Source organism: Bartonella sp. CM86QHHN, assembly GCF_042194695.1.
Lineage (GTDB): Bacteria > Pseudomonadota > Alphaproteobacteria > Rhizobiales > Rhizobiaceae > Bartonella.
In genome coordinates, this window is sequence record NZ_JBHIND010000035.1 from 1 (window position 1) to 57,671 (window position 57,671).

Here is a 57,671-nt window from a genome sequence, read left to right on the forward strand (position 1 = left end):
ACTCTCCAAAGAAAGCTTTGGCGATACATTTAGAGACGCTTGTAATGCGGCTGGAATTAAAAAATCGGCGCATGGATTAAGAAAATTAGCCGCAACACGCGCAGCTAATTCTGGTGCAACAGTATCACAACTCAAAGCAATTTTTGGCTGGACAAATGATGCTATGGCATCTCTTTACACAAAGAGCGCAGACCGTAAAAAACTCTCTCTTGAAGCCATAAAAAAGCTTCAAAAAGATGAGGGATAGAGGCAAAAAAACTCAATAGAATCAAGATTCACCTATTCCCTTATATTAGACATAACTATTTTATTTTACTTGCTTTTTATTTGCCTGTCACGCCCACCATTCAACTTTATAGTATAAATAAATTATCGAATTATCGTATTCTTCCAAGGTACGGGATGCGTAAATAAAGATTCGGAAATAAGATTTTGCAATATGCCTCTACAAAGGGCATACTTTACGGAGTGTTTCTAATATTTTTTACGTTCTGATAGCGCCTCTTAGGGGAAGCCATCTAAAAGTATCACAAACGTAATAACAGCCTCATTTTGCAACAGATTAGAAGTTTGATTTTAAAATTCTTTCCACAAGCATAGGCTTCCGTTCTAAAAAATATTGTTTGTTTCCTGATCTATCCCCTGTTTTTCTTAATTCTTTCATGTCTATTGGTATACAACTTGTTGTCCAAACAGTTAGATATAACCACAGTCACTTCGATAGATATAAAACACTTAACCTTAGAGCTGTATTTTGAGTTTACCAATTACAGATTATAATAAAATATTAAAAAGAGTAAAAAACACGATAAAAGCAATTTTTTTCATTCTAAAAATACATTTGATTTATAATCATGTTTTATTGTTTGCCATGTTGAATGAGAAATCCGAATATCGTAATGTTTTCTCATTTCAAACCTATTTATATTGAATTAAACAAAACCGTCTCTCTTACACGTCATAAGAGGAATTAATATTAAGTAAAAATTGTATAAAAAAGCACAAAAATGCCGATAAATGCCTCAAGTGCTGAGATCTATTGCAACATCGGAGGCTGACAAATAGGCAAAGTGTATGATAATGTCAGCTTATTTCTTCATAAGTGTAAAGATGATGGAGCTCAATGGATTTATCATTGTACCATTCACGAGCGCCAGCGTGAAGTGAGCTCTAAGAGATATCTCTTAAAACAAAGCCTGTAAAATGGCATTCTCCTCACACTGTATTCCTATTGAAATAATGATCACCTTGAACCGTGTGAGTTTAGATCTTCAAAGCTCATCTGCATAACATTTTAATGTGATTGTTATCCAATATTAAAATACTTCTAACATGATGTACAAACTATAAAGAAATAAGAAAAAACATTTGAAAATGTAAATATGAAATCTAAAAATTTAACTCTAAGATACAATCTATCTTCATTCATATAAATACACAGTATACATTCTTAAACCTATAAGACTAAGAAAACCTAAACATTGATGAAACCTATAACCCTACCTGAGAAACAGTGACAATCATGTTAAATCAAATTGTCCGCAAGTGTCTCTCATTGAAAAAAACAATATCTTATCTGGACGGCACATATAACATCTTTTTATACGAAAAAACTATAAAGAAGTAATTCGTTATGAATCACAGCTTCCAAGACAAGAAGATATTTTCCACCTCTTGTGCCATCTGTAAATTCTCATCATAAACAGATATCGTTTTTATTCTTCAATGTTTCATAAACTGTTCTAAATCGAATCCATCATGCCTTGTATCTAATCAAAATCGATCTTACCAAAGATCATGCTAAAAAACGTAATAATATTATTCATAAAAAATAAAAAAATCACAATAGATGTTTTTTGGCAATTTCACCAGCACTAGCAGCAATGCTTAAATCTAATCTAAGAAATAAAATATTCATTTTCAGAAAGATGAAAAGAAGCTCATAAAAAAGAGTTTTTGTAATCTGTTTCCTAAAGCATGTGATATAGTAGCAACACGCGGCAAGAATATGCAATGCTAAAGTTTCAGCAATCAAAAGCAATTTTTACTGAAAAAAGAGAAAACAGCATCATTTTATACTAAAACAGTCAACAGAAAACGTGTAGCAGCAAAATAAACCAAAAAACATCAAAAAGGTTCGGGATTATACAGAAAAATAAGCTAATAGAATAAAAGGAAAACTCTCTAACTTTTTATAGCCTATAAATATCATTTAAACATGGTGATCCCGACAGGATTCGAACCTGTGACCCACGGCTTAGAAGGCCGTTGCTCTATCCAGCTGAGCTACGGGACCCAACTGATTATTTTCTCAATTCAAAATAGCATCTTCAATTCAATGTGTCCAAGAATGCTGCCGATCACTGCGAAAATTATCAGAATAAGAAATAGCACGTCGAATCGATGTATGTTTCTTTTCTACACGGTAAGAGATAGCATTCTTACGTGCAAAAGCAATCGCTTCTTCCTTCCTATTAAATCGAATCTTTACCTGATTATTCATATCAGACGTTGCCGTATAGCCCATAAGAGGTTCAAGCATTTTTGCTTTCATTGGCTCATACTCTAGAATCCAAAAACCTGTATTCCCCTTACCTGACTGCATAGCTGTCTTAGCAGGACTATAAATACGTGCGATCATGCCTTTTTCCTTCAGATTACACAACGCTTGGATGATAGTTTCTCACCACACGTACCCAATTGGGTCATTCTCACACACTCAATCAAATATGGTCGGAGCGATAGGATTCGAACCTACGACCCCCTGATCCCAAATCAGGTGCGCTACCAGGCTGCGCTACGCTCCGCCATTTACATTTACTTGATGCACATTTCCTAAAATTTTCACAACAGAAGTGCAAGAGAAAAACACACTTTTTTTTAATTTTGTTGCATTTCTTTACAAAAAAGCACATTTTTTAATTTTTCCCCCTACTCAATAACAAATTTATAGACAAATAGGAGAAAATAACTTCCGTAAGAAAATCCAATCTATATTAAAAAATAACGAATTTCTTTATAAGGATTTCATAATTTTTATCCTGTTTTAAGCAAGCTCTCATTGTATCAAAACACATTCCACAGATACAATTTTAGAAAAAAATGACTTAAATATCATAGAAAAACTTTCCCAAAGAAAACATAAGCCAAAAAACTCAGCTGTATTAAGCTTTTTTCCCCTCTTTTTCTATCTTCCCAAGGATTCTTTTATTAAAAATTCTAGAATCTTCTACAATCCAAACCCATAAACAACAAACATTTTTTCAAAGCACAAAGGTTTTATTATAAATAAAATAAAGCGCTCTTTTTAGAAAAATTTTCAAATGCGAAGATGGTAAGAATTCAACATCATACAATAAAATCTCAAAGCTATTTAAAATAAAAACACGATAAGAGTAAAAAACACTATTTTTTACTCTTATATAGATATCCAAAAAGAAGAAAATTTAAATGACTTGTCTTCCACATATTGAAACGATAATAGAAGGACAGAATAATTAAGCCATGATAAGGAGTATTTACGGATTTCTTCTATTTAAAACTTCAGCAATAACAGCACGTGTTATTTTTCTTTTTCTTTGTAATGCCAACTGATCAACAGAATCAACAACACGCTTCAATGAAAATAAAGAACGTTCACAACGGCTTACAAGATAATAAACCGTATCTGGATGTACAATAAGTTGCCTATCGGAAAAAAGCTTAAATGCAACAGCTGTTAACAATGCATCATCAGGCTGATTAATTTCAACGAACATCACCGAATTAAGACGACTTTTTAGATCATTTAACATTAAATTCCAAGCGGAAGGAAGTGTTTGTGCCGTCATCAATAAAGTAGCCTGTCGTGCATCAAGATTTGCTTGCTTAATACTGTTAATTAAATGAAAAAGTTCTGTCTCATTGATTTCACCTGTATCAATATCCTCTATTAAAAATGATCTGCCTAAAGAAGCCATAGTAACAGCCTGATCAAGTTCATTGTACTGAATCCTGAAAGCATCTGCTTTTTGGAGCCATATATTAGAAAAATGCGTTTTTCCAGATCCTTCTTTACCAACCAAAACTGCAATAGGTAAGCTCCAATTGGGCCAGTGATCAATAAGCTGAAAAGCCATACGATTGCTTTCCGTTACCACTAAATCCTCAAATTGAAAAATCGGATCATAAGGAAAATTTAAAGATAATTGCGTTTCACGCCCATTCATTTTAGCGGCTCCGAATTTCCGCTTCGCGAATACATCTGAGAACTCAGATAAGTATGAAGAGCAAAACGAACTAAAACGCCAACAGCCGCTGCCGCAGGAACAGCAACAAGCATACCAGTAAAACCAAAGAGTGAAGAAAAAGCAAAAAGTGAAAACATCAACCATACGGGATGTAATCCCACTGATGAACCTACAAGCTTGGGTTGAAGAATATAACCTTCAATAAATTGACCAATTAAAAAAAGTGCCATCACAACAATGATTCCCCCCCAATTATTGGGATAAAACTGGACCCATGCAATACCAACAGAAAGGACCAAACCACTCATTGTGCCGATATAAGGAACAAAGCTAATAAGACCAATAAACATACCAATCAAAAGACTAAAATTGAGTCCTGCAATCGTTAAACCAATAGCATAATAGCCTCCCAATATGAGACAAACTGTTCCTTGTCCACGAACAAAGCCTGCAATAGCTCTATCCATTTCATGAAAAATACTACGAACGGTTTCCAGATGATCCCGCGGTATTAACGAATCGATTGCTGTTACCATACGTGGCCAATCTAATAACATATAAAATGCCACCACAGGTGCCACAACAAATAGGCTAACGATATTAACGATTGATTTTCCTGACTTTAAAAGTGAATTCAAAAGAGACGTGATAAAATCCGAACCTTCTCCCAAAAATCCTTTAATATTATTCCGTAATTCATTTGGATCACTTCCAAAATAGCGCCTTAACCAATCAAAATCATGCTCAACAAAAAAGGTTTGAATACGATTAATATAAACAGGTAAACCATCACTCATAAATTGCTGTATTTGCCAACTAATAACAGGAATCAAAATAACTAAAGCAGCAATAAAGGTAATAACAATAAATAAGGTAATAAGGACAGTCCCAAACACACGACGAATACCAAATTTTTCAAGTAATTGAACAATAGGATTGAGAAAATAAGCCAACACAATCCCTGCCACAAAAGGAAGCAAAATCGATCCAAAAATAAACATAAAAAGAATGAAAAAAATCAGCGTACCAAGCCAAAAAAAGATTTGTCTTTTCATATTATTCGGCAACGGTAATTGAGTATACGCTGGCACATAAGTCTTATAACGATCACGAGATGTATTCTCACTCACTTTCTTTCTCATAAGTTGCCAAGAAGACTGTCCGTGATTATCTGATATCTTGCTCATAAAATATCCTAAAAAATTCTTCACAAAAAATTATAAACAACTTCAAAATAAGGTACAAGAAAAGTTGCTTATTTTCTTATCAATATCTCTTGCAGAGAGAACTCTATCATGGCATTGCATAATATCAAAACCTGATTTTCCATTAAAGGAAGGCTCCAATGAGCAATCAAGATCTTACAAATAATAAATCCAAGGCTGGGGATAAATCCAAAGCTGGTCTTACCTACGCAAAAGCCGGTGTAAACATCGATATGGGTAATGCCATGGTAGAAAAAATTAAACCCTTTATACGCGCAACAAAACGAGCCGGAACAGATGCAGAAATTGGCGGTTTTGGTGGACTTTTTGATTTAAAAGCAGCAGGCTTTACGGATCCTATCCTAGTAGCAGCCAATGATGGAGTGGGAACAAAATTAAAAATTGCCATTGAAGTAGGTCACCATAACACTGTAGGTATTGATCTTGTAGCTATGTGTGTCAATGATTTACTCGTACAAGGGGCTGAACCTCTCTTTTTTCTGGATTATTTTGCAACTGGAAAGCTTGACCCTGAACAAGGAGCTGCGATTGTTTCCGGTATTGCAGAAGGATGTAAACAAGCCGGTGCTGCCCTTATTGGAGGAGAAACTGCAGAAATGCCAGGAATGTATGCAGAGGGAGATTATGATCTAGCTGGTTTTGCTGTTGGAGCATGCGAACGTAGCAAGCTACTCCCTTCAAAAGATTTGACAGAAGGTGATATTATATTAGGTCTAAGCGCCTCTGGAATTCATTCCAATGGCTTTTCGCTTGTTCGACGAATCATCCAGCAAAATTATCTCAAATGGAATGACCCTGCCCCTTTTTCCCCCGAAAGCAGCCTTGGTATAGCACTTCTTACACCAACACGCATTTATGTAAAATCGCTTCTTCCCATCATGCGAAAATATGAAGGGATTAAAGCTCTTGCTCATATTACGGGTGGAGGTTTTCCTGAAAATATTCCACGTGTCCTTCCATCCTCTCTCTGCGCTGAAATTAATCTTTCTAGCATCAATGTTCCAGCAGTATTTTCATGGATTGCCAAACAAGGTAAAATAGAAGAAACAGAAATGTTAAGAACATTTAATTGTGGTATTGGCATGATCATTATCGTAGCACAGCATGCAGCTGAAACAATTACACAAGCTCTTGAAAGAAAAGGAGAGACTGTAACTCCCCTTGGCATTTTAACAAAATGCCAAGATCAAAATAAAGGAATACTTTATAAAGGGGTACTGCATTTATGAAAAAACAAATCGTCGTTTTCATTTCTGGTAATGGATCCAATATGGTCGCCCTTGCTCAAGCTAGCCAACAAACGGCATATCCTGCTGAAATCGTCGCGGTTATTTGCGATAATCCGCGTGCCAACGGTATTGAAAAAGCGCAAAACCATAACTTACCTATTCATATTGTTGATCGTAAAATTTACAAAACAAAAGAAGAGCATGAAGAAAATATTTTTACAATTTTAAATCAATATAAACCGGATTTTCTCTGCTTTGCAGGGTATATGCGCCTTATCTCACCACGTTTTGTAAAACTTTATGAAGGACGAATTCTAAATATTCATCCTTCTCTTTTGCCTTCATTTAAAGGCTTAAACACACATGAAAAAGCTTTACAAGCAGGTGTAAAAATCACGGGTTGCACTGTTCACCTTGTTACAGAAGACATGGATGCAGGAAAAATCCTTGCCCAAGCAGCCGTTCCAGTCTATCCCCATGATACTGCTGAGTGCTTAGCACAAAGAGTTCTTAAAGCAGAGCATAAACTCTATCCCGAAGCCTTAAAAGCATTTATTGAAGGGAAGAGCAAAATGGTCGATACGCAACAACAGCTTTTATCTTTTTGAGTGTATCAACAATCTATTAATCAGCATATTTCAATGCTTTACACATAGTTTTTGCTCAGTATCTACAATTGAAAATCTCTATGAAATGTTGACATAATAGAGTCCATCTCTTCATAAATTTTTGCACAAAACATATGATTTTTTTGAATTTTAGTTCATTTTCAAAATTCTTCTTTATTCAGTTCTATGACATTATCATAAACACTATTTATCAAAATGCTCTGGTATTTAGCCTAAAAAATCTTAAAATACGCAATTTTTCTACTGCATAAATTTTTACTCATGATGAAAGTGTTTCTTTAACTGTTACAGCTAACTGTTTGAGTGTAAAAGGTTTAGATAAAAAACCAAAAACAGCATCTTGTGGAAGATTTTTAGCAAAAGCATCTTTTGCATATCCAGAAACGAAAAGAAATTTGATACCAGGATAGTTTTTACAGACTTCCTTCAATAAAGTGGGCCCATCCATTTCTGGCATCACCACATCGGAAACAATAATATCAACATCTCCTTTTTGTTCCTCAAGAATAGAGAGTGCTTCCACCCCACTTGCTGCCTCTAAAACCGTATATCCTCTCATTTGAAGAGCTCTTACCCCCCCCATTCTGACCGCATCTTCATCTTCAACCAATAAAACAGTTGCAGATCCTGTTAAGTCTATATTTTTATCTTTCTCTTCATCTTTTTCAATCTTTTGAGAAATTTCTCCTTTTATATTGGGGATATAACGGGGAAGAAAAATATGAAATGTTGCTCCTTCACCTTCTTTACTTTCACAATAAATATACCCACCGCTCTGCTTGATAATTCCATAAACCATTGATAAACCAAGTCCTGTTCCTTTTCCAACTTCTTTTGTTGTAAAAAATGGCTCAAACATTTTTTCTTGTATAGCAGCAGATATACCAGCCCCTGTATCTGAGATAGTCAATTGCACATACTCGCCAATTGCTAATCCAAGATGATTAAATTCAGCACTTTGTTGCTTTGTAATATTATTTGTTGCAATCGTAACAATACCTCCATCTAACATGGCATCACGCGCATTAATAACCAAATTCATAATAACACGCTGAAAAGATGCTTGATCAACTTCAACGCTCCACAAATCTCTTCCATGGATAATTTTTAACTGAATATTATTCCCCAAAAGTGGTAAAATAAGATTGCGGATATCTGATAAAAATTCAGTAAAATCGACTTCTTCAGGTCGAAGTGTTTGCTTTCTAGAAAAAGCTAATAATTGTTGGACAAGAGCAGCTGCACGATTAGCATTGTTTTTAATATTGATCAGATCAGCATGAGCAGGATCAGAACTACGATGCGTATTTAAAAGAAGATCACACGACATTAAAATTGCTGTTAAAACATTATTAAAATCATGAGCAATGCCGCCAGCCAATTGTCCTACAGCTTGCATCTTCTGACTTTGCATCATTTTATCTTCAAGTGTTTTTTGTTCGGTTGTTTCAATGACAGAGATAATAAGCAAATCTTGCAATGCATCACCATGATAGGGCGGTACAGACATAATATGGAGCCGTAAATGGCATTCTTCATTTTTTTCTAAAACAGTTTCTAGAGAAACAAAATAATTTTTATTTGTCGCAATTCTCTGAAAAGAACGCTCTAACTGCACACAATCACGACGAGAAATAACATCATAAAAATTGACAGCTTTGTCCATACATCCCGTGAGTGATGAAAAAGCTTTATTCATATGAACCAATTGCCCTGCATGATCCACCACGGCTATTGCAAAAGGACTCGCATCAAAATATTCTTCTAATATACTGGGTAATTTTAATTGATCATCCTCTTCTTTTTGTATTTGTTGTGGAATGATCACAACACGATAAATGGCTTCCTCTTCTAAGAGAGAAGAAACAGATATAAGACAATGGAATATTTTCTCACAAGTCGTGTGTGAATTTAAACATAACGAAAACCTATAGGGTAAAGAGTAACCTGAACTTTGATATCTGTTGGTTTGTAAACAGATATCACTCCATGAGCTCTTAGCGCCAACGCTATCAAATAACGAATCAAAATTATATTGACCAATTGAGAAATTCGCTAAATCAATTGAAAACCATTCTGCAAAAGTCGCATTGGCATAAAGAATAGTTCCTTGTCTATTAACGGATACAAAACCAATAGAAGCTTGATCCAAGTGATTGATAGCCTCTTGAAGGTTCGAGAAAAAAACTTCTCGCGTTTGTTGTAAGTGCGAAATATCAGCAATACGCCAAAATAAAAGCTTTTTTTTCTGTTTTTTGATAGGTTGAATGGAAATATTATACCAAACAGATTTTTTTGGTGTAGAATCAGTAAAAATTGGCTGTTCTACTCTTAATTCCTCTTGCGCTGCAAGATTATTACAGGCTGCAACCTTTAAGCGGTACGAGAGTGCACCAGCTCCTGGAAGATCCGCAATAACCCTATAACAAGACACTTCAGGCTTATAGGTCAGAATTTTTCGATAGTTTTGATTAGAATAATAAACAAAACCAGAAAGATCAGAGATTACAATTGCATCATCGCTCCTATTAAAGATGCTAAAATCAAAATCTTCATGCGACCACACATGATATCTTAAAATTCCCATTCCACACAAAATGAGTGTTGCAACACCGATCATTGCTAGAATCAAAAAAGATATTGATATCGCCTGTTGCAAATAGTTTTGTGGATAAAAAAAACCTAAAATACCCACAATGAAAAGAAAACCTAATACAAAAACAACACCAAAAATCACAACTCTCCGGTGAAACGAAGACGCTGATCTTTCATTATTCTCAAAATCTTTATCCATCTCTCTTTGCCTTAGCTTATAGCTATTTCTTATGTCACAAACTTCCTTTATATTCGTTGTTATGTTGTTATAAAGTATATACTATGATATTATCTAAGATAAGCTCGCTTAATATTCAAAAGTTTATTTCTTACATTATAAGTGAATCTTTTGAGGGTATGTTTATAAATTTATCTCAATAAAAAATAATATTTCCATCCAAAATGGGAGAAAATCTATGTATATCTGGTTATCAGAGCAGATAGGTGTATCTGCTGCAAACATAACGATAAGCTTTTTGCTTTTTATAATAACAATCGCAGCTATTACCGTAATTATCGTGTTTTTACGTCGCTTAAGTACAGGAAGATACAGCATTAATAGAAAAAAAAGTCTATCACGATTAGCATTATGTGAAGTAATTTCTATAGATCGAGCACGCCGCCTTGTTTTAGTCCGTTGCGATAATAAAGAACATTTGCTCCTTATTGGCGGATTAACAGATGTGGTTGTAGAATCCGATATTACTGGTACATCAAAAATACAAAAAAGAGAAACAGACACACATCTAAATTCCGCCCCTCCAGAAAGAAACGATGTATCGGATAAAAGTCCCTCTCCTTTTACGAATCAAGCGGTAAAAGATTCAGCCATCACCGCCCAAATTGAGGGGCGGCAAGAACCATCTTTATTCATTCCTACCCCTCAAAAATAAAAATATACAATTTTATCACCACGAATTTCGTTTGTTTATCATCTCAATAACCTTAATCATCGCGATAAACTCTTTCACGTCGTTCGTGACGTTCTTGCGCTTCCAATGACAAAACGGCTATCGGCCGAGCCTCAAGACGCTTGATACTAATGGGTTCGCCGGTTTCTTCACAAAAACCGTATGTCCCATTATCAATGCGCTCTAAAGCAGCATCTATTTTTGAAATAAGTTTCCTCTGACGATCACGAGCACGTAATTCGATTGTACGATCAGTTTCACAAGAAGCCCGATCAGTCAAATCGGGCTGACCAACATTCTCTTCCTGCAAATTTTCCAAAGTCTCACGAGCTTCTTTTAATATATCATTCTTCCAAGAAACCAATTTAGCACGAAAATACGCCTTTTGCCGCTCATTCATAAAAGGCTCATCTTCACTAGGGCGATATTGACCATCAATCTCTTCGCTCATGCAATAAAAAACCTCCACATATGCTATGTGCGGTCTATATATTGTGCAATACCCATCAACACAAGAGTAAAATGTTTTTTCATAACAATCGACGAATATATCTAAATGCACTGTTTAGGTTTGATCGCTTTTTTATGTAGATTGAATTCTTGATCAAATCTCATCCAGAATCATTTTTTTCGCTTATTGAAAAACTTTAAAAAGAAGGAAATCTAATATCAGATATCAGAGCCATCCCTCCCCTACTCTCTACATTGTTTAAAATCTAAATGAAGCAACAATAAATCATTTCATCAATGCAAAAAAATAAAATCTTTATAAAGGCAAAGTGTGATATTCACGTTTCAAATACATCAAAGCATCTTTTTCTTTATTACAGTTGATTGCAACAACCTCACCAATCAAAACACAATGGGTTGCGTGTTCGTGCCAACAAATCAAACGACAATCAAACGACGCTAGAGCGTCTGAAAGACTAGGCGCCCCCGTTTGCAAAGCTCCCCATTGAGCAACATCAAAACGCTCATTTTGTGTAGAATTGCAACGCCTCGAAAAAACATCCGCTAATGAGCGATGTTTTCCTGCCAAGCTATTAACACAAAAATTTCCATTCTCCATAAACACCTGATTCTTTAAATTATGGCGCATGAGACAAACAAGAAGGGTTGGAGGATCATCAGATAAAGAACAACACGCCGAAACAGTCACCCCACGTCTTCCCTTAATACCATTTGTTGTCACAATATGCACAGCTCCTGCAAAAAGACTCATGGCATCTCGATATTCTTGAGAAGAAACCGCAATAGTATGTTTATGTTGAAGTTCAGGCATCAAATATGTTTTATGATTCGACATATCTTTCACTTATAAAGCTTTAAAATTTCAAGCAATCTTTCCATAAAAAGACCTATAATACATATTTTTTCTTTTCCGTCATAACACAAAAAATATTTGTGTATACACAGCGATATGATAAAAACTGCCAATCTAAGGAGATTTTAATGCCTCATTTTCATCTCATTTCGCCTTCTCTCTTGGCTTCTGATTTTTCTAAACTTGGACAAGAAATGTTAGATGTTGTTGATGCTGGTGCAGATTGGCTTCATCTTGATATTATGGATGGGCACTTTGTTCCTAACATCACCTTTGGTCCTGAAATCGTCAAAGCTCTGCGCCCATTAACAAAAGCAATATTTGATGTCCACCTGATGATCGCACCAGTAGACCCTTATTTAGAAGCTTTTGCAAAAGCAGGTTCAGATATTATAACTATTCATGCTGAAGCAGGTCCACATCTTCATCGTTCATTACAAACAATCAAAAAAATGGGGAAAAAAGCAGGAATCGCACTCAATCCAAGCACCCCTGAACATGTACTTGAATATTTGCTTGATCAATTAGATCTCATTCTCATCATGACGGTCAATCCCGGTTTTGGTGGACAAAGTTTTATTCCAGAAATAAAAAATAAAATTAAGCGCGTTAAAAGCATGATTGCAAACCGCCCTATTGATCTTGAAGTTGATGGTGGTATCACCGTTGATACAATTGGGATAGCTGCAAAAGCTGGTGCAAATGTATTTGTCGCAGGCTCTGCAATTTATAAAGATGGAAATAAAGAGCTTTACAAAACACGTATTAGTGCATTGCGCCAAGCCGCAATCCTCTCACAACAAGGAAAAAAATGATGATCGCACGTTATTCCCGCCCTGCAATGGTAACAATTTGGTCTCCCGAAACAAAATATCGTATTTGGTTTGAAATTGAAGCCCATGCCTGTGATGCCCTTGCTCACTTAGGGATTATTCCGAAAGAAGCCGCCAAAGTCATTTGGGAAAAAGGGGCAGCAGCTAAATTTGATGTCAATCGCATTGATGAAATTGAAGCAATTACCAAACATGATGTTATCGCATTTCTAACCCACCTAGCTGAATTCATTGGACCAGAGGCACGTTTTATCCACCAAGGCATGACATCATCTGATGTTCTCGATACAACGCTGAACATTCAATTGATGCGTGCGAGTGATATTTTGCTAGAGGATATAGATCAACTTCTTGAAGCATTAAAAAGACGTGCTTTTGAGCATAAAGAGACAATCACCATTGGGCGGAGTCATGGCATTCATGCTGAACCGACAACATTTGGAATCAAGTTTGCTCTTGCATACGCTGAATTTTCCCGTTGTCGCAAACGTCTTCTTGCTGCACAAGAAGAAATTTCTACTTGCGCGATTTCAGGAGCTGTAGGAACTTTTGCTAATATCGATCCACGCGTTGAAGAACATGTAGCAAAAGCCTTGAAGATGCGTACTGAACCGGTTTCCACCCAAGTAATACCAAGAGATCGTCATGCTATGTTTTTTGCAACACTTGGTGTTATTGCTTCCTCTATTGAAAGGCTAGCAATAGAAATACGCCACTTACAACGAACAGAAGTTCTTGAAGCAGAGGAACATTTCTCACCTGGGCAAAAAGGTTCATCGGCAATGCCTCATAAACGTAATCCAGTTTTAACAGAAAATTTAACTGGATTAGCCCGTATGGTACGTGCATTTGCACTCCCAGCCATGGAAAATGTAGCTCTTTGGCATGAACGTGATATTTCCCATTCATCTGTTGAGCGTTATATTGCTCCAGATGCGACGATTACACTTGATTTTGCTCTTTCTCGCCTCACATCTGTCATTGAAAATCTCATTGTCTATCCAGAAAATATGCAAAAAAATCTCAATAAATTCCGCGGTCTTGTTCACTCACAACGGGTTCTTTTAGCACTCACACAAGCAGGGATTAGTCGTGAAGATTCTTATCGGATTGTACAACGAAATGCGATGAAAGTTTGGGAACAAGGAAAAGATTTTTTAGAAGAACTCCTCAACGACAAAGATGTTACCAAAGCTTTAAGTGAAGAAGAACTTCGCGAAAAATTTGATCTTTCTTACCACACCAAACATATCAATACGATTTTTAAACGTGTTTTTGAAGAACAATAAAGCGACATAGAAAACCAAAATCCATTCAACCTATGATCAAAAATCTGTTGTAACAAAGAAAACAATTCATGAAAGCAAATCAACTCGATATTCTTATTGTTCCTGGCTACAAAGGATCTGGTCCAGATCATTGGCAAACACGCTGGGAAAAAAAATTGTCAACAGCCAGCCGCATTGAACAACTCCATTGGTCAAAGCCTGTTTGTGAAGAGTGGGTTAACAAAGTTAAAACCGCCATCGCAAAAGCTCAAAGGCCTGTTATGCTTATTGCTCATTCATTAGGAGTTCCCAGTGTTATTCATGCAACTGTACAAAATACAGAAAAAATTTGTGGCGCTTTCTTTGTTGCACCTCCAGATGTCGCCAATGAAAAAATACGTCCCAAACATTTAATGACATTTGGCCCCTATCATCGCCAAAAGCTTCCTTTTCCTTCTATTGTCATAGCCAGTCGCAACGATGAGTTTTGTCAATTTTCAGTAGCAGAAAAAATTGCCAATGATTGGGGATCACTCTTTGTTGATGCTGGGTATTCTGGCCATATTAACGCAGAATCCGGACACGGACCTTGGCCTGAAGGGCTTATGGTCCTCTCTCACTTTCTTGCAAAAATTTGATCCAAAAGAGGTGATCTTCTTTCTCATCGCTTATGTATCTTCACCTTTGGGTAAACGTGTAATGATAAAAATTATAAAAGTATCATAGCAATATCATTGAGAAATTCTATCAATTAGGATAGTATCATTTATCAATGTTATTAAAAACCTCTCAAGATAAATAGAGAATCATGATGAATCGTCGCCACCGTATTTATGAAGGCAAGGCTAAAATTTTATATGAAGGACCTGAACCAGGGACTTACATTCAATTTTTTAAAGATGATGCAACTGCCTTTAATGCAAAAAAACATGAAATTATCGACGGAAAGGGGGTTTTAAACAACCGAATTTCGGAACATATTTTTAGCCATCTTGGACGTTTGGGCATCCCAACACATTTTATCAAACGTATAAACATGCGCGAACAGCTTATTAAAGCGGTGGAAATCATTCCGTTGGAAGTTGTTGTTCGCAATGTTGCTGCCGGCTCTCTTGCTAAACGTTTAGGACTGGAAGAAGGAACCCCGCTTCCGCAATCCATCATTGAATTCTACTATAAAAATGATTCTCTCGATGATCCTATGGTAACGGAAGAACATATCACAGCTTTTGGGTGGGCTGTCCCACAAGAGATAGAAGATATCATGCAACTTTCAATTCGTATTAATGATTTTCTTTCTGGGCTTTTTGCCGGTGTTAACATCCAATTAATTGATTTTAAAATGGAATTTGGTCGCCTGTGGGAAGATGAAACAATGCGCATTGTTCTTGCTGATGAAATCTCTCCTGATTCTGCACGACTATGGGATATGCACACACAAGAAAAAATGGATAAAGACCGTTTTCGTCGTGATATGGGAGGGCTTATTAATGCCTATCAAGAAGTTGCCAAACGTCTTGGTATTATGAATGAAAACGAACCAACACGACCAAGTGGTCCCGTTCTCGTAAAGTAAAAACAAGGTAAAAAACATCACCTTATACAAACACCCCTCTTCAAAGGAGAGGTTCTTTTAAAAAGCAGGAAGCAAAAAATGAAAGCACGCATTACGGTTACTTTAAGAGAAAGCGTTCTTGATCCACAAGGAGAAGCAATTGTCGGTGCTTTAAAAAGTTTAGCTTTCGAAGGCATTCAATCCATTCGTCAAGGAAAGGTTTTTGATATTGTTCTTGATGAACTACCTTCTGAAACCGCAAAGAAAAAACTTGAACAAATGTGTGAAGAGTTACTCGCAAATACTGTCATTGAAAATTATACAATCGAACTTTTTTAAGTGAAATGCTCATGAAAACTGCCATCATTCAACTTCCTGGATTAAATCGTGATCGAGATATGGTTGCAGCATTACATCATATAACGGGAGTTGAGCCACTAAAAATTTGGCAAACAGAAACAACAATTCCAGATGTAGATGTTATTATTATTCCTGGTGGTTTTTCCTATGGCGACTACTTAAGATGTGGTGCGATTGGAGCGCGAACTCCCGTCTTAAAAGCCATTCGTGAAAAAGCACAAGAAGGTACGACAATTATAGGTATCTGTAATGGATTTCAAATTTTGTTGGAAGCAGGATTATTACCCGGTACTTTAATGCGTAACGCTTCTTTAAAATTTGTTTGTCGTGAAATCAAGCTTGAAGTCGTCAACGCCAAGACAAAATTTTCTCGATATTATTCTAAAGGACAAATTATTCGTTGTCCTGTTGCCCATCATGACGGAAATTATTTTGTTGATAGTGAAACATTGAAACAAATGGAAGACAATGAACAAATTGTTTTTCGCTATGCAGAAAATACAAACCCGAACGGCTCAATGAAAGATATTGCTGGTATTGTTAATAAAGCTGGTAATATTCTTGGTATGATGCCCCATCCTGAAAACTTTATTGAACCCGCCCACGGAGGTACTGACGGTCGTTTACTTTTTCAAAGTGCTTTAGAGTTAGTAAATGGATAATGCTGCAAAAATACTCGCGCTCCATAATTTAAAAAAACAAGGATTTATACCATTTCTCGCATCGTAAATCTATAAACAAAGCTCTTCACAAACAACAATGGATATTATTTTCTAAACACATAATTATTTAAGACCATTTTTAGTCTTAAATCCCACCAAACAAACGGACAAAATCTTCAGCTTACTGTCTATAAATATTTTTATTATTAAACAACATTATTGTTTATAATATAAGCTGCTAGATTAAAAAATAAAAATACTAAATTTCGATTAATTTGACGGATAAATACTCATGAAGCCTTGCAATAACATCACTATTACACCAGAACTCATTGCACAACACGGGCTAAAAGAAGATGAATATCAACGTATCCTAACGTTAATTGGTAGAGAACCAACATTTACTGAACTAGGAATTTTTTCTGCAATGTGGAACGAACATTGTTCCTATAAATCATCTAAAAAATGGCTAAAAACTCTTCCGACAGAAGGAAAATGTGTCATCCAAGGACCTGGTGAAAATGCTGGTGTTGTCGATATTGGCGAAGGACAATGTGTTGTTTTCAAAATGGAAAGCCATAACCACCCTTCTTATATTGAACCTTATCAAGGTGCAGCGACAGGTGTTGGTGGTATTTTACGTGATGTCTTTACAATGGGAGCCCGTCCTGTTGCTGCTATGAATGCATTGCGATTTGGTGCTCCTGATCACCCACGAACACGCCATCTTGTTTCTGGTGTTGTTTCTGGAATAGGTGGTTACAGCAATTCTTTTGGTGTTCCAACGGTTGGTGGAGAAGTAAATTTTGATGAGCGTTATAATGGCAATATCCTTGTTAACGCTTTTGTCGCCGGTATTGCAAAGACAAACGCCCTTTTTTATTCTAAAGCGCAAGGTATTGGACTCCCTGTTGTTTATCTTGGTGCAAAAACAGGACGTGATGGTGTCGGTGGAGCAACAATGGCTTCTGCTGAATTTGATTCTTCAATCAGTGAAAAACGCCCAACTGTTCAAGTCGGTGATCCTTTTACAGAAAAATGTCTCCTTGAAGCATGTTTAGAGCTCATGGAACTTGGAGCCGTGGTTGCTATTCAAGATATGGGGGCAGCAGGACTCACCTCTTCTGCCGTTGAAATGGGAGCAAAAGGAAATCTGGGGATACAGCTTAATCTTGATACAGTTCCTGTTCGAGAAGAAAACATGACAGCCTATGAAATGATGCTTTCTGAAAGTCAAGAGCGTATGCTCATGGTCCTTAAACCAGAACTAGAAAAGCAAGCAGAAGCAATTTTTCATAAGTGGGGACTACATTTTTCTATCATTGGAAAAACAACCGATGATTTACGTTTTCGTGTATTTCATCAAGGGGAAGAAGTTGTCAATCTTCCCATCAAAGAGCTTGGTGATGAAGCGCCTGTTTATGATCGTCCTTGGAGTGAGCCGGCAAAAAAAACACCCTTGAAAGCAGAAGACGTCAAAAAAGTTGAAAATCTTGGTGATGCGCTTCTGAGCTTATTGAATTCTGCTGATCAAAGTTCTCGGCGATGGGTTTATGAACAATATGATACCCTTATCCAAGGAAATAGCCTTGTTTGTCCAGGAGGTGATGCAGGCGTTATCCGTGTAGGAAACAACAGCAAACGTGCTCTTGCTTTTTCTTCTGATGTAACACCTCGCTATTGTGAAGCAGACCCTTATGAAGGGGGGAAACAAGCTGTCGCAGAATGCTGGCGAAACATTAGTACGACAGGTGCAACACCACTGGCTGCTACAGATAATCTCAATTTTGGTAACCCTGAAAAACCTGAAATTATGGGACAGCTGATTTTTGCTATTAAAGGTATAGGAGAAGCTTGTAGAATCCTTGATTTTCCTATCGTTTCAGGCAATGTTTCTCTTTACAACGAAACAAATGGGGCAGCCATTCTTCCAACCCCCACAATTGCTGGGGTAGGCCTTCTTAATGATTGGTCTAAAATGGTAACAATAAGTGGTATGCAAAATGGAGATATTCTTGTTTTAGTAGGAAATTGCGGCTCCCATTTAGGACAATCAATCTATGCACGTAACATTTTAAATATTGATGCAGCCCCCCCCCCCCTGTAGATTTACAACTTGAAAAAAAGCATGGTCAATTTGTTCGAGATGTCATACATCGTGGTTTTATTCACGCCGCCCATGACCTTTCTGACGGAGGATTAGCGATAGCACTTGCTGAAATGGTCATTAAAGCAGGTAAAGGAATCAAAGTAAAATTAAGCAATAAATCACCCCATCATGCAGAACTTTTTGGAGAAGACCAAGGACGTTATCTTTTAGCCGTCAAACCTCACTCTCTTAATAGTCTTAAAGAGCTCGCACAAATAAGTGCAGTTTCTTTAACAGAGCTAGGTCAAGTTGCAGGTGATGCACTTGATATAGATGGAATACTAAAACTTTCTATAGACAAACTCACAAAAGCCTATGAAAACTGGTTTCCACAATTTATGGGTGAAGAATAAAAATTGTTTTTTCTCTTAAACAGCCTTTATAAAAAAATGAACAACATAGGAGAATAATGATGGCAATGAGTGCTCATGCAATTGAAACGCTTATTCGTGAAGGCATTCCTGATGCTACTGTAACAATTCGTGATCTTGCTGGAGATGGGGAACATTATGCTGCAGAAGTTATTTCTGAAAGTTTTCGTGGTAAAACCCGTGTTCAACAACATAAAATGGTCTATGATGCCCTTAAAGGCAATATGGGAAATGACCTTCACGCCTTAATGTTGCAAACAAATGTCCCAAAATAATCTAAAATTTCTTCTTGCATTCACACATTTAATACGATTAAAAGCAGTATGAATATAAATTACACACTGATAAAAATCTGAAATATCGAGGGATAAAAATGACCACTGTTCATGATTTTATTGACAACGAAATTAAAACAAACGACGTCATTTTATTCATGAAAGGAACACCTGACGCTCCGCAATGCGGGTTTTCAGGACAAGTTGTTCAAATTCTTGATTATTTAGGATTGAATTATAAAGGGATTAATATCTTAACTTCTAACGAATTGCGTCAAGGGATTAAAGATTACTCAAATTGGCCAACAATTCCACAGCTTTATATCAAAGGTGAATTTATCGGAGGCTGTGATATTGTTAAAGAGATGTTTCAAAACAATGAGTTACAGGAACTTTTGAAAGAAAAAAATATTCCATGTAATCAATCATAGGTATCTTTCATTTTATTCAGACTCTTAAAAAGAGCTGTTTTCAGACGAAATTTTTATTTCAAGGATGCCATATGTCATATTCAGTCGATGAACAAACGCATAGAGATGCGATTAGAAACAAAATTGGCTATAAAGAATTTGTTATTCTTATTGCTTCGCTCATGGCTATTAACGCTATAGCTGTTGATATTATGCTGCCAGCTATGCCCGATATTTTAGACGGCTTAAATGTTCTCAATGAAAATGATCAACATTATATCATTTCGAGTTATCTTATTAGCTATGGTATTGCTCAAATATTTTTCGGTCCAATAAGCGATAGGTATGGACGACGTAAACTTATTCTTCTCGGGCTTGCTTTTTATTCATTTACGGCGATTGGCTGTGCCTTTGTAACTGATTTTTCTCTCTTACTTATTTTACGTATCTTGCAAGGAATTGGAGGGGCTGCTATGCGAGTTCTTACAGTTTCCGTCGTACGTGATCTTTACAGTGGTCGAAAAATGGCAGAAGTTATGTCTATTGTTATGATGGTTTTTCTTGTTGCACCAATGATTGGTCCCGCAACAGGACAGATCATTTTACTGCTTGGACATTGGCAATATATTTTTATTTTCATGGCAATGATTGGTTTAGGACTGATGATTTGGATTCAACTGCGCTTGCCTGAAACTCTTTATGCGCAACGCTCTCTTTCCTTTTCTTCAGTTAAACACAACTTATGGATTGTAATAACCAATCGTACAACACTTTGCTATACACTTGCAACTTCCATTATTTTAGGCTGTATCTTTACCGCCGTTAATACATCACAACAAACATATGAAGGGATCTATAATCTAGGACTTTGGTTCCCTATTGCTTTTGCAGTTGGTGCTGCATTTCAAGCTCTATCATCATTCTTTAACTCTCAACTCGTTGGACGCCTTGGAATGCGGCGTATTGCTCATACTATGCTTTTGCTCTTTTGTGCCACTTCATGCATTTGGTTTATTGGGTCCATCTTAGCAGGTGGTGTTATCCCTTTTCCTTTTTATATGACGTTATATTGTATATTAATGTTTACCTGCGGTGGTATTATGGCCAATTTCAATACACTCGCTCTTGAACCTGTAGGAGAAATAGCTGGAACAGCTTCTTCTGTATCCGGCTTTCTTCAAACATCTATCGGTGCAGGACTTAGCTTTTTTATTGCCCAACAATTTGATGAAACAACCATCCCAAACTCAGCAGGATTTTTCTTTCTGAGTCTCACTGCCATACTTCTCGTCTTATGGGCTGAACGTGGTCATCTTTTTAGGCAATATCATAGTAATCCTAACGAATAAATATTACTACGAAAGATTAATAACATCTCTCTTGAACAATAAGAAGATAAACCTATCAGACAAAATAAAACATCTTCAAATAGAACACTCTTGTGTTAAACATTCACATTGTTTGTTTAAAGATACAGCTCTCGAAATATCAAATCATTTCACGACAGCACCCATAAATGGTATAATGTAAAAAAACAAACATACCTATTGTTGCAACAACTCTTGTCTGTGAAACGGTTTATTAAAAAATATTTTTATTCTTTTCTTCAATAGTTTTTATGAAGACGGGCTGGTCTCTCATCTCATGATAGGCAAACAAACAGTTTTGATTGATTTAACCTGAACAAGATCGAAATAAGAGAAAAACTTACGCTTTAGGTCTTTCGTTCAATATAAAAAATAATAAATTATCTTTATAAATTAATATCTTACATAATCATAAAACCATAGGGAATTTTCCCATTTATAAAATACATTTAATTGATAAATTTTCCTGATTTTGGAAATCCTCTTGGAACCAAACGCCCGACGCCCGCACGCATTCCCATCCATTCAATGAGATCATCAGCTTGACGGTTAAAGATTCGTTCAGCTGTATCTTGCCAACTTAAGCCTTCTGATAAATTAAAAGTCTTGGCATCAACAACACCACCTTCTTTATAACGCTGTAAACGAACACCCTTACCGCGATTCATTTCTGGTATTTGTTCAATAGAAAAAATAAGCATTTTACGGTTTTCACCGACTACAGCAACATGATCACCATTTACCGGAACACAAAGCTTTACCTTATCAGGAGCTTTCACATTCATCACTTGCTTTCCTTTTCGTGTATTGGCGATCACTTCTGCAGAAGAAACAATAAAACCATTACCGTGAGATGAAACCAAGAGAAATTTTTCCTCGGCGTGATGCACAAAAGCTGTGAGAACATCGTGCTCATCATCCATATCAACTAAGAGACGAATAGGTTCACCATGTCCCCGCCCTCCAGGTAAATTATTTGCACCAATAGCAAAAAACTTCCCCCCCGTACTGATCAGCACAATCTTGTCGGTCGTAAATGCTGGAAAGGCTAACTTTAAACTGTCTCCTTCTTTAAAAGAAAGTGCTTTATAATCGTTCAAGTGTCCCTTCAAAGCACGCATCCACCCCTTTTCAGAAATAACAATAGTAATCGGTTCTTTTTCGATCATTGCTTGTTGAATATCATCAAGATCATGTCTTGGTGCCTCTTCAAACGTCGTACGTCTTTTCCCCAAGAGTGTTTCAGGTCCAAAAGTGTTTCGAACTTTTTTGATTTCTTCTGAAATTATTTTCCACTGTTTTATAGGAGAAGCTAACAAATTCTGTAGCTTTTCTTTTTCAGCTTTCAAACTTTCAAATTCTTTACGAATTTCAAATTCCTCAAGCTTACGCAAAGAACGCAAGCGCATATTAAGAATAGCTTCAGCTTGATTTTCTGTTAATTCAAACCGATTAATCAGCTTCTTTTTCGGTTCATCCTCTTCACGAATAATCTGAATGACCTCATCGAGATTTAAATAGGCAATAAGATATCCATGAAGAATTTCCAATCGGCTATCAATTTGATCAAGCCGATAATGAGAGCGACGAATAAGCACTTCTTGACGATGTTCAAGCCATTGCTGCAAACTTTCTCGCAAAGAAAGGACATTGGGTATTTTTCCCAAAGACAAAACATTCAGATTAAGAGGAAATCTTACTTCAAAGTCAGTCAATTTAAAAAGAGACTCCATAAGGAGCTCCGGATCAACCGACCGATTTTTAGGAACCAGCACGATTCTGATATCTTCTGCTGATTCATCTTGGATATCCTCAAGCATTGGCAATCGGCGTGCAAGCAATAACTCTGCTGTTTTTTCAATAAGACGTGACTTTTGAATCTGATAGGGAATTTCAGTTACAACAATCACATAAGAACCACGGCTACCAGATTCCTGATGCCAACGTGAACGCAAGCGAAAGAATCCACGCCCAACACGATAGGATTCCTCAATACTTTTTTTAGGTTCAACTAAAATTCCCCCCGTCGGAAAATCAGGACCAAGAACAAATTGATTTAATTCCTCATCATTTACATCGGGATGCGCAATCAAATGGAGTGCTGCATCACAAAGCTCAGCAACATTATGGGGGGGAATAGATGTTGCCATACCAACAGCAATACCAGAAGAACCATTTGCTAAAAGATTAGGGAAAGCTCCTGGTAAAACAACAGGCTCTTCATCTTCCTCATTATAGGTTAAACGAAAATCAATAGCATTCTCATTAATTCCTTCAAGTAACAATGCAGCCACTTCAGTCATACGTGCTTCCGTATAACGCATGGCAGCAGCATTATCACCATCAATATTACCAAAATTGCCTTGCCCATCAACCAACGGATAACGAACAGCAAAACTTTGAGCCAAGCGCACCAAGGCATCATAAATAGACGCATCCCCATGAGGATGAAATTTTCCCATGACATCACCAACAATCCGCGCACATTTCGCATAAGACTGTCCAGGATTTAGTTTGAGAAGACGCATCGCATGAACAATCCGCCGGTGGACCGGCTTCAATCCATCACGTACATCAGGCAATGCACGGTGTGTAATCGTAGAAAGTGCATAAGCCAAATAACGTTCCTGTAAAGCAGAACGTAATTCTATTGGTTCAATATGTTCTTTATCAAAAGGTAAATTCATTTTATCAGACATAGTATTAAAACAACAATTCCCACAATAATAAGAAATTATTTTATAGGATTTATTTAATGAAATCTTCTATGAGTCGACTTTTTTATTAAAAGTCAATTACATAAAAACAAACGCTGCAATTAGAACATGAACAGAAAATTATATCAATTTGAAAAATTTATACATGTCCTTCCCCCCTTGTCCTAAGTAATTTATTGAAAGCTTTGTCAAATTCGACGATAATTTAACTGCCCACAAAGAGTTATTTCATCTTTTCTGAAATGACAAAAGCACCTTTCAAACATCATCTTTTATTATAAAGATAAATTATATAACAACCCCATTCAGTTTTTCTACGAAAAACCAAAAAAATGTTCAAAGCTTATGAAATTTAAACTTTTCAGAGTAAGTCCATAGAATGGAAAACCACATTATTCTCATAAAAACGAAGAGACACAATTCTCTGCTACAACGTTGTAAAAACTTCAATAAAAAATAAATAATATATTGACATATAAAGATAATTAATTTTTTTCAACTAAAATGAGGCTCCCGAATATTATAGAATTCTTTTATTTCTAATTTATTCATGATCAAGCAATTATAATTATTTCCTCACCTATCACAAGGGGAAAAGCCACTATAGAAACAAGGAATAAAAATGCCTCGTAAAGAATCAACACAATAGCGTTTTGCCTATCTAAATTTCACAAACAGTACACGCACACACCGTTGACTCTTGAAAGGCATCAAAACTTCACTCTACGTAGAAAAGATGAAACCAATCCATTATCAACTTTATGAGCTATTTTTGTGAGTAGGAGCCATGCGGATTCCTAAATCACGTAATTGTGTAGGAGAAACATCAGACGGAGCGCTCATTAAAAGATCAAGCGCCTGTTGGTTCATAGGGAATAAAGCAACTTCACGCAAATTTTTAACACCTTGTAACAGCATAATAATGCGGTCAATTCCCGCAGCCATGCCACCATGTGGCGGAGCCCCATAATGGAATGCACGATAAAGACCACCGAAACGATCTTTCACAACTTCCTTAGAAAGTCCTACAAGTTCAAAAACTTTAAGCATCATTTCTGGTAAGTGATTACGAATTCCACCTGATGCAATTTCATAACCATTGCAAACAAGATCATATTGAAAAGCTTTAATAGTAAGAGGATCTTGGCAGGCAAGGGCATTTTCTCCCCCTTGAGGCATGGAAAAAGGATTATGTCCAAAATCAATCTTTTTTTCATCTTCATTCCATTCAAAAAATGGAAAATCAACAATCCACGCCATAGAGAAACTATCTCTATCAAGAAGATCTAATTCTTCCCCTACCCTTGTGCGTGCTGCTCCGGCAAAAGATGAAAACTTTTTTGGATCGCCAGCTACAAAAAAACAGGCATCCCCACTTTCAAGACCAAGCTGTATACGGATTGCTTCAGTCCTCTGTTCACCAATATTTTTGGCGATAGGCCCTGCTCCTTCAAATTTTCCTTCTTCTTCACGCCAGAAAATATAGCCGAGCCCTGGTTGCCCCTCGCCTTGTGCCCATACATTCATACGATCACAAAAAGCACGACTTCCACCCGTTTTAGCTGGAATAGCCCACACTTGTGCATTCTCATCATTCGCTAAAATTTGAGCAAAGACTTTGAAACCAGAATTATAAAAATGCTGAGAAACATCTTCCATAATGATCGGATTACGCAGATCAGGCTTATCAGAACCATATTTTCGCATTGCTTCATCATAGGAAATGCGAGGAAAGCTTTGTGTCACAGTCTTTCCATCTGCAAATTCTTCAAAAATAGAACGCATAATAGGTTCCATAGTTGCTAAAACATCTTCTTGCTCAACAAAACTCATTTCAACATCTAATTGATAAAATTCACCAGGAAGACGGTCGGCCCTTGGATCTTCATCTCTAAAACATGGAGCAATCTGAAAATAACGATCAAAACCTGACATCATCAACAACTGTTTATATTGCTGTGGCGCTTGCGGTAACGCATAAAATTTTCCCTGATGAACACGACTTGGAACCAAAAAATCACGTGCGCCTTCCGGCGATGAAGCTGTCAAAAGTGGCGTCGTAAATTCCGTAAAACCATTATTTTGCATAGCTCGTCTCATAGCCGCAATAATTTCAGTCCGACGCATGATATTTTTGTGCATAGTCTCCCGACGCAAATCAAGAAAACGATATTTTAATCGAATATCTTCTGGATAATCAGGCTCACCAAAAACCGGTAAAGGAAGCTCATCAGATTTTGAAAGAATTTCTACCTCTTGTGCAAAAATTTCAATCTCACCTGTTGGAAGCGTTGCATTAATAACCTCATCAGAACGAGCACATACCTCCCCATCCACACGAATAACCCATTCAGAACGCACTTTTTCAATAACTTTAAAAGCTGGTGAAGCAGGGTCAGCAACAATTTGTGTGATTCCAAAATGATCACGTAAATCCACAAAAAGAATCCCTCCATGATCACGAACACGATGAACCCACCCCGAAAGACGAACTTGTGTTCCTACATCACATCTACGAAGAGCCGCACAATGATGACTGCGATAACGGTGCATGTTTTTTGCCTTTGATTATAATATTCACATGCGCTACAAACGCTTTTTAATAACCATTTGTCAAGATATGAGAATAAAAACTCAAAAATAAAGTCAACAAAGGACAAATTTAATTTATCGAATTATAATAAAATGATGAATCTTATTACACAAACAACAGATCTTGAAATTGCACTTAACGCTCTACGTACCTCTGATTTTGTAACAGTCGATACTGAGTTTATCCGCGAAACAACTTTTTGGCCTCAACTGTGTTTAATACAGCTCGCCTCACCAGATGTTACAGTTTTGATTGATCCCATAGCACCAGATATTGATTTACAACCATTTTTTGACCTTATGGTCGATAAAAAAGTTGTAAAAGTTTTTCATGCTGCGCGCCAAGATATTGAAACAATTTATCACCTTGGAGGTGTTATTCCTTCCCCTCTCTTTGATACGCAAATAGCAGGATCCATTTGTGGATTTGGTGATTCTATCTCCTATGATCAAATTGTACAACGCTGTACAGGGCATCATCTTGATAAATCCTCCCGCTTTACAGACTGGAGTTACCGCCCTTTGTCTGAAAAACAACTGCTCTATGCACTTTCCGATGTAACTTACTTAAGAGATGTTTACTTGTTATTGAAAAAAAGGTTAGAGAAAAATCAACGAGCTCACTGGATGGATGATGAAATAACAATCCTTTTAAATCCTAAAACCTATGATATGCCAGAAGATGAAGCATGGAAAAAAGTGAAAGGAAAAATTAAAAAGCCACGTGAACTTGCTGTATTACAAAAGATAGCAGCTTGGCGGGAACGTGAAGCACGAAAATACAATATGCCACGTCGTCATATCATAAAAGATGAATGTCTTATAGAAATAGCAACCCAACAACCAAAAGATGAATCTGCATTAAAACGGTTGCGCAGTCTTAATAAGAACTGGGATAAACTCTCAATTGCTCAATCATTAATCAAAGCTGTCCACGAAGGATTAGAGGTGGATCTTTCTACTTTACCCCCCATTCCTAAACATAATCCACTCAATGATACGACAGCCGCTGTTATCGATCTGCTCAAAGTGTTATTAAAAATTGTTGCAAATGAAAACAGCATTGCCCCTAAAATTATTGCAACATCTAATGATTTAGAAAAAATTGCCAATGGAGGAATAAAGAAAAATATTCCCGCTATGAATGGCTGGCGCTATGAAATATTTGGTAAAAAAGCCGAACAACTGCTAAAGGGCCAGATAGGGTTTTACTTTAACGATGGAAAAATAAGCACAAAACAGCTTTAATTTACATTTTCATTTTGAAAAATCCATTACGCTACTCATTATCTACATCAATTGGTATGCCCTATAGGCCAACGCAAACAGGATAAATAAAGCCTACTTCTGACAAAGTTAAAAAATTAAATAGTAAACTCTTATTAAAATGATAGCTAAATCTTTATCAGGTCAATTAAATAGAAATCCCATTAAAAATAATCTAAAAAAACAGACAGTTCCTTATTTAAAAGTTTTGAAAAAAAAAGTTCTGATAATAAAAGCGCATTCATTACAAAAATAGCAGCCTAGAAATAGGAACAAACAAAGATATAATGCCTCACGTCACCATATCGTATTAAAAACTACCAAGATTGCAATCTAACAATCAAAAACGAGCCAGCATAACAACTAAAATACCTAACAAAAGCAATATATTGATTTCTAACGATAATCTAGCGTTATTTATATTGAATTAGACCTCCGAATATCGTAAGATTCTCTCATTCCATCTCAATAAGACTCATAAAGTTTCACATAAGAAATTATATGATAAAGCGCTGTTTTTTATAAATTAAACACCTTTCAAAGGATTCGAAAATCATGGTTAATAAATAGTTGTGATTTATTTCTATTTTTTATAGTGAAAGGATTTTATAATGACTGAAATGATATTCTTTTGACAGACCGTGAAAGTGCAAAACTGTTTCATATGAGTATTTCAACATTCCAGCGTCATGTAACCAATGGATCTCTCCCAAAATCTTTAAAACTTGTTTTTTATCGCGTTGGTTACAATCGTAATCTTATCAAGATAATCGAGCAAGCTAAACAGAAACGTTATAACGACGCAGCATAAAAAGAAAACCTTTTCACGTAAAAATGGACAAAACTTTTCATTTTCACATGAAGCTTATGAAGTGAAAAATCCATCCTGTGATGCAAGTAACAGAATAAAAAATTATGTTTTCTTTTATGAATGCTCAGGCATTACAAATGCTTTGCGTGGTCTAGCATGGGCGTTATGGAACAAGTCCTATTGTCCAGCTCATGATGATAGGCTACCTAGTTTATCCCTCGTCAATGGCCCTATTATTAAGACATAAAACACGAATAAATTAGGAAAAAAATCAAAAAATTTCAAAAGCGAGAGGTTGTTTTATTATTTTTGATAACTTCTGTAATCGTCCAAGAGGACGTTCTCCTAATAACCCAGCGTAATTCTTTGGGATCTGCAGGATAATATGATCTGCTTTTTTATGCCACAATAAATGAGGTAAAATTCCTGCAACAGAAGCACTAAAAAGATGAGCAATACGCATAGTTTCGCCAAGAATACGTGCTTTTTCAATTATATTTTGAGTTGCTAATTGAAAAATGGGAAGAGATTCTTTATCAACCAATAAACTCGTATTGCGAAAAAAAACAGCAAGTGCCGCATAAAGGCGCCCTTCATGAGAAATTCCTGGATAAGATCCTAAAGCTATTTGATTTGCTGCTTCATTGCCTCGATAATCTGGATGTATACGCCAACCAATATCCGCAAGAAGACAAGCGGCTTGACGATAACGGCATTCATTTTCGGTTTCTGAAATTCCAAAAACTTCAAAAGCATTCGTCGTAAAATCAATGAGTTCTTCTGCTTGTTTTGGTGAACGTGCCCGTAAAATAGCCATTTCTGTGCATGCTGCAATGAGAGGATCTGAAAGTCGAATCGCCTGCGGCAATCGTGAATAAAGAAAACCTTCACGAACGCCAGCACCAGAAAAGATTATCTTTTCAAACTCCATACACTGAATGAGTTCAATAAGAACTATTGCCCCATAAGATAAAAGTTTTCGACGGTTCTGAGAAACCGCTGCAATCCCTCTCATATTATCAATATTGCCACGTGCTACAAGACGTAAAAAGTTCTCCATTTCAACAGCATCAGCTTCATAGCCATGCATAACAGGGAGCCGATAGTGTTTCATTGCCATATGGAGTTTTGCCAAATTACGCCATGTCCCCCCTACTGCATAAAAATAACGTGCTATACCTTTACGAGCACGAACAACAGACGATTTATAAAATTGCTCATGTACAATTTTTGTAGCTACAGCACTATCATTATTTGACATATACTGTAGCCTTAAACCACCCAATGGGAGCGTTATCCCTTCACCAACATCAGAATGATCAATATCAATCAGCTCAAGACTTCCACCACCAAGATCCCCAGAAATACCTTTTGGTTGATAAAAAGTAGACACAACTCCATATGCTGAATACATAGCTTCTTCACTTCCTGAAAGAAGATATATTTTATTTTGCAAAATATCTTCAGCATGCTGAATAAATGCTACGCCATTCTGTGCATCTCGTGCTGCTGCTGTTGCTAAAGTATAGACCTCATCTGCCCCAATCTGTCGACAAAGCGTACGAAACCGTTTCAGTGTTTGCAACGCCATTTTCATCGATTTTTCTTCTAAAAATCCTGTTTTCGCCACACCATGACCGAGACCACAAAGAATCTTTTCATTAAATAAAACTGTTGGTGATCGAACAAGCCCCTCATAAATAACCAACCGAACAGAATTTGAGCCAATGTCAATAACAGCAACAGGCTTACGCCCTTTTAACCGACCTTGAGCATCTCTATATGTCATTGGATTTTAGTCTTTATGTATTTCGGCTTGTTGCCGATGCAACGCAACCAAGCGCGAAACAGAAGACTCAAAAGACTCATTTTCCCCCGCAAAACTTGTATTGGCCATAAAATACTCCTGCGCATTAAATAGACTTTCACCTATCTGCGGTGTAATACGTTTTGATGTTCCATCCTTAAGTATATCAAAGCTTTGTTGATTATCAATGATATTAGCTAACATAATCTGTAAAAGAATTTTTTGACGCACTATTTTATTAAAAACCGGAACCAATATTTCAATACGATAGTCCAAATTACGAGGCATCATATCAGCAGAGCCTAAGTAAACGAGTGCATTTTCATTAGGCAAATCTTGACCATTCCCAAAACAAAAAATGCGACTATGTTCAAGAAAACGCCCGACAATTGATTTTACACGAATATTATCCGAAATTCCTAGAATACCAGGACGTAAACAACATATCCCCCGCACAACCAAATCAATTTGCACCCCTGCTTGACTGGCACGATATAAAGCATCAATAATTTCAGGATCAACCAATGCATTAACTTTCATCCAAATAGCAGCAAACCTTCCCTGTTGTGCATGAACAATTTCTCCCTCAATATGCTCTAAGATACGACCACGCAGTGTTAAGGGTGAAAAAGCAATCTTCATTGTTTCATTTGGACGCTCATATTGCGCAATATAATTGAATAATAACGCAACATCATGAGCGATATCATCATCCGTGGAAAAAAAAGAAAGATCGGTATAAGTTTTAGCATTAATGGGATGATAATTTCCTGTTCCAAGATGAACATAAGAGCGAAGACGTTTTCCCTCACGTCTCACAACTAATGACATCTTAGCATGCGTTTTTAATGCAATAAAACCAAAAATAACTTGAACCCCAGCACATTCAAGATCCCTGGCCCAACGAATATTTGCTTCCTCATCAAAACGTGCTTTAAGTTCTACCAAAGCAGTCACAGACTTTCCCTGTTCAGCTGCTTTAATCAAAGCGCCAACAATTGGACTATCATTTGATGTACGATAAAGTGTTTGTTTTATTTCTACAACATCAGGATCGCAAGCAGCTTGACGTAAAAATTGGACAACAACATCAAATGTCTCATAGGGGTGATGAATCACAATATCATTTTCACGAATAGCCGCAAAACAATCCCCTTTATGTTTACGAATACATTCTGGAACACGAGAAATATAAGGAATAAATTTAAGATCATCGCAGGGAATAGAAACAATTTCTGATACCGTATTAAGCGCTAAAAATCCGTCAAGGACATTAATACAATTATCAGGAACAGCGAGACTATTCGCTATAAATTGGCGTAAACTCTCTGGCATTTTTGCGTCAAACTCAACTCGAATAACCTGCCCACGGCGCCGCCTTTTAAGAGCAGTTTCAAAAAAATGAACAAGATCCTCAGCTTCTTCTTCTACTTCAATATCACTATCTCGGATTATTCTAAATATACCAATTTCTTTAACCTCATAGTTAGGAAATACATATTTAATAAAAAGGCAAATAACATCTTCAGATGCAATAAAACGAAAATGATTGCCTTCTTGAGGAAGAAGAATAAAACGCCTTAAAAGCATTGAAATAGATAACAACACTGTGTGTGAATTCTGATCAGTTTCTCCAGACAATTGAAGCCCAATAGAAAGCCCTAAATTAGGAATAAATGGAAAAGGATGAGTAGAATCAACAGGTAAAGGTTTTAAAACAGGAAAAATTGTCTCAAGAAAATATTTTTCAAGCCATGATTTTTCAATTTCTGAAAGATCATCAGAACAAATAATTTCAATATCATTCTTTTTTAATTCATCACGTAAAACATTCAATTCTCGTAGTTGGTGAGCCTGCAGCTTTGAAATCTCAGCTAATACAATATCAAGTTGTTCCTGTGGAGTGTGCCCATCTGCACTGCACGCTGTAACGCGAGCACGAATTTGAGCTGCTAGTCCTGCAACACGAACCATAAAAAACTCATCAAGATTTGCAGCTGAAATAGAAAGAAATTGTAGACGTTCTAATAAAGGATGTTTCGAATTAGCCGCTTCCATCAAAACACGATTATTAAATTGTAGCCATGAAAACTCTCGATTAATAAATCGTACCGGATTTTTCATTGTTATATTCGATATAGAAATTTTATCTACCACCCTCTGTTCCATATATCCTAAATAATTTTCTTTTATATTTTCTAAAATCCTTGACGAAATATCTCACATAACATTTGATAATATGTTATCATCATAATAATATATCAATGCCTAACTTCCCTCATCATTTTTCCATTTAATATTTAAAAGTACTTGGAATTATTGCTATGCGCAAAGCACTAAAAGTAAGACAACTATTCTAATATAGCATAAAAGAAGAGAAATTTGTCTTAAAAAGCATCTTGCATTATTATACGCTTTATTACAAACTCACGCCTATAAAATAGAAGAGCCCAATCATAGCTGATGAGAAAATTTATTCTGGAGTTTGTATGCCATGGCTGATCACAATATTCCTCATTTCCAAAATGACCTTGGATATAAAACAATCGAAATTGGTGTGAAAGAATTTATGTGTGTAGGCGCTACACACCCATTCGATCATCCTCATATCTTTATCGATATGGGAGCAGCAGATGAGAAAATTTGCCCTTACTGCTCAACCCTTTATCGTTATGTTCCCTCGCTATCATACGATCAAACAAACCCAACAGGATGCTTATATCATCCAGAAAAGCTATTATAATTGCGTTTTTTGGCTTTCTTAATAACCCCTCTTTTAATTCTGCTTGTTTAATATGAAATCATTTGTGGAACAATCACCCATCATCGTTGGAGGAGGAATTGCTGGTTTAAGCACTGCTTTAGCACTCGCTCATAAAGGAATTGCAAGCACCATTATCGAAAAGTGTAAGCAACTTGAAACGATAGGCGCTGGTATTCAACTGACACCAAATGCAACATCTATTCTTGCTCGCTGGAAACTTCTTAACAAACTCACTAAAGTCGCGACAATCCCATATTTTCTTGAGTTAAAAGATGGATTATCTTTAAAAATACATCTACGGGCTCATCTTATTAATCTAACAGAAAAATATTGGAAAGCCCCTTATATGACGATTCACCGCGCGGCTTTACAAAAAATTTTATATAATGCAGTGATTGAAAATCCTTTGATCAAATACAAAGCAGGCGAAACGATTGTATCTTCTACCCAATCGGCAACCAACATTAAAATCACGACAATAAAAACAGATACGGCAACAGAACAGCTTTATTCAACGCCCCTCTTGATCGGATGTGATGGCACTTGGTCAACATTACGGCAACAATCTCCTTTTCATGAAAAAGCAAATTTTAGTGGCTTTATTGCTTGGCGTGCAACAACAACATCTGATAATCTTCCTCAAAACTTTCGTTCTTCATTGCAAAATATGAAGACAATTACGGCTTGGATGGGACCAAAAAATCATCTTGTTGTCTACCCCATTCAATCGTCAGAAAAAATTTTTAATTTTGTCGCCATTACGCATGGAGAAAGTTCAAAAGAAGGATGGGCCCATAAAGGAGATAAAGAAAAACTCAAATCTCTTTTTAAAGATTGGAATTCAAAAATTTTACAAATCTTCGATCATATTGATGAATGGAGTTATTGGCCACTTTTTCAAATGAAACAAAATCGTTTTATCGGTTTAGAGAGACAAGTATTTGTTGGCGATTGCGCACATGCTGCCTTACCTTTTGCAGCACAAGGTGCCGCTATGGCAATCGAAGATGCCGCCACATTAGCAAAAGCACTTTCATTGAAAGATTTTTCATTAACGAAAGCACTTTCGCTTTACGAAACAACACGCACCCCGCGTATTGCAGCAGTAAAAAAACGCGGAGATTTCAATAGATTAGCCTATCACGCAACCGGTCCCATAGCAATTGCACGCAATCTCATGATGAAAATTCGTACACCAGAGAGCATTATGTCAGATCTCAATTGGCTTTACATGTATGATGCGATGAATTCTATAAAAAATAATGATAAAAACTTATAAAATTCTTCCGGCACTTTGAATATTACGAAAGAACGAGATTTTTTTAATTTTATGACACTAAAAAATATCATAATTTACTCTAATAAAAGCAATATTTTTCGAAACCTACAATCCGATTTTAAAAGCTCCATTTTTAGCTCTCCTAAAAGCAAAAACACCACTCAAAATCAGCTCCCATCTTTAATCTTTCTTTAACTCAATTCTACATCAACAACACCCTGAATTAATTTCATAGCATTTGCGACATGTGAATTTACCTTATATCGCTTAGGAAGTGCAATTTCGACTTCTCGCAATCCATCCTCTTGAATTAAAATAAGCCCAACCTCTCCATTCCCCCCAAGATTTAAATTTTGTTCAATTTGTGGAAGCATATCAACTGTTTTTATAAAGAGACGCATCATTTTATGCTGTTGTAATGATTCATTTTCCAAAGACTGAATTGTTTCAATTCGCAAACTAACTCCTTCAGAACGATTTTCTGCGCTCACCGTAATAATAAAAGATTTTCCGGGTTCTAGCATCTCTTCATAATCCGAGAGTGCCTCAGAAAAGAGAACTGCTTCATATTGTCCACTTGTATCAGAAAAATGAATAATTCCCATTTTTTTACCAGATTTTGTTTTGCGCACGTTTTTTGCCACAACAGTTCCAGCAAGCCGTGCAGCCGTTGCTCCCCCTTTAACGGCATTGGCAAAATTACCCCAAGTCTGAATGCGTTTTTTGTTCAGAATAGCTTGATACTCCTCCAAAGGATGCGCAGAAAAGTAAAAACCTATAGCTTGAAATTCTCGATAAAGTTTCTCAGCCGGCAACCAAGCGGTTGTTTGCGATAAAATCAATGGTTCTTTTAATCCGCCTGCCATTCCAAATATATCAACCTGCCCGCTAGAATTGTCATCGAGAATACGAAGTGCACGCGCATGAAGGGTTCCAAGATTGGCTAATAAAACCTCACGTGCAATGTTAAAACAATCAAAAGCACCAGCACAAACTAAACTTTCCATCGCACGCTTATTAACAATACGAGGATCAACACGCGCACAAAAATCTTCCAAATCCTTAAAAATCTTACTCCCACGACAAGAAACAATATGATCTACAACAGTTTCTCCCACACCTTTAATGGCAGCAAGAGAATAATAAATACAATTATCACCAACCTCAAAAACACGATGAGATGTTTGTATAGAAGGTGCAATAACTTCAATACCCAACCTTAATGCTTCACGCCGAAAATCATTGAGCTTATCTGTATTCGTCATATCATATGTCATTGAAGCAGCTAAAAACTCAACGGGATAGTTTGCTTTCATATAAGCCGTTTGGTAAGAAACAATTGCATAAGCAGCAGCGTGCGATTTATTAAAACCATAATCGGCAAATTTTGCTAAAAGATCAAAGATAATATCAGCTTGATCTTTATCCACGCCACCTGCAACAGCTCCATTGACAAAACGCGTACGCTGTTTTTGCATTTCAGCATGAATTTTTTTCCCCATAGCACGACGTAGTAAATCAGCTTCTCCAAGCGAATAGCCAGCAAGAACCTGAGCAATCTGCATCACCTGTTCTTGATAGACAATAACACCTTGTGTTTCTTTGATCAGATGATCTATCTTAGGATGAATAGAAGCAATTTCCTCTTCCCCATGTTTGCGTGCATTATAGGTTGGAATATTCTCCATTGGACCTGGACGATAAAGTGCAACCAGCGCAATAATATCTTCAATACGGTCTGGCTTCATTCCAATCAACGCCTTGCGCATACCAGAACTTTCCACCTGAAACACGCCAACCGTTTCACCACGTGCCATCATAGCGTAGGTTGCTTCATCATTCAGAGGAATATTTGATAAATCTATTTTAATCCCCTTTCTGGCAACAAAATCGACTGCCATTTTCAAAACAGTAAGCGTTTTTAATCCAAGAAAATCAAATTTTACCAGCCCCGCTTGTTCAACATATTTCATGTTAAATTGTGTAACAGGCATATCAGAACGAGGATCACGATACATCGGGACAAGCTCCCAAAGTGGACGATCTCCGATAACAATCCCAGCAGCATGAGTTGAAGCATGACGATAAAGTCCCTCCAACTGAAGCGCTATATCTAATGCGCGTCCAACAACGGGATCTTTTTTCTTTTCTTCTTCAAATTTAGGTTCATCCTTAATAGCATCTGCTAATTCTACCTGACTTCCTGGGGTGGCAGGAATTAATTTTGTAAGATAATCCACCTGACGATAAGGAACTTCTAAAACACGCCCCACATCACGCAAAACTGCACGTGCCTGTAACTTACCAAAAGTAATAATTTGAGCAACTTGATCACGTCCATATTTTTTTTGAACATATTGAATAACTTCTTCGCGCCGCTCTTGACAAAAGTCGATATCAAAATCTGGCATCGAAACACGATCTGGATTCAGAAAACGTTCAAAGAGAAGAGAAAACCGCAAGGGATCCACATCAGTAATCGTCAATGCATAAGCAACAAGTGAACCAGCACCAGAACCCCGGCCTGGTCCAACGGGAATGTCATGAACCTTTGCCCATTTTATGAAATCTGAAACGATAAGAAAATATCCAGAAAATTGCATACGCGTAATAACTGAAATTTCATAATCAAGCCGCTGTTCATAATCTGCAATCGTATACCCTTCAGCCAACCCTATTGTTTCAAGCCGAATCTTCAAACCATCTTTAGCCTGATTTAATAACTCACTATCTTCTATTTCTAAAGTAGTTTCTGAATTAACAGATTGTTCTATAAAACGAGGCAATATCGGTTTTCGAAGAGGCGAGGCAATATGACAACGCAATGCAATTTCAACACTATTTTCCAAAGCTTCTGGAAGATCAGAAAACAGTGTAACCATTTCATCTTGTGACTTCAAATAATGATCTGGTGTCACACGTTTGCGATCTGGATTAGAGACAATTTGTCCTTCTGAAACAGCCATCAGCGCATCATGCGCTTCATACCCTTCTCTTTGCAGAAAAAAAGCTTCATTCGTTGCTACAAGAGGAATTTCATGCGCATAAGCCAATTCAATAAGATCAGCTTCTACTCTCCGGTCATAAGAGCCATGCCGTTGTAACTCCACATAAAGACGATCAGCAAAAGATTTTTTCAAATAAATTAAGCGCTCAACAGCATGTTCTTTTTTCTCTTCTGCCAAAGAAAGATTAATAGGTCCTCCCTTTCCACCCGTTAAAGCGATTATGCCTTCACTGTGTTCTGACAACCAATCAGCTTTAATATGAGGAGGATCAGTATCACACTTATCAAGATAAGCACGGCTCACAAGACGAACCAAATGAGCATAACCGGTTTCGCTAGCAGCCAAAAGAACAATAGAGCAAAAATCAGAAGGATTACGCCATTTAGCCAAACGTGAATGATCATTTTCATCACAAAAATCAACAGTAAGCTGACAACCAATAATAGGTTGGACCCCATGAGAAAGACAATGCTGTGAAAATTCCAAAGCACCAAATAAATTATTGGTATCGGTAATAGCAACGGCTGGTGCATGATCTGAAATCGTCTGTTGAATAATTTGGGGGATTTTTAAAGCCCCTTCGAGCAAGGAATAAGCTGAATGCACTCTCAAATGAATAAAGCGAGGAAGAGAATTTTTGTTCTCTTGCATTTGCATTTTAGTTTTTACCACTCTCACAATTTCCCATTACAAAATAAATGCTAAACAGCACCCCTTATAAAAGAAAAAACTTCTGTTTATCATCAAACTTTAAAGCTATAAATTCATCATCCTACATAGGAGCAATATCCCAATTTTATTAATATTTATAAGAGAGTTCTATCAAGAAAATGCTTCTATTCACAGCAAATAAACACCTAAAATAAAAAGAAAAACAATATACCTCATCTAAGCACTTTAATTTTTGACCATTTAATTGTATTTTTCTTTAAATATTAATTTCTCTTCCTAAAGTTCAATGTGTAAATAAAGCAACCTTGTCTTTATGACTTTATCCCCAAACAGCTCTTCTAAAGGTCTAGAAAAAACAAAAAGGGCAGGTTAAATTTGCTCATGCCTCCAAGTCTTCTTACCCCACTTTTTAATTCTATCCGAACTCTTTCTGGTATTACACCTAAAGTCTATGGTTTATTGACCAAACTCTTAGATGTTAATCCCACACAACGCGAAGCAACCCTTATTGACCTTCTTCAATTAATGCCCCATTCCGTTATAGACCGCAGAATGCGTCCCAACATTACTTGTGCAAAAGAAGGAGATACTGTTACGCTCGAAATTATCATCGATCAGCATCAACCACCACCCCGTGGTCACAACCGAATTCCCTATCGTGTTATTGCCCATGATCACACAGGAAAAATAAATTTAGTCTTTTTTCATGCTCAACCTCTTTGGTTAAAAAAACAACTCCCCGAAGGAAAAAAAGTCATTATATCAGGAAAAGTTGAATGGTTTAATGGACAGCTTTCAATGGCGCATCCAGACTATATTGCCCCAAGCGAACAATCAAATCAGATACCTCTCATCGAACCTGTCTATCCCTCTACTGCAGGACTAACTGTAAAGACACTAAGACGCGCCATACAAAACACTCTTGATTTTATTCCTCTCCTCCCAGAATGGATAGATGAAAATGTAAAAAAGCAGCAAAATTTTCCTTCTTTTTCTGTTGCTTTACGCCGTATCCATGCGCCCATTAACCCCAATGATCTATCCTTAGAAAGTACAGCACGCAAACGTCTTGCCTATGATGAATTGCTCGCTTGTCAATTGGCACTAGGACTCGTGCGTTTGAAAACTAAATCTCTTGTTGGCACTTCTCGACCATCAACAGGAATTTATACTAAAAAATTGCTTAATATCCTCCCCTTTCAACTCACAACCGGACAAAAAAAAGCAGTAGAAGATATCGCAAATGATCTTGCTTCACCAGAACCGATGCTAAGACTACTTCAAGGTGATGTAGGCGCAGGAAAAACTGTTGTTGCATTGATGGCAATGGCACAAATTGCTGAAAATTCAGGACAATCAGCTTTAATGGCACCAACTGAAGTGCTTGCTAGGCAACATTTTGCCACCATCGCTCCTCTTGCCGAAAAGGTCGGATTACAAACAACGCTTTTAACAGGACGAGAAAAAGGAAAATTGCGGACAAATATCGTGAATGATATTCTGTCAGGTCAAGTTTCTATTGTTATCGGAACTCATGCTCTCATACAAAACAGCGTTACTTATAATAATCTCGCTTTAACCATTATCGATGAACAACACCGTTTTGGTGTCCATCAACGTATCGCTCTTACAGAAAAAGGCAATAAAGCTGATATGCTGGTTATGACCGCCACGCCCATTCCGCGCACACTTGTCTTAACAGCTTTTGGTGATATGGATGTCTCTAAAATTACCGAAAAACCAATGGGACGACAACCCATTACAACAGCAACGCTTTCTTTGAAACGTCTTCATGAGCTTATAGCGAGAATCGCAATTGCATTAGAAAAAGGAGAAAAGCTCTATTGGATTTGTCCTTTAGTAGAGGAATCGACAGCTCTTGATCTCACTTCAATTGAAAACCGCTTTGCATTTCTCCATGAGCGCTTTGGAGCACACGTTGGTATGATCCATGGAAAAATGTCTACAGCAGAAAAAGAAGCCGCTATGGCATCTTTTAAATGTGGAAATACACGTATTTTAGTTGCAACCACCGTCATTGAAGTGGGAGTAGATATTCCAGATGCTTCGATCATTATCATCGAACACGCGGAACATTTTGGCCTTTCACAATTGCACCAATTACGTGGACGTGTAGGACGAGGCGATAAAAAATCTTCCTGCATTTTGCTCTATAAAGATCCACTGACTAAAACAGCAGCAACACGCCTTAATATTATCCGCAATACAGAAGATGGTTTTGAAATTGCTGAAGAAGATTGGCGCCTACGAGGCGAAGGAGAACTTTTAGGTACAAAACAATCCGGAGTCCCTGAATTTCATATAGCAAACCTTGCAGTTCATAGCGATCTTTTGTCAATGGCAAGAAAAGATGCTCGTTTATTTTTACAACGCGATCCTCATCTTTCTTCTGAGCAAGGACAAGCTTTACGGTTGCTCCTTTATCTTTTCGGACACAACGATGCTGCACGCCTCTTACGAGCAGGATAACAAAAACCCTCTAATAAAAAACTTAAATACCTCTCTGTTCAAATATGATTTTCTCTTAGAATTACCCATAAATGATCTACGCAGTCTCTTACCATCTTTATGCTTCATGAACGAATAACAAATCAACTGCATTAAAACAGTAGAAGCAATATTGCGTCTTTTTTTACCATTATATTCACATAACTGATCTATTTTTTGATAGGTAAGAAAATATTTTTCGTTTTATCGTAAAGGATTTAGAAATAAAAAACCTTTCTTCAGTATTCTCGTTCAACAGAGAAAAATGAAAAAATAAGTTTCATTATAAATCAATTTCTTACACTTGATTATTCTCCAAAAGATTCAGAAATATACTTTTATTCAACCGTGACTGATTTTGCTAAATTACGGGGTTGATCAACATCTGTTCCTAATAAAACAGCCGTATGATAAGCGATTAACTGAACAGGGAGTGCATAAATAATAGGAGAAATAAATTCTGGAACATCTGGCAAAGTGATCGTTGATAAAGTCTTAAGACAAGCTACTTCTGCTCCCTTTTTATCGGTTATTAAAATAATACGACCATTACGCGCTACCACTTCTTGCATATTAGAAAAAGTTTTTTCAAACCACCGATCATAAGGTGCAACAACAATAACGGGTATTGTCTCATCCACCAGAGCAATTGGTCCATGCTTTAATTCACCTGCCGCATAACCTTCAGCATGAATATAAGAAAGCTCTTTCAGTTTAAGAGCTCCCTCCAAAGCAATCGGATAAGAAGTTCCACGTCCCAGATAAAGAACACTTTTTGCATTCACCAAATCACGACAAATACATTCAATTTTTCTCTCTAATTTTAAGACCTCATTTAAAATACGTGGAACTTCTGCCAACTGTTGAACCAGTTGCTTTTCTATTTGAGCCGAGAGATAGCCACGTTGTTTAGCCGCACTAAGAGCGAGTGAAGCAAGCGTTGCCAATTGACAGGTAAAAGCTTTTGTTGAAGCAACACCTATTTCCGGTCCGGCAAGTGTTGGGAGAATAAAATCAGCCTCCCTTGCCATTGTTGATTGCTCTACATTCACAATTGTTGCTGTTTTTACACCCCGCTCACGACAATAACGCAAAGAAGCCAATGTATCAGCTGTCTCACCAGATTGAGAAACAAACAGCGATAACACATCAGACGTTATAGGAGGTTCACGATAACGAAACTCGGAAGCAACATCATTATCAACACTTAAAGCGGCAAATTTCTCAAACCAATAGCGCGCAACTAAGGTTGAATAATATGCCGTTCCACAACTCGCAAAAAGAAGCCGATGAATATTTTTCCAATCAATCAAATTCTCAAGCGGTCGAACCGCATAATTTCCAAGATCAAGATAATGCGCCAAATTATGAGAAATCACTTCAGGTTGTTCAAACATTTCCTTGTGCATAAAATGACGATGATTACCCTTAGAAATCAATAAAGCCCCTTCAAGTAATGTCGTCACAGGACGTTTTACCGGTTGATTATTAGCATCATAAATTGTAACACCTTCCCGTGTGAGAACAGCCCAATCCCCATCTTCCATATAGCTAATATAATCAACGAATGGTGCCAAAGCTATGGCATCTGACCCCACAAAAAATTCATCTTTTCCATAACCAATTGCCAGAGGTGGACCAGAACAAGCCGCAATCATAAGGTTATCTTCACCTTCAAAAATAAGAGCAATAGCAAAAGCCCCCTGCAGCCTTTTCCAACTGGTACGTATGGCTTCTTGCGGAGAAAGACCATCTTTTAATGCACGCGTTATTAAATGTGCAATAACTTCCGTATCCGTCTCTGTTTCAAAGATACAACCATCCTCTATGAGTTCCTTTTGCAGTTCTACAAAATTTTCAATAATACCATTATGAACAATCGCAAGCTTTTCAGTCACATGGGGATGCGCATTGCGTTCAACAGCAATTCCATGCGTAGCCCAACGGGTATGACCAATCCCTAAACTTCCCTCCAGAGGTGTTTTTTTTAATTTTTCTTCTAAATGAACAAGCTTCCCCTCAGCACGTACACGATAAAGATGCCCATTATGGACCGTTGCCACCCCAGATGAATCATACCCTCTATATTCAAGACGTTTTAACCCCTCAACCAAAGAGGACGTAACACACCTCTTTCCAAGAACTCCAATAATTCCACACATTAAAAAGCTCCAACCCACATCTTAAGATTCAAATTTTACAAAACAATCCAACAGCCTTTATTTAAAACTATAAATAATAAAAATAATTCAAACATGGAATACGGCAATCTTTAAGAATAAATCTTCCATCCATCGTTAGATTAACACGAAACAAAAGAATAAGCTGAAAATAATCATTTTTTCTGTTTGTTTTCTAACAAACGCTCTCGAAATTTTGTCGCATAGCCCTCTTTTATAACCTGTCGTGCACGCCCAAAAGCCATACTGTTCATAGGAATATTTTCAGTAATAACACTTCCTGAAGCAACATAAGAGCCATCCCCTATTACCAATGGGGAAACAAGTGCCGTATTAGACCCAACAAAAGCATGATCACCAATCATGGTTTTATATTTGTTAAATCCATCATAATTGCAAGTAATCGTACCGGCTCCAATATTGGTATGTGCACCAATTTCGGCATCACCAATATAACTTAAATGATTGATTTTAGAAGATTCTCCTACCTTAGCTTGTTTGACTTCACAAAAATTTCCAATCTTTACGGACTTTGCCAACTCTGTTCCAGGACGCAAACGTGCATAGGGACCAATCTGTGCATCTCTACCAACCACAGCACCTTCGAGATAACTAAATGCATGAATAACCGCACCAGATTGTACTTTTACGTTTAACCCAAAATAAACATTTGGTTCTATCACCACCCCTGGTGCAATTTCTGTATCATAAGAAAAATAGAGTGTTTCTGGCTTTAAGAGTGTAACACCCGATAACATTAAATCGCGCGCTTTACGTTTTTGCCACAAAGAATCAGCCTCAGAAAGCTCAAGACCGTTGTTAATTCCTACAATATCTTCAAAAGGAACTTCAACAACACGCACATCTAATCCTTCGCGTGTTGCAAGAGAAGCAATATCTGTTAAGTAATATTCTTTTTTCACATTATTATTACCAACTTTCTCTAAAAGAGAAAGTGCATGTTTTCCACGCATAGCGAGTATTCCACCGTTACAAAAAGAAATCTTTTTTTCTTCATCGCTAGCGTCTTTTTCTTCTACAATTGCAATCAATTGACCATTTTTCTCGAGAAGACGCCCATAACCTGTTGGATGTTTGGTATGAAAACCTGCAAAAACAACATCTGCTCCATCAGCAAGCTGTGCACGCATTTGGTGCAATGAATCTTGCTGAATGAGAGGAGTATCCCCAAAAACAATGAGCACATCATCCACCTCCTTTTGCAAAGCTAAACGAGCAGACAAAACAGCATGAGCAGTTCCTAAACGCTCTTTTTGTTCAAAAATCATTACATCTTTTACAAATGACTGAACAACGTGCGTAATCTCCTTAGCACCATATCCCACAACAACCGCTAATTGTGAAGAGCCTGCCAATTCTATTTTTTTTAGAACATGGCATATAAGAGGCAATCCAGCAATTTTATGAAGTACCTTAGGCAGAGACGATTTCATGCGCGTCCCCTCACCTGCGGCAAGAACAATAGAAAGACAACTTCTAACCATAAAAACACATAAGACTAACGAGAAAATCCAAAAAAAATCATAATATTGTGCCAACGAATATCTTCAATATAACTCAACGAAGGATAATGTTCTAAAAGCCAAAATGAAAGATCCTGCATAGAACCTGTTAAAAACAAAATCCCTGTAAGAATAAGAAAAACACCAATGATTTTTTCAACTTTTCCTAAATGAATACGAAAAGCTCCTAAAAATCGCATAAAACTGCTAGAAAATAAAGCTGCTAACATAAAAGGAATAGCAAGACCTAATGCATAAACCGCTAAGAGAACAGCTCCCTCTCCCACAGTTTCTTTTGTTCCAGCAAGCGTTATAATAGGACCTAAAATAGGGCCAATACACGGTGTCCAACCAAAGGCAAAAGCTAAACCGATAATATACGCGCCTAAAGGACCAGCAGGTGTTTTTTGGGTCTGAAAACGCGCCTCACGAAATAAAAAAGCGATCTTGAAAATCCCCAAAAAATTTAAACCAAAAATAATAATGACAATTCCAGCAGCAAGGGCAAACCAATCACGATAATAACCGATGAATTTCCCAATTGTACTAGCACTGGCACCTAAAGCAACAAAAACAGTCGTAAACCCAAGAACAAAAGCAATAACAGAAGATAATAAAGCCCACCGGATAAAGACTTTCTCATCAGGCTTTTCTGAACGAAAATCATCAATACCAACCCCTGCCATATAGCACAAATAAGGAGGAACTAACGGCAAAACGCATGGTGACAAAAAAGAGAGTGCCCCAGCAAAAAACACACCAACTGTTGAAATTTCAATCAAAATTCATACCCCGTCTTTCATCATAGTTTACCCCCCATGAACAACAATCAATCCACATCTTCATCAACTCGCTGCATATTTTCTTCATTCGCTATCACACTTATATCTTCATCATGACCAGAAACGACTGAAAAAACTTTTTGATAGATTTTATCTTTATTTTTAGCAATTGCAATATACTCTCCCTCCGCTAACACGAGTGAAACATACGCACCTACTGTTTCATAAACGATATCACCAGAATCATTGGCAAGAGACCAACTTGTATCTGCAAGCGCTTCTCCTCTTTCTTGTCGCACCAGCTTTAAGACAATCTGAGCGGCCTGATGTTCAAGAGTAACTTCTGTTATTTTACCCGCATCCACTTGAATATCCGAACGAGCCGTCGCATTAATAGAACCATAATGGGAAGCAACATGGTAGCGGCCAGCTTTTAAACGCACAACTGATTGGGGTTTAACATTTGATATAATTACTCCCGTATCATCATTTTCTTTTTCATCCTCATAAATGGTAAAACGGAGTTCCTTTTCATTCATTACGCCATTGAGCAGTGTTGCATTTAAAATGACACCACCAGCCTCAAGATTAAAGTTTTTTACAAGACTCTGCCCATTTTCTAAACGAATATGGCGCACAGCACTCATATGACCAAATGAGACATGAACAAGATAATTTCCTGGTTCGAGATCAAAACGTGCACTTCCCCCCTTATAGGTTGCCACTAATGGTAACTTATTATCAATCCCTAGAATAGGAGCATAAACCCGCCAGACAAGCCCTTTTTCAATATCCGGATGACTATTTGTTAATCGAGCATTCAAAATGAGTTGTGTTTGAGATGCTAAGTTTTCGTTCTCCTGCTCTTGAGTCTTTACAATAAAACTCCTTGATTGTCTCTGCTGCTGATCTTGCCCTTCTCCTGCTTCAGAAAAAGCACAGTGGCTCCAAGTCAATAAAGAAAGCGCCACGCACAACCATACACATCGGTGCACTATTTTTATAAGAATACCCATTTTTGCATTGTTGACCAACATGATCTTTTTTTCAAGAAACAATATCACACAGCCATCATTTTAAATTGAGAAACTTACACCACAACCACATGATGAAACAGCATTGGGATTGTGGATTTGAAAAGACTGCCCCATAAGATCATCAACAAAATCAATCTCAGCTCCTTCCATAAAAGGAAGTGATAGTAAATCAATAAACACAACTGCCCCGTCTTTTTTGAGAACGAGGTCATCTTCACACATTTCAGAAACCAAGTCATATTTATAAGAAAAACCAGAACACCCACCACCTTCAACAGAAATACGTAATGCTATTTTATCGGGTTCACGCAAAAGTATCTGTGCAATTTTTTTGGCAGCAACATCTGAAATTTTCACATTCATTTTATATATCCTTGCATTAAACCATCAAGAAAGAGTATCCTACACTCAAAGAGCAGTTTATTTCTCATAAACCACTCTCAATTTTAAGATGATAATAGATAGCTTGCAATGGATATAGGCAATATCAACTTCAATTACCAATCTCGAGCAGTATACAGTGCTCATCCACAAACAAGCCGTGGTCGATTATACCATGAAACGATGAGCACCACACGCTCACCTTTTCAACGAGATAGAGATCGTATTATCCATTCTAATGCATTTCGACGTCTTAAACATAAAACGCAAGTGTTTATTGCTGATGAAAGCGATCATTACCGTACTCGCCTAACCCATTCCATAGAGGTTTCTCAAATTGCAAGAACATTAGCCCGTGCCCTGTGTCTTGATGAAGACCTTGCCGAAGCCATTGCCCTTGTTCACGACTTTGGACACACACCCTTTGGCCATGCAGGAGAAGATGCTCTTAATGAAGCCATGGTACATTATGGCGGCTTTGATCATAATGCACAAGCATTACGCATTGTAACAAAACTAGAACAGCGCTATGCAAATTTTGATGGACTTAACCTTACATGGGAAACCCTCGAAGGACTTGTAAAGCATAATGGTCCCCTTTTAGGTCCTCACGCAAAGAATAAGGAGGTTCCTATCGATATTTTACAATACAATGCAAAGCAAGACCTTGCACTCGATTGTTTTGCAGGGCTAGAAGCGCAATGTGCTGCTATTGCAGATGATATCGCATACAATGCGCATGATATTGATGATGGTCTACGTTCGCAATTTTTAACACTCGATCAATTTGAACATGTTCCACTAACAGCAGCAATATTAAAAGATATAACAGATGAGCATCCCCACCTCGACCAAGCGCGTCGCGGTTACACACTTGTACGAAGACAAATAACAACCATGGTTGAAGATGTTATCAAACAATCACAAGAAAATTTAGCACGCATCAAACCAACAAGCATAAACGATATTCACCAAGCAAAACAAACCATTGTCACCTTTTCACCGACAATGACCGTTTATGAAAAAGAACTAAAAAACTTTTTATTTAAAAATCTTTACTACCATGAACAAGTTCTTAGTCGTCGCAATGCAGCAAAATGCATTGTACAAAAATTATTCAATTGTTATTATGAAAATCCAAATACAATGCCTGAAAGTTGGCAGAGCAAAACAGTGCACTTAAAAAATCAAGAGTTAGCACGTTTGATTGCTGACTTTCTTTCAGGCATGACGGATCACTACGCTCTACGTGAATATCAGCGTTTATTTGACCATACAGATAATTTCGTTTAATGGCTTTTGGCATCATCATGGAAGCTAAATATGAATATCTTTAAAAACTTCGAAAAAAAAATTAAGAGATCAATTGAATTATCTGATATAAAAGGAAAAAATGGAGAAGATCTAGATTTATCAAAAATCACTGTTGATCCTCCGCGTGATTCCTCCCACGGTCATTTATCAACCAATGCTGCTATGGTGCTTGCAAAATCTATTGGAATCAATCCACGTGCACTTGCAGATAAAATCATAGAACTTCTTAAAAATGATTCCTCTATCGAAAATATAGATGTTGCCGGTCCTGGTTTTATAAACATAAAGCTTACAAAATTATTTTGGCAAGATGCTATAAAATCTATGCTTGAATTAGGCACTTCTTATGGTCGTATTCCAATGGGACAAGGAAAATGCGTCAATGTTGAATATGTCTCAGCAAATCCCACTGGACCAATGCATGTAGGACACTGCCGCGGAGCAGTTGTTGGGGATGTTCTCTCCAATTTGCTACAATTTACGGGCTATAACATTACAAAAGAGTATTATATCAATGATGCGGGTCAACAAATCGAAGTCCTCGCCCATTCGGTACTATTGCGCTATCGTGAAGCTCTTGGGCAAGAAATTAATGAAATTCCAGAAGGACTCTATCCTGGAGAATACTTGATACCATTGGGTCAATCGCTTGCTCAAGAGTTTGGTGACCAACTCCTCACGATGGATAAAGATGAAGCCTTATCTCTTGTGAAAGAACGTGCAATTCATGCAATGATGTCCATGATTCGCGAAGATTTGGCTGCTCTTAATATTTATCATGATATCTTTTTCTCTGAGCGAATGCTTTATGCAGATAATGCACGCGCCATTCGTAACACCATCAACGACCTCACTTTAAATGGTTATATCTACAAAGGAAAACTCCCCCCTCCCAAAGGACAAAATACAGAAGACTGGGAACCAAGCGAACAAACTTTGTTCCGTTCAACAAATGTCGGTGATGACCAAGACCGTGTTTTAGTCAAATCTGACGGTTCTTACACTTATTTTGCTGCTGATGTTGCTTATTTTCGGGATAAATTTAATCGTCATTTTGATGAAATGATTTATATTCTAGGCGCAGACCATGCGGGCTATGTAAAGCGGCTAGAGGCAATGGCAAAAGCAATTTCTGGGGATAAAGCTAAATTAAGTGTCTTCTTGTGTCAATTGGTAAAACTTTTTCGCAACGGTCATCCTGTACGCATGTCAAAAAGAGCAGGATCTTTTGTCACTCTACGGGATGTTGTCGAAGAGGTTGGGCGTGATCCTGTGCGTTTTATGATGCTATACCGTAAGTGTGAAGCACCTCTTGATTTTGATTTTGCAAAAGTAACAGAACAATCAAAAGATAACCCCATCTTTTACGTACAATATGCAAGTGCACGTTGTCACTCAGTCTTTCGTCAAGCACAAGAAGCGCTTCATATTAAAAGCTTTTCAAATAATACATTGATTGCCCATCTTCATCGATTAACAGATGACCATGAAATATTGTTAATACGCAAACTTTCTGAATATCCACGTATCATTGAACAGGCCGTAATTCATAAAGAACCGCATCGATTAGCGTTTTACCTTTATGACCTTGCCTCCAGCTTTCACACCCATTGGAATAAAGGGAGTGAAAATCTCAATTTACGCTTTATTCAACCTGATGATAAAGAGTTATCCTTTGCAAGATTAGGATTGATACAAGCTGTTATCAATATTTTATCATCAGGGCTTACCATCATAGGAGTCGAAGCACCCATAGAAATGCGTTGAAAAAGTTCTATAAATACATACAATAGGTACTCTATTGATAAACTTTTTCATGTATCCTTGCATGAGAGGGGGAAAATTTATAATTTTAATATAACAAATCAAAATCAACCATTGATTGCACGTAAGTGCAAACCATCATGTGAGAAAAGCTATGAGCGATAACGATCGCAAAAATCTACACGAAACAAAACACGATCATGAACACCATGATCCTTTAGAAAGGCTTACGCGCATTTTTAATCCGCACAAACAAAGCGGAAACCAAAATGAGCAATCGTCTTTAAAAACAGAACGATCAACATCTCACCCCGAAACATCATCCCATGATGATGATTTTGATTTCTCCTTTCTAGAAGAGGAACTTGAAAAAAATTTAGCACATGACTTACCGTTTGATGATCAAAAAAAACAATGGGACTTGCATGCAACCAGCAACGCAACAGCCTCAGATATTGCACAATCTTCTTCTTTCAACCATTCAAAACAAAATAATTTATCTGAAGAGAAATATTCTTCACCTAGCAGTCATGATGAAGAACAAATTTTAGATGAGCTTTCTCCATTACCAATCCCAAAGAATCAATCACATCAACAGAAAAAAACAGCAACCAATGCTGATCCTTTTCTTGAAAAAAGTAATCTTATGTCACAATCAGAATCAGAAAATTTCTTTTTTGATAAATCTGAAAGGCACGAAAATAAGAGAGAGACGCCAGAAGATGTTGAACAAACCAATCGTTTTTCACAAATAAATTCACAACAACCTGAGACTACGAATATACAAAAAACTTATGAGGACAATCAAAACCTCTATGACACTCCTATAAACCATCCCTATAAAATTTCAGCTGATCAAGAAAATTGGATTAAAAAAGATTATCCTGATGTCTCCTCTTCTACAGAGGAAAATGAGTTTTTCTCATCTTCTAATCTTGTGTCAGAAAGACAAAACACTGCAAGAAATCAAACAACAAGTACCTTCTCCTCACCTTTAGATTCTCCACCAGTTGATAGACAATCTTATTTAAAGGGAGCTTCACAAGAAGATCATACAACCAATTATCCCCATTTTTTTGCAGCCCCCCCCTCACAACAAGAAACTTATGGCGAAAAAGTTCCGATATATGATGAGGCTCGAGCCCAATACATCAATAACGCCGAAGGTGCCTCTAACCCAAATAGAGAAATTTCATATAATGAAAATAATTTAGATGAGTTTCTTTCCTCATCCCCCTCTTTAAATACAAAACAAACGGATGGCTTTTTTGCCCATAACTATACGCACAGAGATACTCCCCCTCCCAATGTTGATACTTATAAATTTTCAGAGGAAATCGTAGAAAAAACTGGTCCTATTATGGTTCCAGAAGTCCCGTATGAAGCGCCAGAATATGATGTGCCAACTAATGGTGGTTTAGAAGAAGAATTTGCTGATGTACTCAATGTAGGGAATGTCCCAACGGATAATTTTTCTCAAAAAAAACAGAAAAACGAGGTTTTTAGTGAAGTTTTTCATCAGTCTATGCAAAATTCAAAAGAAGGTGTTTATATAAACTCTAAAGAACAAAATTCCGACTATTTTTCTTCTGCCAATATGGAATATAATTTTCCCTCTTTTAGCGAGAATTCATCATACACAAACTCAGATGAGGTTCCCACACCTCCATCAGCTCCTCCTCCCTTAAAAAGTTTTATTTTTGGTAAAACTTTCATTAAAGGTTTTTTTATACTTATTTTAATAGGACTTGGGTTTGCTGGTTATTCTCATTTTTTTATGCCATCACAAAAAAATGAAGAAACGGTCATTATCCACGCTGATAATACGCCTTTTAAATTCAAACCAGAAACAACTGAAACGAAAAATGATGTTGCACATAATTTAGATATTTATAAACAAACAACTGAACAAAATGAAAAACAAGAAAATACACAACAATTTCTTATTGATAACTCTGAACAACCTGAAAATTTAAAAGAATTAAACCCTGAAGAATCTTCAAGCGTTTCCTCATCGTCTTTAAATGAATCTGATGTTGAAGATGCAGTCACAGAAGCCATAAATCATACTATTCCAATGCGAGAAGTACAAACTGTTATTGTCAATCAAGATGGTACAGTTACACTAGCCCCCGCGCATCAAACAAACAGCAAAACTGCTGCTCAATCTGAAGAAAGCATTGATCAAACTTCTAATGAACTTCAAGATTCGTCCCTTGTTTCGTCGCATGATTCTGATATAAACGACCAAGAAAGAGATCATGATCTCAAAAATAATATTGATAAAATAATCGCAGAAAATAATTCTAGCTCAAATATTGAAGAAAAATTTATCCCTATCCCTTCCCATGCAGAAAGAAATACACAAGTTGAAACACCAGCCGCGTCTCGCCCCATATCACCAAACAGAGTCGCAGCACAAAATTCAGAAAGTTATTACGTACAACTTGCATCTCAACCAACGTATGAGCTCGCTAGAAATTCTTTAAAAAATATGAAATCTAAATTTGGATTCCTTATCGGTGCCCGTTCTTTAAATATTCAATCCGCTTTTATACCAGGAAAAGGTACTTATTACCGTGTTCGGATTCAAGCGCAAGACCGTAATGAAGCCATAATCCTTTGTGAATCCATTAAAAGTTCTGGTGGAAGCTGCTTCATCACACGCTAAACCAATAATGCAACGGTTTTAACAACCGTTGCATTATTTATTTCCATACCATTTAATTACTTATCAAAAACTTCAGAAATTAAAATCATTCCTCTCTTTTTTATGTCTTTGTGCTGACTTTATTCCTTAATCTACGTCGATTTTCGCCCTATCTAAAAGATTATATTTACGAAAAAATTACTCCGTACCCTTATAGGTATAAGGTACAGGAGGAAGCGAATTTAAATCTTTTTTGGGCGTTGTTACACTTTGGCTTGTTTCTGGGGTATTATAACGCGAACTATGTTCAGGAGATTTTGCAAAAAAAGATCCTAAAAAACCAAAAATAAACCAGATAATAACCATCGCAAGAAGAATAGCAAAAATACCCTTAGCGATTGAAACAGGTTGTTCATGACCTCTTCTTTCTGCGGCCATACGTTCTTCATATGTGTGATAATTTTTATCAATCATAGTGGATTCCTTTTCTCAATTCCCTTACCTTTAAATTTCTAGAAAATATGCATATATGCAATTATTCAGATACTTATTGTGAGAAAACGATAATTATAAACAAAAGTTCCAGTTTACTTCATAAAGTTGAGAAAAAGAAGCGAGGATAGAATTAAAATATCTACCCTACTCTAGCCTTTGAATTCTATAATAAACCCCTTTGTATTCTATAATAAAACATTGACACAAAGGTTTTGTTAATAATAGAGTTATAATCAAAATATTTCATTATTTTTATTAATAAAAATGAAACATACTCAAAAGGTTTTTTATGAAATCTCCCATATCATCGCTTCCCTTTAAAATAGAAAAACACCCATCTCCTCTGTCAGAAGAAAAATATGAAGAAATTTTAAAAAGTCCCGGTTTTGGTCAATTTTTTACAGACCACATGTGTACTATTCAATGGACTGAAGACAAAGGCTGGCACAATGCCGTCATTTCTCAATACAAAGCTTTAGAAATTAACCCTGCAAGTACCGTTTTACATTACGGACAGGAAATTTTTGAGGGTTTAAAAGCATATCGTGCAAAAGATGGACGCATCTTGCTCTTCCGTCCTGATGCCAATGCACAACGCTTTATAGAATCAGCACAACGTTTAGCTATGCCAGAATTGCCAAAAGATATTTTTCTGGATGCCGTTCATCAATTAGTAAAGATTGATCAAAAATGGGTTTCTGATCAGCCCAACGCTAGCCTCTATATCCGTCCATTTATGTTTGGCAATGAAAACTTTTTGGGAGTCCGCCCTTCTCAAGAATATCTTTTTTGTGTCATAGCCTCTCCAGTTGAATCCTATTTCAAAGGAGAAGAAAAATCTGTCAGCGTCTGGATTGAAACAGATTATAGTCGTGCCGGTCCAAGAGGAACAGGGGCTGCCAAATGTGGTGGAAACTATGCAGCAAGCTTACTGGCACAAAAAACTGCAACTGAAAATAATTGTAGCCAAGTACTCTTCCTTGATATGATTGAACATAAATGGATTGAAGAACTTGGTGGTATGAATGTCTGCTTTATTATGGACAATAATACACTTGTAACCCCCCCACTTAATGGAACTATCCTTCCAGGGATAACCCGTGATTCAATCTTAAGGTTAGCTCAACAAATGGGATTAAAAATAGAAGAGCGTCCTTATTCTTTTACAGCGCTTCAAGAAGATGCAAAGAGTGGACACCTTAAAGAAGCCTTTGCTTGTGGTACAGCTGCCGTTATCACATCAATTGGTCGTTTTAGATATAAAGGGGGAGAATTTATTATTGGAAATGAAACAGTTGGAGAAGTTACAAAGCAGCTTCGTACACAATTGGTTGGCATTCAAAAAGGGAACATAGAAGATAAAAATGGCTGGGTACATTCTGTCCAGATCTCATAATATTTAAGGTATTCTCATATCTATAAACGCTTCCATGAAAGTAGATTCATGGAAGCGTTTTTCCTAGAAAAACTCCCTCTATTTTTAGTGACAAAAAAGAAAGCATTAATCAAATTTCGAATGATTTCTATGCTTTGCTTTAATATTACGGACTGTACCCGTATGGGAGCGCATTACGAGAGTTTCCGTTTGAATGTAACGAGATGTAAATTTAACACCAGAAAGCATATTGCCATCTGTCACCCCTGTTGCTGAAAACAAAACATCACCCTTTGCCATTTCTTCCATTGTATAAACCTTATTGGGATCACTAATCCCCATTTTAGCTGCACGAGCAATTTTCTCTTCTGTATCAAGCAGCAAACGACCTTGCATCTGTCCTCCAATGCAGCGCAAAGCAGCAGAAGCTAAGACACCTTCAGGTGCTCCACCAATCCCCATATAGATATCAATACCTGTTTCTTCTGGATCAGTTGTATCAATAACAGCAGCCACATCTCCATCCCCAATCAAGCGAATCGACGCCCCTGTCGCTCGTACTTCATTAACCAATTTTTCATGACGAGGTCTATCCATAATACAAACAACAATCTGATTAACAGTCACTCCTTTAGCCTTCGCAAGAGCATGTATATTATCGGTAGGACAAGCATCTATATCGACTACTCCCTTTGGATAACCAGGACCAATAGCAATTTTGTTCATATAAACATCAGGGGCATAAAGGAGATTACCCTTTTCAGCAATTGCAACTACTGCCAAAGAATTGGCAATATTTTTAGCACAAAGTGTTGTACCCTCTAGTGGATCAAGTGCAATATCGATCGCCAATCCACTTTGAAGACCTACTTTTTCTCCAATATAAAGCATAGGCGCTTCATCCCGCTCACCTTCACCAATCACCACTGTACCATCAATAGGCAATCGATTAAGTTCCTGCCGCATTGCATCTACAGCAGCTTGATCCGCTGCCTTTTCATCGCCACGTCCGCGCCAGCGTGCAGCAGCAACAGCAGCACGTTCAGTAACACGTACCAATTCAAGCGTCAAAATACGATCAAGTCCATTTAAAATCTTCTGAGTTGTGGGCATATGAAAAAATCCTACCGAATGAATACCAGAAAAAATATGAGTCCTTATTAAATACTAAGAATAAAGTTTTTTGGCAAAGATGAAAATTTTCCACAAGAGATAAAAGAACTCAAGCGTGCTTTTTTTATTATCAAGAAAGTTATCAATTCTTTGCCATAGGTTCAATACGAATAAATTGAGATTTTGCAACAAGATGTCCATCTTTTTCAATTTCTGCAAGTGCCTGTCGTACATTCACCTCTGTTGTTTCGTGCGTAATTAAAATAATTGTTTTTTCAATTTGATCTTCTACAAAAGATCTTTGAACAATCGACTCCAATGAGATGTGATTATCAGCCATATGCCTTGCGACCTCGGCAAAAACACCAGTACGATCATGAACATTTAAACGAATAAAATAACCACCTGCATGATGCGAAATACGTGCTTTTTTATGAGGAGCAAGTTCTAATGCTGGACGTCTTAAAACAGGTGCATACTGAAAACCAGAACGTGCTTTTGCTATATCAGCCAAATCACCAATAACGGCTGATGCTGTTGCCTTTCCTCCGGCGCCAGGACCAGAAAACAGTAATTCACCTAATAAATCACTTTGAATAGAAAGAGCATTGGTTACACCATTTATCTGTGCAATCATTGAGGATGTTGGTACCATTGTTGGATGAACGCGTTGCTCTATTCCAGAATCCGTTTTTAATGCAACCCCTAAAAGCTTAATCCGATACCCCAATTCATCAGCTGCTCGAATATCAATTTGCGAAATATTATGAATTCCTTCAACATAAACATCATCTAACGAAACAGCAGTTCCAAATGCCAAGCTTGTCAACAAAGCTAATTTATGAGCAGTATCATTTCCCTCAATATCAAAACTTGGATCTGCTTCAGCATACCCAAGTCTCTGTGCATCTGCTAAACAATCTTTAAATGAAAGACCTTCCGTAAACATACGTGTTAATATATAATTACAGGTTCCATTGAGAATACCATAAATTCGCGATATGCGATTACTAACAAGTGATTCTCTCATCGCTTTGATAACAGGAATCCCCCCTGCAACAGCTGCTTCAAAATGAAGAAAAACACCTTTTTTTTCTGCAATTATAGCCAGCTCTACTCCATGTCGAGCAAGAAGAGCTTTATTGGCTGTTACAACATGATGTCCCGCCTCAAGCGCTCTCTTAACAGCGGTATACACCACATCCAATTCACCACCAATTAACTCTACAAAAACATCAATCTCATCAGAAGCAGCCAACTCCACAGGTGAATCAAACCATTTTATACCACTAAGATCAATTCCACGATTGCGACCTTTATCACGCGCACTAACAGCAACAACTTTGATGAATCGCCCACATTGACAAGCTAAACTATTCGCTTTTTCACATAGAGTTCGAACAACTGAAGTACCAACTGTACCAAGTCCCGCAACACCAACCTTTAAAGCTTCTGCCATTATTAACCACTGATCCCTATCTTCATTGAAAAATCGTTTAAATGATGTGCCAATCAACACAAAAAGTACTTATGTTCATAAGAACAAAAGAAATACCCTGCTCTATTTATTTCATTTTCTCTAATAGAATTATCCCCGCTTGTTCAATCAACATTCCTAAAAATATAATATTTATTGTCTTCAAAGATTTCAGAATCTTTATAAAATATCTAATTCAGAATGAAAATCTGTAAAACAGATAAATGCAAGTTTCCATAAAAAAAGTTCTAAAAAATAATCAATAACAAGTTAAAGAATATTGAAGACTTGGTAAGAAAGAATAAAAACATCTCTTCTAAATCAACAAGTATGGAACAAAAAACATTCTTTCATATGATAACTTAGGGAATGGATAAAATGAAAGTAGATCAGTAAATGATAACACATTCCTTCCTACCATTCCATAGCTTTAACTATAAATCTTTAATGCAAAAATCTTAACGCACTCATATATCAAAATAGAACCTTACATTAAAGTAAAAAACAAGACTTAATATGCGCACACCCTAATTCTGAAATATTATAAATATGGAGAATAAATTTGCAAAATTCGAATATTTTATCTCAACTTATTGCACCTCTTTAAAAAACTAGCGAATTGAAATGAGAAAAAACTCAATCTACCCTTTATCCACACTAATTCATTTTCAAATCAAGAACCTTCTCAATATGTAAAAGAGCAAATGAATGGTTTTTAATTTTAAAAATTTTACAGACATGTAAAAGTAAATATAAAAAAATA

At 36.9% G+C, this 57,671-nt stretch carries 40 protein-coding genes, 2 tRNA genes and 2 pseudogenes; 23 read left to right on the forward strand and 21 right to left on the reverse strand.

Going from position 1 to position 57,671, the window contains the following annotated elements:
- On the forward strand, positions 1–247 hold a 247-nt coding region (locus ACFIKX_RS02985), incomplete at its 5' end, for a tyrosine-type recombinase/integrase (RefSeq protein WP_375627785.1).
- A gap of 1,972 nt (positions 248–2,219) precedes the next feature.
- Here the strand turns inward: ACFIKX_RS02985 and ACFIKX_RS02990 are convergent.
- The 5 genes from ACFIKX_RS02990 to ACFIKX_RS03010 all read right to left on the reverse strand — a co-directional run bounded on the left by ACFIKX_RS02990 (position 2,220) and on the right by ACFIKX_RS03010 (position 5,416).
- A tRNA-Arg gene (locus ACFIKX_RS02990) sits at positions 2,220–2,296 on the reverse strand.
- Between the two features lie 39 nt (positions 2,297–2,335).
- The gene (locus tag ACFIKX_RS02995) at positions 2,336–2,641 is read right to left on the reverse strand and encodes an ETC complex I subunit (protein WP_375611556.1); all 306 of its coding nucleotides are present in this window, start codon (positions 2,639–2,641) and stop codon (positions 2,336–2,338) included.
- A gap of 89 nt (positions 2,642–2,730) precedes the next feature.
- Positions 2,731–2,807: transfer RNA gene (locus ACFIKX_RS03000), tRNA-Pro, on the reverse strand.
- Positions 2,808–3,518: 711 nt separating this feature from the next.
- Entirely contained in the window at positions 3,519–4,208 is a 690-nt protein-coding gene (gene hdaA, locus ACFIKX_RS03005; protein WP_375627786.1) for a DnaA regulatory inactivator HdaA, read from the reverse strand.
- Entirely contained in the window at positions 4,205–5,416 is a 1,212-nt protein-coding gene (locus ACFIKX_RS03010) for an AI-2E family transporter (protein WP_375627787.1), read from the reverse strand. Before ACFIKX_RS03010 ends, hdaA begins: the two co-directional genes overlap by 4 nt.
- A gap of 158 nt (positions 5,417–5,574) precedes the next feature.
- Between ACFIKX_RS03010 and purM the strand changes: the two genes are divergently transcribed.
- Complete coding sequence (gene purM, locus ACFIKX_RS03015) at positions 5,575–6,684, forward strand: phosphoribosylformylglycinamidine cyclo-ligase (RefSeq protein ID WP_375613081.1); 1,110 nt, start codon at positions 5,575–5,577, stop codon at positions 6,682–6,684.
- Positions 6,681–7,292, forward strand: a complete 612-nt coding sequence (gene purN / locus ACFIKX_RS03020; protein ID WP_375613082.1) for a phosphoribosylglycinamide formyltransferase — start codon at positions 6,681–6,683, stop codon at positions 7,290–7,292. Before purM ends, purN begins: the two co-directional genes overlap by 4 nt.
- Before the next feature lie 280 nt (positions 7,293–7,572).
- On the opposite strand, the gene ACFIKX_RS03025 is transcribed toward purN, so the two are convergent.
- Positions 7,573–10,107: a response regulator gene (locus tag ACFIKX_RS03025; RefSeq protein WP_375627788.1), complete on the reverse strand. Its 2,535-nt coding sequence runs from the start codon at positions 10,105–10,107 to the stop codon at positions 7,573–7,575.
- 217 nt (positions 10,108–10,324) lie between these two features.
- Between ACFIKX_RS03025 and ACFIKX_RS03030 the strand changes: the two genes are divergently transcribed.
- The gene (locus ACFIKX_RS03030) at positions 10,325–10,801 is read left to right on the forward strand and encodes a hypothetical protein (RefSeq protein ID WP_375627789.1); all 477 of its coding nucleotides are present in this window, start codon (positions 10,325–10,327) and stop codon (positions 10,799–10,801) included.
- Between the two features lie 52 nt (positions 10,802–10,853).
- On the opposite strand, the gene dksA is transcribed toward ACFIKX_RS03030, so the two are convergent.
- Positions 10,854–11,270 (reverse strand): RNA polymerase-binding protein DksA, encoded by a 417-nt coding sequence (gene dksA, locus ACFIKX_RS03035; protein WP_015856486.1) that lies wholly within the window; start codon positions 11,268–11,270, stop codon positions 10,854–10,856.
- Between the two features lie 315 nt (positions 11,271–11,585).
- Positions 11,586–12,125: a flavin reductase gene (locus ACFIKX_RS03040; protein WP_375611549.1), complete on the reverse strand. Its 540-nt coding sequence runs from the start codon at positions 12,123–12,125 to the stop codon at positions 11,586–11,588.
- A gap of 146 nt (positions 12,126–12,271) precedes the next feature.
- Here ACFIKX_RS03040 and rpe point away from each other — a divergent pair, with 146 nt between their 5' ends.
- From rpe to ACFIKX_RS03090, 10 genes and pseudogenes are all read left to right on the forward strand, one after another.
- Positions 12,272–12,958 carry a ribulose-phosphate 3-epimerase gene (gene rpe / locus ACFIKX_RS03045; RefSeq protein WP_375627790.1) on the forward strand — a complete coding sequence of 229 codons (687 nt, stop codon included), beginning with the start codon at positions 12,272–12,274 and terminating at the stop codon, positions 12,956–12,958.
- A complete protein-coding gene (gene purB / locus ACFIKX_RS03050; protein ID WP_375627804.1) occupies positions 12,958–14,265 on the forward strand; it encodes an adenylosuccinate lyase in 1,308 nt (435 codons plus the stop codon). Before rpe ends, purB begins: the two co-directional genes overlap by 1 nt.
- A gap of 68 nt (positions 14,266–14,333) precedes the next feature.
- Positions 14,334–14,882, forward strand: coding sequence for an RBBP9/YdeN family alpha/beta hydrolase (locus ACFIKX_RS03055; protein ID WP_375611547.1), 549 nt, complete (start codon positions 14,334–14,336; stop codon positions 14,880–14,882).
- 173 nt (positions 14,883–15,055) lie between these two features.
- Positions 15,056–15,820: a phosphoribosylaminoimidazolesuccinocarboxamide synthase gene (gene purC, locus ACFIKX_RS03060; protein WP_273791179.1), complete on the forward strand. Its 765-nt coding sequence runs from the start codon at positions 15,056–15,058 to the stop codon at positions 15,818–15,820.
- A gap of 78 nt (positions 15,821–15,898) precedes the next feature.
- The gene (purS, locus tag ACFIKX_RS03065) at positions 15,899–16,138 is read left to right on the forward strand and encodes a phosphoribosylformylglycinamidine synthase subunit PurS (protein WP_273791180.1); all 240 of its coding nucleotides are present in this window, start codon (positions 15,899–15,901) and stop codon (positions 16,136–16,138) included.
- Positions 16,139–16,149: 11 nt separating this feature from the next.
- The gene (gene purQ, locus ACFIKX_RS03070; protein ID WP_375613086.1) at positions 16,150–16,821 is read left to right on the forward strand and encodes a phosphoribosylformylglycinamidine synthase subunit PurQ; all 672 of its coding nucleotides are present in this window, start codon (positions 16,150–16,152) and stop codon (positions 16,819–16,821) included.
- 292 nt (positions 16,822–17,113) lie between these two features.
- Positions 17,114–19,323: pseudogene (purL, locus tag ACFIKX_RS03075) on the forward strand (phosphoribosylformylglycinamidine synthase subunit PurL).
- Between the two features lie 59 nt (positions 19,324–19,382).
- The gene (locus tag ACFIKX_RS03080; protein WP_273791183.1) at positions 19,383–19,616 is read left to right on the forward strand and encodes a BolA family transcriptional regulator; all 234 of its coding nucleotides are present in this window, start codon (positions 19,383–19,385) and stop codon (positions 19,614–19,616) included.
- Between the two features lie 98 nt (positions 19,617–19,714).
- Positions 19,715–20,047 (forward strand): Grx4 family monothiol glutaredoxin, encoded by a 333-nt coding sequence (gene grxD / locus ACFIKX_RS03085; protein ID WP_375606638.1) that lies wholly within the window; start codon positions 19,715–19,717, stop codon positions 20,045–20,047.
- 71 nt (positions 20,048–20,118) lie between these two features.
- Positions 20,119–21,375, forward strand: a complete 1,257-nt coding sequence (locus tag ACFIKX_RS03090; protein ID WP_375627791.1) for a multidrug effflux MFS transporter — start codon at positions 20,119–20,121, stop codon at positions 21,373–21,375.
- A gap of 467 nt (positions 21,376–21,842) precedes the next feature.
- On the opposite strand, the gene parC is transcribed toward ACFIKX_RS03090, so the two are convergent.
- Together parC and aspS are read right to left on the reverse strand one after the other, a co-directional pair.
- Complete coding sequence (gene parC / locus ACFIKX_RS03095) at positions 21,843–24,092, reverse strand: DNA topoisomerase IV subunit A (protein ID WP_375627792.1); 2,250 nt, start codon at positions 24,090–24,092, stop codon at positions 21,843–21,845.
- Between the two features lie 777 nt (positions 24,093–24,869).
- A complete protein-coding gene (aspS, locus tag ACFIKX_RS03100) occupies positions 24,870–26,663 on the reverse strand; it encodes an aspartate--tRNA ligase (RefSeq protein WP_375611540.1) in 1,794 nt (597 codons plus the stop codon).
- 132 nt (positions 26,664–26,795) lie between these two features.
- Here aspS and rnd point away from each other — a divergent pair, with 132 nt between their 5' ends.
- Positions 26,796–27,950, forward strand: a complete 1,155-nt coding sequence (gene rnd / locus ACFIKX_RS03105; RefSeq protein ID WP_375611539.1) for a ribonuclease D — start codon at positions 26,796–26,798, stop codon at positions 27,948–27,950.
- Between the two features lie 643 nt (positions 27,951–28,593).
- Positions 28,594–28,779 (forward strand): annotated as a pseudogene (locus ACFIKX_RS03110) (helix-turn-helix transcriptional regulator).
- A 271-nt stretch (positions 28,780–29,050) separates the two neighbouring features.
- Here ACFIKX_RS03110 and ppx read toward each other — a convergent pair.
- Positions 29,051–30,568, reverse strand: coding sequence for an exopolyphosphatase (ppx, locus tag ACFIKX_RS03115; RefSeq protein WP_375627793.1), 1,518 nt, complete (start codon positions 30,566–30,568; stop codon positions 29,051–29,053).
- 6 nt (positions 30,569–30,574) lie between these two features.
- Complete coding sequence (locus ACFIKX_RS03120; RefSeq protein ID WP_375627794.1) at positions 30,575–32,755, reverse strand: RNA degradosome polyphosphate kinase; 2,181 nt, start codon at positions 32,753–32,755, stop codon at positions 30,575–30,577.
- Positions 32,756–33,080: 325 nt separating this feature from the next.
- On the opposite strand from ACFIKX_RS03120, the gene ACFIKX_RS03125 reads away from it, so the two are divergent.
- On the forward strand, positions 33,081–33,329 hold the full coding sequence (locus ACFIKX_RS03125; protein WP_375611536.1) for a zinc-finger domain-containing protein: 249 nt from the start codon (positions 33,081–33,083) through the stop codon (positions 33,327–33,329).
- 52 nt (positions 33,330–33,381) lie between these two features.
- A complete protein-coding gene (locus tag ACFIKX_RS03130) occupies positions 33,382–34,629 on the forward strand; it encodes an FAD-binding protein (protein WP_375627795.1) in 1,248 nt (415 codons plus the stop codon).
- Between the two features lie 191 nt (positions 34,630–34,820).
- Here the strand turns inward: ACFIKX_RS03130 and dnaE are convergent, their stop codons facing one another.
- Positions 34,821–38,288 carry a DNA polymerase III subunit alpha gene (gene dnaE / locus ACFIKX_RS03135; RefSeq protein WP_375627805.1) on the reverse strand — a complete coding sequence of 1,156 codons (3,468 nt, stop codon included), beginning with the start codon at positions 38,286–38,288 and terminating at the stop codon, positions 34,821–34,823.
- Between the two features lie 402 nt (positions 38,289–38,690).
- On the opposite strand from dnaE, the gene recG reads away from it, so the two are divergent.
- A complete protein-coding gene (gene recG, locus ACFIKX_RS03140) occupies positions 38,691–40,799 on the forward strand; it encodes an ATP-dependent DNA helicase RecG (RefSeq protein ID WP_375613094.1) in 2,109 nt (702 codons plus the stop codon).
- Between the two features lie 356 nt (positions 40,800–41,155).
- Here the strand turns inward: recG and glmS are convergent, their stop codons facing one another.
- The 5 genes from glmS to ACFIKX_RS03165 all read right to left on the reverse strand — a co-directional run bounded on the left by glmS (position 41,156) and on the right by ACFIKX_RS03165 (position 46,702).
- Positions 41,156–42,979: a glutamine--fructose-6-phosphate transaminase (isomerizing) gene (gene glmS / locus ACFIKX_RS03145; RefSeq protein WP_375611533.1), complete on the reverse strand. Its 1,824-nt coding sequence runs from the start codon at positions 42,977–42,979 to the stop codon at positions 41,156–41,158.
- A gap of 173 nt (positions 42,980–43,152) precedes the next feature.
- Positions 43,153–44,502 carry a bifunctional UDP-N-acetylglucosamine diphosphorylase/glucosamine-1-phosphate N-acetyltransferase GlmU gene (gene glmU, locus ACFIKX_RS03150; protein ID WP_375627796.1) on the reverse strand — a complete coding sequence of 450 codons (1,350 nt, stop codon included), beginning with the start codon at positions 44,500–44,502 and terminating at the stop codon, positions 43,153–43,155.
- A 14-nt stretch (positions 44,503–44,516) separates the two neighbouring features.
- Positions 44,517–45,305 (reverse strand): cytochrome c biogenesis CcdA family protein, encoded by a 789-nt coding sequence (locus tag ACFIKX_RS03155; protein ID WP_375611585.1) that lies wholly within the window; start codon positions 45,303–45,305, stop codon positions 44,517–44,519.
- Positions 45,306–45,349: 44 nt separating this feature from the next.
- A complete protein-coding gene (locus tag ACFIKX_RS03160; protein ID WP_375627806.1) occupies positions 45,350–46,339 on the reverse strand; it encodes a carboxypeptidase regulatory-like domain-containing protein in 990 nt (329 codons plus the stop codon).
- 39 nt (positions 46,340–46,378) lie between these two features.
- Positions 46,379–46,702: an iron-sulfur cluster assembly accessory protein gene (locus tag ACFIKX_RS03165; RefSeq protein WP_273791197.1), complete on the reverse strand. Its 324-nt coding sequence runs from the start codon at positions 46,700–46,702 to the stop codon at positions 46,379–46,381.
- A 108-nt stretch (positions 46,703–46,810) separates the two neighbouring features.
- On the opposite strand from ACFIKX_RS03165, the gene ACFIKX_RS03170 reads away from it, so the two are divergent.
- The 3 genes from ACFIKX_RS03170 (at position 46,811) to ACFIKX_RS03180 (ending at position 52,469) form a co-directional block, all read left to right on the forward strand.
- Positions 46,811–48,013, forward strand: a complete 1,203-nt coding sequence (locus tag ACFIKX_RS03170; protein WP_375627797.1) for a deoxyguanosinetriphosphate triphosphohydrolase — start codon at positions 46,811–46,813, stop codon at positions 48,011–48,013.
- Positions 48,014–48,043: 30 nt separating this feature from the next.
- Positions 48,044–49,801 carry an arginine--tRNA ligase gene (argS, locus tag ACFIKX_RS03175; RefSeq protein WP_375627798.1) on the forward strand — a complete coding sequence of 586 codons (1,758 nt, stop codon included), beginning with the start codon at positions 48,044–48,046 and terminating at the stop codon, positions 49,799–49,801.
- Between the two features lie 151 nt (positions 49,802–49,952).
- Positions 49,953–52,469: an SPOR domain-containing protein gene (locus tag ACFIKX_RS03180; protein WP_375627799.1), complete on the forward strand. Its 2,517-nt coding sequence runs from the start codon at positions 49,953–49,955 to the stop codon at positions 52,467–52,469.
- Between the two features lie 177 nt (positions 52,470–52,646).
- Here ACFIKX_RS03180 and ACFIKX_RS03185 read toward each other — a convergent pair whose 3' ends face one another.
- Positions 52,647–52,922, reverse strand: coding sequence for a hypothetical protein (locus ACFIKX_RS03185; RefSeq protein ID WP_375627800.1), 276 nt, complete (start codon positions 52,920–52,922; stop codon positions 52,647–52,649).
- Between the two features lie 310 nt (positions 52,923–53,232).
- Between ACFIKX_RS03185 and ACFIKX_RS03190 the strand changes: the two genes are divergently transcribed.
- Entirely contained in the window at positions 53,233–54,339 is a 1,107-nt protein-coding gene (locus ACFIKX_RS03190) for a branched-chain amino acid aminotransferase (protein ID WP_375627801.1), read from the forward strand.
- A 105-nt stretch (positions 54,340–54,444) separates the two neighbouring features.
- Here the strand turns inward: ACFIKX_RS03190 and glpX are convergent, their stop codons facing one another.
- Both glpX and ACFIKX_RS03200 read right to left on the reverse strand, forming a co-directional pair.
- On the reverse strand, positions 54,445–55,431 hold the full coding sequence (glpX, locus tag ACFIKX_RS03195; RefSeq protein WP_375617770.1) for a class II fructose-bisphosphatase: 987 nt from the start codon (positions 55,429–55,431) through the stop codon (positions 54,445–54,447).
- A gap of 142 nt (positions 55,432–55,573) precedes the next feature.
- Complete coding sequence (locus ACFIKX_RS03200) at positions 55,574–56,890, reverse strand: homoserine dehydrogenase (protein ID WP_375627802.1); 1,317 nt, start codon at positions 56,888–56,890, stop codon at positions 55,574–55,576.
- Between the last annotated feature and the right edge of the window lie 781 nt (positions 56,891–57,671).

Excerpts from the sequence above, each read along its gene's own strand:
- purS (WP_273791180.1), top strand. The coding sequence starts at position 15,899 with ATGAAAGCACGCATTACGGTTACTTTAAGAGAAAGCGTTCTTGATCCA.
- dnaE (WP_375627805.1), bottom strand. The coding sequence starts at position 38,288 with ATGCAAGAGAACAAAAATTCTCTTCCTCGCTTTATTCATTTGAGAGTG.
- ACFIKX_RS03025 (WP_375627788.1), bottom strand. The coding sequence starts at position 10,107 with ATGGATAAAGATTTTGAGAATAATGAAAGATCAGCGTCTTCGTTTCAC.
- ACFIKX_RS03200 (WP_375627802.1), bottom strand. The coding sequence starts at position 56,890 with ATGGCAGAAGCTTTAAAGGTTGGTGTTGCGGGACTTGGTACAGTTGGT.
- argS (WP_375627798.1), top strand. The coding sequence starts at position 48,044 with ATGAATATCTTTAAAAACTTCGAAAAAAAAATTAAGAGATCAATTGAA.
- purC (WP_273791179.1), top strand. The coding sequence starts at position 15,056 with ATGAATCGTCGCCACCGTATTTATGAAGGCAAGGCTAAAATTTTATAT.
- ACFIKX_RS03040 (WP_375611549.1), bottom strand. The coding sequence starts at position 12,125 with ATGTCGAATCATAAAACATATTTGATGCCTGAACTTCAACATAAACAT.
- grxD (WP_375606638.1), top strand. The coding sequence starts at position 19,715 with ATGACCACTGTTCATGATTTTATTGACAACGAAATTAAAACAAACGAC.
- ACFIKX_RS03170 (WP_375627797.1), top strand. The coding sequence starts at position 46,811 with ATGGATATAGGCAATATCAACTTCAATTACCAATCTCGAGCAGTATAC.
- purQ (WP_375613086.1), top strand. The coding sequence starts at position 16,150 with ATGAAAACTGCCATCATTCAACTTCCTGGATTAAATCGTGATCGAGAT.
- purB (WP_375627804.1), top strand. The coding sequence starts at position 12,958 with ATGATCGCACGTTATTCCCGCCCTGCAATGGTAACAATTTGGTCTCCC.
- ACFIKX_RS03185 (WP_375627800.1), bottom strand. The coding sequence starts at position 52,922 with ATGATTGATAAAAATTATCACACATATGAAGAACGTATGGCCGCAGAA.
- rnd (WP_375611539.1), top strand. The coding sequence starts at position 26,796 with ATGATGAATCTTATTACACAAACAACAGATCTTGAAATTGCACTTAAC.
- aspS (WP_375611540.1), bottom strand. The coding sequence starts at position 26,663 with ATGCACCGTTATCGCAGTCATCATTGTGCGGCTCTTCGTAGATGTGAT.
- recG (WP_375613094.1), top strand. The coding sequence starts at position 38,691 with ATGCCTCCAAGTCTTCTTACCCCACTTTTTAATTCTATCCGAACTCTT.
- ACFIKX_RS03180 (WP_375627799.1), top strand. The coding sequence starts at position 49,953 with ATGAGCGATAACGATCGCAAAAATCTACACGAAACAAAACACGATCAT.
- glmS (WP_375611533.1), bottom strand. The coding sequence starts at position 42,979 with ATGTGTGGAATTATTGGAGTTCTTGGAAAGAGGTGTGTTACGTCCTCT.
- parC (WP_375627792.1), bottom strand. The coding sequence starts at position 24,092 with ATGTCTGATAAAATGAATTTACCTTTTGATAAAGAACATATTGAACCA.
- ACFIKX_RS02995 (WP_375611556.1), bottom strand. The coding sequence starts at position 2,641 with ATGATCGCACGTATTTATAGTCCTGCTAAGACAGCTATGCAGTCAGGT.
- ACFIKX_RS03080 (WP_273791183.1), top strand. The coding sequence starts at position 19,383 with ATGGCAATGAGTGCTCATGCAATTGAAACGCTTATTCGTGAAGGCATT.
- ACFIKX_RS03055 (WP_375611547.1), top strand. The coding sequence starts at position 14,334 with ATGAAAGCAAATCAACTCGATATTCTTATTGTTCCTGGCTACAAAGGA.
- hdaA (WP_375627786.1), bottom strand. The coding sequence starts at position 4,208 with ATGAATGGGCGTGAAACGCAATTATCTTTAAATTTTCCTTATGATCCG.
- ACFIKX_RS03130 (WP_375627795.1), top strand. The coding sequence starts at position 33,382 with ATGAAATCATTTGTGGAACAATCACCCATCATCGTTGGAGGAGGAATT.
- ACFIKX_RS03125 (WP_375611536.1), top strand. The coding sequence starts at position 33,081 with ATGGCTGATCACAATATTCCTCATTTCCAAAATGACCTTGGATATAAA.
- ACFIKX_RS03030 (WP_375627789.1), top strand. The coding sequence starts at position 10,325 with ATGTATATCTGGTTATCAGAGCAGATAGGTGTATCTGCTGCAAACATA.
- ppx (WP_375627793.1), bottom strand. The coding sequence starts at position 30,568 with ATGACATATAGAGATGCTCAAGGTCGGTTAAAAGGGCGTAAGCCTGTT.
- dksA (WP_015856486.1), bottom strand. The coding sequence starts at position 11,270 with ATGAGCGAAGAGATTGATGGTCAATATCGCCCTAGTGAAGATGAGCCT.
- rpe (WP_375627790.1), top strand. The coding sequence starts at position 12,272 with ATGCCTCATTTTCATCTCATTTCGCCTTCTCTCTTGGCTTCTGATTTT.
- glpX (WP_375617770.1), bottom strand. The coding sequence starts at position 55,431 with ATGCCCACAACTCAGAAGATTTTAAATGGACTTGATCGTATTTTGACG.
- ACFIKX_RS03120 (WP_375627794.1), bottom strand. The coding sequence starts at position 32,755 with ATGGAACAGAGGGTGGTAGATAAAATTTCTATATCGAATATAACAATG.
- purM (WP_375613081.1), top strand. The coding sequence starts at position 5,575 with ATGAGCAATCAAGATCTTACAAATAATAAATCCAAGGCTGGGGATAAA.
- ACFIKX_RS03165 (WP_273791197.1), bottom strand. The coding sequence starts at position 46,702 with ATGAATGTGAAAATTTCAGATGTTGCTGCCAAAAAAATTGCACAGATA.
- glmU (WP_375627796.1), bottom strand. The coding sequence starts at position 44,502 with ATGGTTAGAAGTTGTCTTTCTATTGTTCTTGCCGCAGGTGAGGGGACG.
- purN (WP_375613082.1), top strand. The coding sequence starts at position 6,681 with ATGAAAAAACAAATCGTCGTTTTCATTTCTGGTAATGGATCCAATATG.
- ACFIKX_RS03010 (WP_375627787.1), bottom strand. The coding sequence starts at position 5,416 with ATGAGCAAGATATCAGATAATCACGGACAGTCTTCTTGGCAACTTATG.
- ACFIKX_RS03090 (WP_375627791.1), top strand. The coding sequence starts at position 20,119 with ATGTCATATTCAGTCGATGAACAAACGCATAGAGATGCGATTAGAAAC.
- ACFIKX_RS03160 (WP_375627806.1), bottom strand. The coding sequence starts at position 46,339 with ATGTTGGTCAACAATGCAAAAATGGGTATTCTTATAAAAATAGTGCAC.
- ACFIKX_RS03190 (WP_375627801.1), top strand. The coding sequence starts at position 53,233 with ATGAAATCTCCCATATCATCGCTTCCCTTTAAAATAGAAAAACACCCA.